Source organism: Paenarthrobacter sp. NPDC090517 (assembly GCF_044769165.1).
Lineage (GTDB): Bacteria > Actinomycetota > Actinomycetes > Actinomycetales > Micrococcaceae > Arthrobacter.
This window is the reverse complement of sequence record NZ_JBIVXN010000001.1, coordinates 115,034-172,704: the sequence shown is the minus strand read 5'-3', so window position 1 is coordinate 172,704 and position 57,671 is coordinate 115,034. Positions and strand designations below refer to the sequence as shown.

Here is a 57,671-nt window from a genome sequence, read left to right as displayed (position 1 = left end):
GGACATTCCGATGCTTCCCCGGGCCGGGGACGCGTTAAGGGGCGTATCAGTTGTGCTCACGGCGGCAGTCACTCTGTTCTATGCTCTGGGGTTCTCGCAGCGGCTGCCGTCCCTCAAACCGGGCGCATGAACCGCTGCTGGCCTCCAAATATCATACCGTGGCGGAAAGAGGCCCGATGTCCGCAAAATACGCCAATGTTTCCGAATCTTCACTCTTCCGCCGGGCCATCGTGATTCATATAAGGGAAATTCTGTCCAGTTAGTGGGATTCCCTGAGTCCCATGACACGTTTAGGGCTAAGCTGTTGAGCAGATCAGCACACGTTGACGATCCGGGAAACCGTATTCTTGGATATCCGTGCGTCTGGATGAGAGATCAACGTTTCAATGGTGAACGGCTGGTAGACACATTGCAGCGGGCGCCATCCTGTGCTTCCTGCGTGCCGTGTCCTTACGCCTGCCGTCAGCACAGAGAGGGGCTCGGTTTTCGTGCCACATTTGGAAGAGCAAGAACTGTCATGGACCGATCTGGACAAGAAGGCTGTTGACACCGTTCGCGTGTTGGCCGCTGACGCCGTGGAGAAGGTCGGCAATGGCCACCCTGGTACGGCGATGAGCTTGGCTCCGGCAGCGTACCTGCTGTTCCAGAAGCTGATGCGTCATGACCCGAAGAACCCGGACTGGATCGGTCGTGACCGCTTTGTCCTGTCCCCCGGTCACACATCGCTGACCCTTTACATCCAGTTGTTCCTCTCCGGTTATGGCCTGGAACTGAAGGACCTTGAGGCGCTGCGTACCTGGGGTTCACTGACCCCGGGTCACCCGGAGTACAAGCACACCGCCGGTGTGGAAATCACCACCGGCCCGCTGGGCCAGGGCTTGGCCTCGGCTGTCGGTTTCGCATACTCGCAGCGTCGCCAGCGTGGGTTGTTCGACGCCGACGCTCCCGCCGGTGAGTCGCCGTTCGACCACACCATCTGGGTTATCGCCTCCGACGGCGACCTCCAGGAAGGTGTCACCTCTGAGGCTTCCTCGCTCGCGGGCCACCAGGAACTGGGTAACCTCGTGGTGATCTACGACGAGAATCACATCTCCATCGAAGACGACACTGACATCGCTTTCACCGAGGACGTCCTCAAGCGCTACGAAGCCTACGGCTGGCACACCCAGCGTGTTGACTGGACCAAGACCGGCGATTACGTCGAAGACGTTCAGGAACTCTACTCGGCGCTGCTCGCTGCCAAGGCTGAGACGAACAAGCCGTCCATCATTTCGCTGCGCACCATCATCGGGTACCCGGCACCGAAGAAGCAGAACACCGGCAAGATCCACGGCTCGGCCCTGGGTGCAGAGGAAGTCGCGGCACTTAAGACTGTCCTGGGTTTCGATCCCGCCAAGTCCTTCGACGTTGACGAAGAGGTTCTGGCGCACGCCCGCAAGGTCCTGGACCGCGGCGCCGACGCCCGCGCTGCCTGGCAGGAAAGTTTTGAAGCATGGCAGTCTGCCAACCCGGATGCTGCCGCGCTGCTGGAGCGCGTTGAAGCCAAAAAACTGCCGGCTGAGCTTGATGCAGCACTTCCCGTGTTCGAAGCAGGCAAGGACGTTTCCACCCGTGCGGCCTCGGGCAAGGTCCTGAACGCCATCGGACCGGTACTGCCGGAACTGTGGGGCGGTTCTGCCGACCTCGCCGAGTCCAACAACACCACCATCGAGGGCTCGCCGTCGTTCATCCCCACGTCCCGTTCCACGGATGCCTGGAAGGGCAACCCGTACGGACGCGTTCTGCACTTCGGTATCCGCGAGCACGCTGCCGCATCGATCGTGAACGGCATCTCCCTGCACGGCCGCACCCGCGCTTTCTCCGGCACGTTCCTGATCTTCAGCGACTACCAGCGCCCGGCCATCCGCCTCGGCGCGCTGATGGGTGTTCCGTCCCTGTACGTATGGACACACGACTCCATCGGCCTGGGCGAAGACGGCCCCACCCACCAGCCGGTGGAACAGCTCGCCTCCCTGCGTGCCATCCCTGGCCTGGATGTTGTCCGTCCCGGCGACGCGAACGAGGTCTCCGCGGCATGGAAGGTCATGCTGGAGAACCACGAGAACCCGGCGGGCATTGTCCTGACCCGTCAGAACATCCCCACCTACGCCCGCGGCGAAGGTGAAGCAAGCGGCGACACGTTCGGCTCCACCGCTGGTGTGGCCAAGGGCGGTTACATCCTGGCTGAGGCCTCCAAGAACGGCGAAACCGTTGACGCGCAGGTCATCCTGATCGGCACCGGCTCCGAAGTCCAGCTCGCAGTCCAGGCCCGCGAAGCCCTCCAGGCTGAAGGCATCGCAGCGCGTGTCGTGTCCATGCCGTGCGTTGAATGGTTCAACAAGCAGGACGAGGCTTACCGCGAGTCCGTACTCCCGGCCTCCGTGAAGGCCCGTGTTTCGGTTGAAGCCGGTCTCGCGCTGGGTTGGCGCGAATTCGTCGGCGACGCCGGCCGTTCCATCTCACTGGAGCACTTCGGCGCCTCGGCTGACTACAAGCGGCTCTTCAACGAATTCGGCATCACTGCCGAAGCTGTTGCCGCCGCAGCAAAAGACTCCCTCGCAGACTCCAACGCATAACAGTCTGCTTCCCTCTCACAAGGAGAAAAACACATGTCTACAACTCCCACACAGCAGCTCTCAGACGCCGGCCTCTCCATCTGGCTTGATGACCTTTCCCGCAACCGCTTGGAGACGGGCACCCTGCAGAAGCTCATCGACGAGAAGAACGTTGTTGGTGTGACCACCAACCCGTCGATCTTCCACGCCGCCATCACTGCCGGCACGGATTACGACGCCACCATCGCAGCGCAGGCCGCGGCCGGTGCCAGCGTCGAAGAAACGATCTTCGAAATCACCACCACGGACGTCGCTGACGCCTGCGATCTCTTCGCTCCCATCGCCGCCGCCACCAAGGGTGTGGATGGCCGCGTCTCCATCGAGGTTGACCCGCGCCTTGCTTGGGATACCGCAGGAACCATCGCCGAGGCCAAGCACCTCTACGCCAAGGTCAACAAGGACAACGTCCACATCAAGATCCCGGCAACGCTTGAAGGCCTCGAAGCCATCACGGCGACGCTGGCCGAGGGCATCAGCGTCAACGTGACCCTGATCTTCTCCCTGGAGCGCTACCGCGCGGTCATCAACGCTTTCCAGTCCGGCCTGGAGCAGGCCAAGGAAAACGGCCACGACCTCTCCAAGATCCACTCCGTGGCCTCGTTCTTCGTCTCCCGCGTGGACTCCGAGATCGACAAGCGCCTTGACGCCATCGGCACCGACGAAGCCAAGGCACTCAAGGGCAAAGCCGGTGTGGCGAACGCACGCCTTGCGTACCAGGTCTACGAAGAGCTCTTCTCCACCGAGCGCTGGGCAGTGCTGGCCGAGGCCGGCGCACTCCCCCAGCGTCCCCTGTGGGCCTCCACCGGCGTGAAGGACCCGGCTTACCCGGACACCCTCTACGTGACCGAACTCGTCGCAGCAGGCGTCGTCAACACCATGCCGGAAAAGACCCTCGACGCCACGTTCGACCGCGGCGTAGTCACCGGTGACACCATCACCGGCACCTACGACGAAGCGAACGAGACCCTCAACGCCCTCGAAGCCCTCGGCGTCTCCTACAACGACGTCGTCACGCTTCTCGAGACCGAAGGCCTCGAGAAGTTCGTGGGCTCCTGGAAGGAACTCCTCGCCGACGTCGAAGGCGCACTCGTCACCGCACGGAAGGCTTCCTAACCGATCATGAGCACAATCAGCTACGACGCCAGCGGTGCTGCCCAAGAGGCCATCGCCCAGCACATTGACAGCCTGGTCGAGGAAAAGATCGCAACCCGGATTTTCGCGAAGGACCACACTTTATGGGGTCCTGAAGCGGAGTCTGAGTCGGCGATTCGTCTCGGTTGGGTAGAGGCTGCCACCGTGTCCCAACCTTTGGTTGAAGGCATTCTGGAACTTCGCGATGCCCTCCGCGCCGACGGCGTCTCCCGCATTGTCCTATGTGGCATGGGTGGGTCTTCGTTGGCTCCCGAGGTCATTGCCGGCACTGCCGGCGTCGAGCTGACTGTTTTGGACAGCACTGATCCCGAACAGGTCAGTGCTGCCTTGGCGAACCGCTTGGCGGAAACAGCCATCGTCGTTTCCTCCAAGTCCGGCTCCACCGTGGAAACTGACTCCCAGCGCCGCGTGTTCGAGAAAGCGTTCACTGATGCCGGTATCGACGCCAAGAGCAGGATCATCATTGTCACGGACCCGGGTTCTCCGCTGGATAAGTCTTCCCGCGAGGCCGGCTACCGTGCAGTTTTCAACGCTGACCCCAACGTTGGCGGCCGTTTCTCGGCACTGACCGCATTTGGCCTGGTCCCGTCTGGTCTGGCCGGCGTGGACATCCAGGCATTCCTCGACGAAGCAGAAGAGGCTGCTGAGATCCTTAACGAGGACTCAACTGACAACATCGGGCTGGCGCTCGGCATCGCGCTCGGTGGTACCACCCCGCTGCGGAACAAGATCGTCATTGCCGAGGACGGTTCGGGCATCGTCGGTTTCGCCGACTGGGCCGAACAGCTCATCGCTGAATCCACGGGCAAGCTGGGCACTGGTGTCCTGCCGGTGGTAGCAGGGCCGGGTTCCCCGGAAGCTCTGAACGGCGCCGAGGACGTCCTGGTGGTTCGACTGGTGGACGCAGATGCGGACGTAGAACTTCGTGAGAACGAGGTTGCCATTGCCGGTGGACTGGCTTCGCAGATGTTTGTTTGGGAGTTCGCTACGGCCGTGGCGGGTCGCCTGCTGGGGATCAACCCGTTTGACCAGCCCGACGTCGAGGCAGCCAAGGTGGCTGCACGTGGTTTGCTGGATGCCCGCCCCGAACCCACACCGGCAGCCTTCACTGATGGCGCTGTGGAAGTACGTGGCGCCGACTGGCTCGGCTCTGCCTCCACTGTTTCCGAGGCTGTGCAGGCGCTCCTTGGCCAGCTCGGGACGGATGGTTACTTGAGTGTTCAGGCTTACCTTGACCGCATTTCCCATGCACCGCTTGAAGGCATCCGCGACGAACTCGCCGCTGTCAGCGGGCGTCCGGTGACGTTCGGTTGGGGTCCGCGGTTCCTGCACTCCACTGGCCAGTTCCACAAGGGTGGACCGGCCATCGGAGTGTTCCTGCAGGTGACTGCAGCATCCTCCACGGATCTTGAGATCCCGGAACGGCCCTTCACTTTCGGTCAGCTCATTGCTGCCCAGGCCTCGGGCGACGCCCAGGTCCTGGAAGGCCATGGCCGCCCCGTATTGCGCCTGCACCTCACTGAGCGCGCTGCCGGTGTAGCCCAACTCCAGGAAGTCGTCGCTGCATTGGCCAACCAAGCCAGCGCACTCGAAAGCTAAGGCACAGAACCAAACATGCCAGAAACTGAAAACGGCAGGAAGAACACCGGTCTCCGGAATCCTTTGCGGGATCCGCGGGATCGGCGCCTGAATCGTATTGCCGGGCCGTCGTCGTTGGTGTTCTTCGGAGTCACTGGTGATCTTGCCCGTAAGAAGCTGATGCCCGCGGTTTATGACTTGGCTAATCGGGGGTTGTTGCCGCCGAGTTTCGCGTTGGTTGGTTTTGGCCGGCGTGAGTGGGACAACGCGGATTTCGCTGCTGAGGTCAAGGAGAACGTGAAGGCCCATGCGCGGACGAAGTTCGATGAAGCGGTGTGGGAGCAGTTGGCTTCGGGGATCCGTTTTGTTCGGGGTGAGTTCGACGACGATGACGCTTTCGAGCGTTTGGGTGATGTGCTTGATGAGTTGGATGAGACCCGGGGTACCCGGGGTAATCATGGGTTCTATTTGTCGATCCCGCCCAAGGCGTTTGAGCAGGTCTGCCGGCAGTTGTCCAAGCATGGCCTGGCGCAGGCGCGGCCGGGTCAGTGGCGTCGTGTGGTGATCGAGAAGCCGTTCGGTCATGACTTGGAGTCGGCGCGGCAGTTGAACGACATTGTCGAGTCGGTGTTCCCGGCTGATGCGGTGTTCCGGATCGATCATTATTTGGGGAAGGAGACGGTGCAGAACATCCTGGCGTTGCGTTTCGCGAACCAGTTGTTCGAGCCGCTCTGGAACGCCAATTATGTGGATCATGTCCAGATCACCATGGCCGAGGACATCGGCACCGGTGGGCGTGCAGGCTATTACGACGGTGTGGGCGCGGCCCGGGATGTGATCCAGAACCATTTGCTGCAGTTGCTGGCGTTGACGGCGATGGAAGAGCCGATCTCCTTTAATGCCGATGATTTGCGGGCGGAGAAGGAAAAGGTCCTCGCCGCGGTTAAGTTGCCGGATGACCTGTCGACGCATTCGGCGCGGGGTCAGTTCACCGGTGGGTGGCAGGGCGGGGAGGAAGTCCTGGGGTATTTGGATGAGGACGGCATCCCGGCTGATTCGAAGACCGAAACGTATGCTGCGATCCGGGTGGATATCAATACCCGCCGCTGGAATGGTGTGCCGTTCTACCTGCGGGCCGGGAAGCGTCTGGGCCGGCGCGTGACGGAGATCGCGGTGGTGTTCAAGCGGGCACCGAACCTGTTGTTCCGTGACCACAACGATGATGACTTTGGTCAGAACGCGGTGGTGATCCGGGTCCAGCCCGATGAGGGCGCCACGATCCGTTTCGGGTCCAAGGTTCCGGGCACGCAGATGGAAGTCCGGGATGTGACCATGGACTTCGGCTACGGGCACTCCTTTACCGAGTCCAGTCCCGAAGCGTATGAGCGGCTGATCCTGGACGTGCTGCTGGGCGAGCCCCCTTTGTTCCCGCGGCACCAGGAAGTGGAACTGTCCTGGAAGATCCTTGACCCGTTCGAGGAATACTGGGCCGGTCTGGACGAACAACCCCAACCCTACGCACCGGGCAGTTGGGGGCCGGCCTCGGCCGATGCCCTGCTGGCCCGTGACGGACGAACCTGGAGAAGGCCATGATCGTAGATCTTCCCGATACCACTACCTCCAAGATCTCCAAGAAGATCATGTCGCTGCGCGAGCAAGGCGGCGTGATCGCGTTGGGTCGGGTGCTGACGTTGGTGGTGGTGACGAAGTCCGGGCAGGAAGAAGACGCCATCGAGGCCGCCAACGAAGCCAGCCGGGAACACCCCTGCCGGATCATCGTCCTGGCCGACGCCGGCGCGGAAGGCCCCGACCGGCTCGATGCGCAAATCCGTGTCGGCGGCGACGCCGGCGCCTCGGAAGTCATCGTCCTGCGCGGGCACGGGCACATGGCCCACGAAAGCGAATCCCTCGTCGCTGCCCTGCTGCTCCCGGACGCACCGATCGTGGCCTGGTGGCCGCACGGCGCCCCGGAAAGCGCGTGCGAGACCTCCATCGGCCGGATCGCGCACCGACGCATCACCGACTCAGCCAACGAACCGGACCCCCGCCGGGCCCTGGAGAACATCCGCGCCACCTACAAAGCCGGCGACACCGACCTCGCCTGGACCCGCCTGACCAACTGGCGCATGCAACTCGCCGCCGTCTTCGACCAAGTGGACGGGGATCCTGTCTCCGCTGTGGCGGTCGAGGGTGCCTCGGACTCGCCGAGTACGCTGCTGCTGGCTGCCTGGCTTAGCCTCGCATTGCAGGCTCCTGTCACGATCGTGGCAGATCCAGCCGGCACCGGCATCCGTCGGGTCCGCCTCACGCGTGCCAGCGGCGATGTCCAGCTATTCCGTCCGGGACTGTCCGTGGCCGAGCTGACCCAACCGGGACAGCCCGCGCAGCGTATCACCCTCCCCCGCAGAAGCCTCAAAGACTGCCTCGCAGAAGAACTCCGACGGCTCGACCCCGACGAAGTCTTCGGAGAAGTGATTACGATGGGACTTCCACTTACCAGCCAGAGGAGAGTCCAGACAAGTGCACGCTGAGCCGAGAGTAAGCATCCACCCCGACTCCAAGGTGTTGATGGCCGCCATTGCGGCCCGTCTTATCACCAAGCTTGTGGATGTCCAGGACAAGCACGGCGAGGCCACGGTGGTCCTTACCGGCGGAACCGTGGGTATTGGGACACTGAGGGCTGTGGCTGACTCTGCCGCGGCACCTGCCGTCGATTGGTCAAGGGTCAATTTCTGGTGGGGCGACGAGCGATTTGTCGCCTCCGACAGCGATGACAGGAATACCCGCCAAGCACATCAGGCATTGCTGGCTCACTTGGCAGTTGATCCGGCCCGGGTTCACGAACCCGGCTCCGCCGACCAGTACGCCACGGCGGATGAAGCAGCGGCTGCCTACGCTGAAGAGCTCAAGGCAGCTGCAGAGGCCGAGCACGCCGCGGACACATCTGACAACAGGCCTGAGAAGCCCGGCATCCTGCCGCGCTTTGACATCCTGCTCCTCGGTGTAGGACCCGACGCGCACGTAGCATCGCTCTTTCCCGAGCAGGCAGGAATTCGCGAGAAATACCGCACTGTGGTGGGCGTAGAGAACTCACCAAAGCCGCCGTCGTCGCGCATTTCATTGACGCTTCCGGCGATCAACACCGCCCAGGAGATCTGGATGGTTGTGGCCGGCGAGGACAAAGCCGGTGCCGTGGGCCTTGCCCTGGCAGGCGCCAACCCCGTTCAGGTCCCCGCAGCGGGGCCCGTGGGGCGTGCCAGGACCCTGTGGCTCATTGACGAAAATGCAGCGTCACGGGTCCCCCAGCAGTTGGTCCGGAAGGACCCCGCGGGCGCGTAGCCTATCGAGCGCTCCGGCCAGGACCACTTCGGCTTCCTGGCTGGAGCGTCTTTCTTTAACGTAATCCAGATGCGATTTGAAGATTTCGTCTTCAGGCCTGGTTGGGGTCTGCTGACTTGGATCCCGCGTAGCGAGCGAGCCACATTTGGGGCAGTCCCACGTCCTGGGAATTTGCTCGTCCGGCAGTTTAAGAAAAACGAGCGGTGTTTCATGGCCTTTGGGACACCAAAAGAGCACACGCATTCGTGGGAGTTGTTCGCCGGGGCCGTGGTCGCTTTGATGTCGTGGAGCTGAACCTTGGGCTACACCTACGCGGGTGCCCCGATAACCTGGCGTGCCATGAACCATTTTCGAACCCCTAGCGACTCGGTGGTCGGCCGTCACGGCCCTGTGGACCCTCCGGCCAACAGGGCCAGTCTAATGCGATGCATCCGACGGCGGCACTAGTGGTGGGTAAGGTGTCCAAAGAAACGCGGGTAAAGAAAAAGGGAGGCTCCGGTTAAGGAGCCTCCCTGTTTGGGAATGACTAGGAGTCGCCACCCGAGGTAAATCGCATGATCAGGCCCAAGCCGATAATCACGACCCCCCAGGTGATGCCCAGAATAATGGTGAAGCGGTTCAGGTTGCGCTCGGCTACGCCGGACGAACTCAATCCCGAGCTCATTCCGCCACCGAACATGTCGGACAAACCGCCGCCACGTCCCTTGTGCAAGAGGATGAGCAGGGTCAGCAGAAGACTGGTGATACCCAGCAGGATCTGCAGAATGACTTGAAGAACGTCCACGACGGCCTTTCGAAGAAGCGGAAAACGGGAGCCGGACTAGTCCGTGACGAGGTGGCTCTCGAACCTGACAATGTTAGCAAACTCAGCGGGGTCCAAGCTGGCGCCACCCACAAGCAATCCGTCCACGTCGCTTTCAGCCATGATGGCGGCAGCATTGTTGGCCTTGACCGATCCTCCGTAGAGAAGGCGGGTCTTCGATGCGACGGTCTCGTCGAAGAGTTCGGCTAGCTCAGCACGGATTGCTGCACACATTTCCTGTGCGTCTTCCGGGCCAGCTACTTCACCCGTGCCGATGGCCCAGACGGGCTCGTAAGCCACAACGAGTTCGCTGGCCTGCTCGGCTGTGAGTCCTTCCACACCGGCGCGCAGCTGGGACAGGGTGTGCTCCACGTGTGTGCCGGCTTGACGGACTTCGAGCCCCTCGCCGACGCACAGGACTGGCGTAACTCCGTGACGGAAGCCGGCCTTGACCTTGGCGTTCAAGACGTCGTCGGACTCGTTGTGGATGGTGCGGCGCTCACTGTGGCCCACCAGAACGTAGGCGCAGCCCAGCTTGCTGAGGAACTGGCCGGAGATGTCACCGGTGTAGGCGCCGGAGTCGAACTGGGACAGGTCCTGGCCGCCGTAAACAACTTCCAGTTCGTCACCCTGAACCAGCGTCTGGACACCGCGGAGGTCGGTGAACGGAGGAAACACTGCGACCTCGGCACGGTTGTAGTCGTGCTTGGCATCGGACAGTGTCCAGGCGAGCTTCTGCAGCAAGGTGATGCCCTGGACGTGGTCCATGTTCATCTTCCAGTTGCCGGCGATGAAGGGCTTGCGGACGAAGTTGCCGTTGGCAGAGGTAGTCACATGAACTCCAAAGAATGCGTTGAGATATTGAACGACCGGCAGGACGCGGTAACGTCCTGCCGGTCGGTTGATGTTTAGCGGTCCAGGACGCTTAGGCCTGGAAGTTCCTTGCCTTCAAGGTATTCCAGGCTGGCGCCGCCGCCGGTAGAGATGTGGCCGAACTGCGAATCCTCGAAGCCGAGGGTGCGAACCGCTGCTGCGGAGTCGCCACCGCCAACAACGGTGAACGCAACCGTATCCGTCAGGGCCTGTGCGATGGCGCGTGTGCCACTGGAGAAGGCTTCGAATTCGAAGACACCCATGGGGCCGTTCCAGAACACGGTCTTGGCCCCTTCGATCTGGGCAGCAAACGCCGAGGCCGATTCCGGACCAATGTCCAGGCCAATGCCGGAAGCACCGAAAGCGCTGTCCTCAATGGCGTCTGCCTTGACGACCTCGTGCTCAGCATCCGCAGCGAAACGGCTGGCGACCACGACGTCCGTAGGGATCACGAACGACGTTCCGGCATCGGAAGCGCGCTTGAGATAGTCCTGGACGACCGGAATCTGATCTTCCTCGAGGAGGCTGCCCGCAACCTTGTGCCCGGCTGCTGCCAAGAAGGTGAAGAGCATACCGCCGCCAACAAGGATGGTGTCAGCCTTACCAAGCAGGTTGTCAATGACCGCCAGCTTGTCCGAAACCTTGGAACCGCCGAGAACCACGACGTAGGGACGCTGGGTATCGGTGGTGAGCTTCCGAAGAACCTCTACTTCGGTGTGCACAAGATCGCCGAGGTAGGACGGCAACCGGGTGGCGACGTCAAAAACACTCGCGTGCTTGCGATGGACAGCTCCGAAAGCGTCGTCCACAAATGCCCCGTTGTTACCCGTCAGGGCAACCAGCTCGTCAGCGAAGGCGCCGCGCTCGGCGTCGTCCTTGCTGGTTTCACGCGCGTCGAAGCGAACGTTTTCCAAGATGAGAACTTCGCCATCCTGGAGCCCGGCTGCGAGATCCTTTGCGGAATCCCCCACCGTGTCGTTGGCCAACTGAACCTTGAAGTCTGCGAGCTCCGCGAGGCGGGTCGCAGCGGGCTTCAGTGAGTACTTTTCCTCCGGAGTGCCTTTAGGGCGTCCGAGGTGGGCGGTTACGAGCACACGGGCACCGGCGTCCGAGAGCTTCTTGAGGACCGGAAGGGAGGCCTTGATGCGGCCGTCGTCGGTCACTGCAGAGCCGTCGAGCGGCACATTCAGGTCACTTCTGACCAGAATGTACCGCCCGCGGACACCTTCAGCGATGAGTTCGTTGAGGGTGTGAGATGTCATGTGTCTACCCTAGCCCAGCTTGGACGCGACAAGCTCTGTGAGGTCTACGAGGCGGTTGGAGTAACCCCACTCGTTGTCATACCAGGAAACAACCTTGACCTGGTTGCCGATGACCTTGGTGAGGCCGGAATCGAAGATGGAAGACGCGGGGTCTCCGACGATGTCCGAGGACACGATGGGGGCATCAGTGTAGCTGAGGATTCCGGCGAACTGCTCGGACTCAGCGGCGGCCTTGACGGCAGCGTTGACTTCCTCAACAGTGACTTCGCGGGAAACGGTGACCGTGAGGTCGGTGGCGGAACCCGTGGGGACAGGAACGCGGATGGCGTAACCATCCAGCTTGCCCTTGAGTTCCGGCAGGACAAGGCCGATTGCCTTGGCAGCACCGGTGGAGGTGGGAACCATGTTGATGGCAGCAGCACGGGCGCGCCGAAGATCGCCGTGCGGCCCGTCCTGGAGGTTCTGGTCGGCCGTGTAGGCGTGGACTGTGGTCATCAGGCCACGCTCGATGCCGAAGGCGTCATTGACAACCTTGGCCAGCGGGCCGAGGCAGTTGGTGGTGCAGGACGCGTTGGAGATGATGTGGTGCGCCGCGGGATCGTAGAGGTCCTGGTTGACGCCCATGACGATGGTGATGTCTTCGTCGCTTGCAGGTGCCGAAATGAGGACCTTCTTGGCGCCGGCGTCGATGTGCTTCTGCGCCGCTGCTGCCTTGGTGAAGAAACCGGTGGACTCGATAACGATGTCGACGCCCAGCTCGCCCCAAGGGAGGTTTGCGGGATCACGCTCGGCCAGCACAGTGATGGACTTGCCATCGACTACCAGGTTGCCATCAACAACCTCCACGGTCTGCGTGAGGCGGCCACCGACGGAGTCGTACTTCAGGAGGTGGGCGAGGGTCTCGGGGCTGGTGAGGTCGTTGACTGCCACAATCTCAAGGTCTGCGCCCTGGGCCAGTGCTGCGCGGAAGTAGTTACGGCCGATTCGGCCGAAGCCGTTGATACCAATACGGGTGGTCACTATGTGTCAATCTCCTTGGTGCTCTTGCAAGCACGCCTAGTGAGTCGGATCAAATATTTCCAACTAACAGACCCCGCACGTCTTTGGGCAGAGGTGATTATCAGATCGGAGGGCGACCAGCCACGTTGCTGAAGGCTAACCGCCTTCCGTGATCCATCTTACGTTTAACTAAGCCTGCCCCCGCAACTGCGGAGGCAGGCTTTCCAGCATTTGGCCCGAATTCACGCCAAAAGTGACTTTTGTTACATTGGCGTGAACCGATGCTCACCAACTAAAGGACGATGAGACCCGTGGCGTTGGCGCGGGCAGCTTCGAAGCGCTTGGCGACGTCGGCCCAGTTCACGATGTTCCAGAATGCCTTGACGTAGTCAGCCTTGACATTGACGTAGTCAAGGTAGAAAGCGTGCTCCCACATGTCCAGCATCAGCAGCGGGGTGGTGCCCACTGCCACGTTGCCCTGCTGATCGTAGAGCTGCTCGATGAGCAGGTTCCCACCGATGGGCTCGTAGGCAAGGAAAGCCCAGCCGGAACCCTGGAGGCCCAAGGCAGCAGCGCTGAACTGGGCACGGAAAGCATCGAAGGAACCGAAAGCGTCGTCGATGGCTGCAGCCAGTTCGCCTTCGGGCTTGTCGCCGCCGTCCGGGGAAATGTTGTTCCAGAACACGGAGTGGTTGATGTGGCCGCCAGTGTGGAACGCGAGGTCCTTGGAGAGGCGGTTGATGTTGGCGAAATCATTCTTCTCGCGCGCTTCGGCCAGCTGGGAGAGGGCGTTGTTGGCGCCCGCAACGTATGCTGCATGGTGCTTGCTGTGGTGCAGCTCCATGATCTTTGCCGAAATGTGCGGCTCGAGTGCTGCGTAGTCGTAGCCGAGCTCGGGCAGAACGTACTCTGTCACGAAATCCTCCAATGTAATGGACTCACGTCCGGGTTGGTAACTCTCGTTATTTCATCCGGCCAGCGGACCGGCCGGAAAGCCTTGGCGAAGAAGACTGCTCTTGCCTCCACCGGGAACAACCCGCGGGGCCCTCACAGTATTTCCTCCGCACTTTGTCGATTCTAGGGGTGCGGCCTACTCGTCCATCATTTCCGGAGTCACATTTGCCTCAGTGCCCGGAATGCCCAAATCCAAGGCCCGCTTATCTGCCATGGCCAGGAGCCTGCGGATACGCCCGGCTATGGCGTCCTTGGTCATGGGCGGATCGGCAAGGCGGCCGAGCTCATCCAGGCTTGCCTGTTTGTGCGCCACCCGGAGCTCCCCCGCGTACTTGAGGTGGTCCGGAACGTCATCTCCCAGAATCTCCAATGCACGATCCACCCTGGCGCCCGCAGCTACTGCGGCTTGGGCTGAGCGGCGAAGGTTGGCATCATCGAAGTTGGCGAGCCTGTTGGCGGTGGCACGGACTTCCTTTCGCATGCGCCGTTCCTCCCAGACCATCAGGGCGTCATGGGCGCCCATACGGGTCAGGAGAGCAGCGATGGTGTCGCCGTCACGAATGACCACGCGGTCAACACCGCGAACTTCGCGCGCCTTTGCCTGGATGCCGAGGCGGCGGGCTGCGCCTACCAATGCCAACGCGGATTCGGGGCCAGGACACGTCACCTCAAGGGAGGACGACCGGCCCGGTTCAGTGAGTGAACCATGGGCCAGGAAAGCGCCCCGCCACACGGCCTCGGCATCGGCCGCCGAACCATTGACGACAGCGGAGGGAAGGCCCCGCACAGGTCGCCCACGGCCATCCAACAAGCCCGTTTGGCGGGCAAGTGCTTCTCCGTCGCGCACTACGCGCACTACGTAACGGCTCCCCCGGCGCAAACCCCCACCGGAGACGACGATAATTTCGCTCTGATGCCCGTAGACTTCCGCAATCGCTGCCCGGAGACGGCGGGCCGTGGAAGCGAGGTCAACCTCAGCTTCGATAACGATCCGCCCCGAAATTATGTGCAAGCCGCCTGCGAAACGCAGCATTGCCGAAACCTCCGCCTTGCGGACCGAAGATTTCTTGATGTCCAGCCGGGACAGTTCGTCCTTGACCGACGCAGTAAGTGCCATCGCGTGTTCCTAACTGTTCCCGAAAATATCGTGGTACGCCGCAGCCAGCAGCAGTGGATCATGGACGGGGCGGCGCCTCGACGCCCCTACTCTACCCAACACCACTTCGGCGCCGATCATCGCAGCCGCCTTCTCAAACTCCTTGAGATCCTGCACCGCGGCGGGATCCGCCAGGACGACGTCCACAGTGAACTCAGGTGCATAACGGCGCAGGACATCCAAGTGGTCCGCTGCCGTCATACCGGACGTTTCCTTGGTTTCCACATCCAGGTTCATGGTGAGGCAACGCTTGGCAGCCGTATCACCGAGAGCCCGCCGAAGCTCAGGCAACAGCAAATGCGGCAGGACCGAGGTGTACCAGGAACCAGGGCCCAGAATGACCCAATCAGCCAGCTCAATAGCAGTGAGCGCCTCAGTGCAGGCAGGGGCGGCTTCGGGCAGGAGCGTGACTTCCTCCAGTTTCCCCGCCACAGCACACTTTGCCTGCCCCCGGACCGTACGCAGTTCACGACCGCCACCCGGTAACTCCACCTGCGCCTTGCCTTCAATGGTGAGGGGGACGCTGGACATGGGCAGTACCTGTCCGCGGGCACCCAACAATGCTCCAGCCCACTTAAGCCCGGCAACGGTGTCGCCCAAGAGTTCCCACAGCGTGACGATCAGCAGGTTACCCATGGCGTGGTTGTCCAGTGAGCCCCCTTTCGCCGAACCCGCTTCGAAGCGGTGCTGCATGACGTCGCGCCAGGTCCGGCCCCAATCCGTGTCGTCGCAAAGGGCGCTCAAGGCCATCCGCAGGTCTCCGGGCGGGAGGACACCGTACTCGTCCCGGAGACGCCCGGAGCTGCCACCGTCGTCCGCCACCGTGACGATTGCTGTCAGCTCGGAGGTGAGCAAGCGTAGGGCAGACAGCGAAGCCGCCAATCCGTGACCGCCTCCCAGGGCCACCACGGAGGGGCTCTTCTTCTGTTGGCTGCCCGGAACGCCCTTGGGCGGTATGAGCGGCAGCGGGCCCGTCAGAACCCCCACTACTCGCGTCCCAGGTCGCGGTGGGTGGTGGTCACGGTGACGCGTGGGTATTGCGCCAGGCGCTTGGATAGTTCCACGCTGACTGCCACGGAACGGTGCTTGCCGCCAGTGCACCCAACCGCCAGGGTGGCATAGTGCTTGTTCTCCTGGCGGTAGCCGTCCAGGACCGGCTCCAACGCCCGAACGTAGCGGTCCACGAATTCCTGGACACCCTCCGCGCCAAGGACGTATTCGCTAACGTCTTCATCCAAGCCTGTATGGGGCCGAAGCTGGGGAACCCAGTGCGGATTGGGGATGAACCGCGCATCGGCTACGAAGTTGGCGTCCACGGGGAGCCCGTACTTGAATCCAAAACTCATAACGTTCAGGCGGAGCGTCACAGGCCCGGTATCACTGAACAGTTCCGTGATGGCAGTAGCCAAACCATGGACATTGAAGTCAGAGGTATCGAGAACTACGTCGGCGTGCTCACGAAGCTCTCGGAGGACCTCGCGCTCGATCCCGATGCCGTCGAGGATCCTTCCACCCCCCTGCAACGGATGCGGACGGCGCCCCTGCTCAAATCGGCGGACCAGGACGTCGTCGTTGGCGTCAAGGAAAAGCACCCGGAAGGTGATGCCAGTCGCGCTCAACGCTCCCAAGGCGGTTTGAATGTCGGTGAAGAGGTCCTTGCTGCGAACGTCCACCACTACGGCCAGCTTGGGAATCGACTTTGGTGCATGCGAGACGATTTCGGCCAGCGTGCCCAACATTTGCGGAGGAAGGTTGTCAACGACGTACCAGCCGTGATCCTCCAAAGCATCGGAGGCGGTGCTGCGTCCGGCACCCGACATGCCGGTTACCACCAGCAGCTCCGCCTCAGGCGGCTTGATGGGAGTCAGGCCGTCCTGCTCCTTGCCGGACTCTGCCGTAGCCTCATCCATCAGTTGTCCCCGTTTCGTCGGAAGTGGTCAATAAAACTCGTGGCAGCCGCCTTGGCCGGACAGCATGTTTGGCCGGATTCAGGCGTCCGGGAGCACGCTTGCTCCGCCAGCCAAGTTCTTACCCTAGCTAAGATTCAAGGATTTCGCCGGTGGTCATGTTCACCGCGGGTGCGGTTTCACTGTTGTCCGCATCCGAACCAAGGTGCTGGACCACCGCTGCGGCCAGCGCTGGTCCGATGCCCTTGGCTGAGGTGAGCTCCTCCACGGACGCAGCCTTGATCTTCTTAAGCGAGCCAAAGTGTGCAACCAAGGCCTTGCGTTTCGCCTCACCAAGGCCCGGGACGCCGTCCAGCACGGAAACTGTCATCGCCTTGCCGCGCTTCTGTCGGTGGAAACTGATGGCAAAGCGGTGGGCCTCGTCACGGATCCGCTGCAAAAGGTACAACCCCTGGGACGTTCGGGGGAGGATTACAGGGAAGTCGCTGTCGGGTAACCAGACTTCTTCGAGCCGTTTGGCAAGACCCACAACGTAAACGTCATCAATGCCCAACTCTGCGAGGGCACGGGCCGCCGCATTGACCTGGGGCTGACCGCCGTCCACCACCACCAGGTTGGGCGGATAGGCGAACTTGGCCTTCGGAGCGGGCAAAGAAGGGTCCGACGGCGGCACGTCAGTGCTGTTTTGGGCCCTGTTACCGTGTGCACTACTACGCGTCGGGTTGACGATTTCGCCTGAAACGATGGGGACCTGGGCGGCCTTGTCCGTGAGATAGTGCCTGAACCGACGGGTCAGGACGTCGTGCATGGCTGCCGTATCGTCCACTGCTGCCGCGCCCGTAATGGAGAATTTCCTGTAGTCGGACTTCTTGGGCAGCCCATCTTCCACCACCACCATGGAAGCCACAACGTTTGTTCCTTGGACGTGGGAAATATCGAAGCACTCGATCCGCAGCAGGGGAACCGGAATTTCCAGAGCCTCCTGCAGTTCCTGGAGGGCAAGGGACCGGACAGTAATGTCTCCTGCGCGGCGCGTCTTGTGCAGCTTCAGGGCTTGCTCGGCATTCTCGCGCACGGTGGACATCAAGGCGGCCTTGTCGCCGCGCTGAGGCACGCGGATGTCCACCCGGGCTCCGCGCAAACCCCCCAGCCATTCAGTCAGTTCAGCATGGTTGCTGGGGTTCTCCGGAACCAGGACTTCACGCGGGATTCGGCCTTGAACTTCACTGTCCTCGCCATAGACCTGCTGCAGCAAGTGTTCGATGAGTTCGGGCGTCGTAGCATCCTCCACTTTTTCTACTACCCAACCGCGCTGACCACGGACACGGCCGCCGCGAACGTGGAACACCTGCACGGAAGCTTCCAGTTCGTCCTCATGAAGAGCGAACACGTCTGCGTCGGTGTCCTCCGCGAGGACCACTGCGTTGCGTTCAAAGACTTTACGGAGGGCGATGATGTCATCCCTGAGCCCGGCCGCGCGCTCATAGTCCAATTCGGCTACAGCGGAAGACATGTCCTTCTCCAGCCGGCTGATGAAGCGCTTGGCTTCGCCGCCCATGAAGGAACAGAAGTCTTCTGCCAGGCCACGGTGTTCTTCCGGGGTGACCCGTCCGACACAGGGCGCCGAGCATTTGTCGATATATCCCAAAAGGCAGGGTCGCCCGCTTGACTCAGCCCGCTTGAAGACACCTGCGCTGCAACTCCGGACAGGGAAGACCCGCAGGAGCGTATCCATGGTTTCCCTGATGGCACCCGCTGTGTAGGGACCGAAGTACCTGGTGCCCTTCCTTCTTTCGCCACGCATGACCTGCACCCTGGGATACTTCTCCCCCATGGTGACGGCGAGGTAGGGGTAGGTCTTATCGTCCCGGAACACGACGTTGAATCGTGGCTTGAATTCCTTGATCCACGTATATTCCAGCTGCAGCGACTCCAGCTCGCTGCCTACCACGGTCCATTCAACACTGCTGGCTGCGTGCACCATTGCATGGGTCTTAGGGAGAAGCCCCGCCGGATTCGCGAAGTAGGAATTCAGCCGGGAACGGAGGTTCTTTGCCTTGCCCACATAGATGACCCGGCCATGCGGGTCACGGAAACGATAGACGCCCGGCGTGGTGGGAATTTCACCTGTTTGGGGCCGGTAACTTGCTGGATCTGCCACGTTTCCAGTCTAGTGAACCTGAACGACACTCATTGCCATGGTGGCGTGGCTACCAAAGCTTCAGTCTATCGTTTTGCTTTGGTTGTAGCTCGTGGATCGCTCCTGCCCGCTGAGCAGGGCGATGGCATCCATGATCTTGTCGGTGACTTCGCGGCGGGCCGGGAGGGAATGGTCCGGACCTGTCTTCTCGAAGTACAGGGGTTCGCCCACTTTCATAGTGAAGTGTTGCGGGCGAACAGCGTTCTTGTCCGCAGGCTGCAACTTCTCGGTGCCGATCAGTCCTACCGGAATAACGGGAGCGCCCGTGGTCAAGGCGAGCCATCCCACGCCCGTCCGTCCACGGTAGAGAATCCCGTCCCTTGACCGCGTGCCTTCCGGGTAGATGCCGATGCCTTTCCCGGCTTCAAGGATGTCCAGCAGCGTCTTGAGAGCCTGGACACTGGCCGCCTGTTCACCACGTTCCACGGGAATGGAACCTACTGCCTCGAAGAACGACTTCATCACAGCGCCCTTGACGCCTTTGGTGGTGAAATATTCCGCCTTGGCAAAAAAGGCAACAGGGCGGGGCATGAGTGCCTGAACGATCACGCTGTCCAGGAAGGAGAGATGATTGGGGGCTACGATGAATGGGCCATCTTTGGGAACGTTCTCCAGCCCAATGACCGTAGGACGGCAAGTGGAGGAAATCATGCCACGGGTTGTCCAGCGGATCGCATCAAAGACTGCCATCGTTTTGTACCTCGCTCAGGGCTGCCTCGCGGACAGCGTCAAGTTCTTCAATTTTGCTGCGCAGTTCAAGGGCCGTATTTACCACGGCGACTGCCCCGGCTTCCTCAAGTTCGCCATCCGGCGCAAATCCCCAACTGACTCCGATGCAGTCCAATCCGTTGGCCAGGGCGCCCGCGACGTCCTGATGCCTGTCCCCCACCATGACAGCTGGTTGGGAGTGAAGATCCTTCAATGCCGCGGCGACGATTTCAACCTTGCCCGATGCTGTGTTGGCCTTCAGGGATTCATCATCCGCAGCCCCTCGGATGGAGATGAAGAAGTCAGCAATTCCATGGTGTTCCAGCACGAGGCGCGCAATTGACTGCGGCTTCTGGGTGGCCACCGCGACGGGGCGGCCAGTCTCCGCGAAGAACTCGAGGAGATCGAAGATTCCCGGGTACAGCTTGCTTTGGCCAATACCGGTTTCTTTGTAGTGGCCCCGGTATCGCTCAATGGTTTCATCCACCAATTCGCTGGGGACGTTGGCCAAATGGAGGAGGGAATCACTAAGTTTGGGACCCACCATGGAATTCAACACGGCTTGTTCGGGAACAGGGAGGTCCATTTCCCGGAGGGCAGCAGAAATGCCTCCAGTGATACCGCCGGCAGGATCGACAAGGGTGCCGTCCAGATCGAATATTACGGGCACCTTTGTTTGAGTCACCGGGTTAGTTTCTCACGAGTAGCGGCATGCCTGAAACTCGCATGCCGCTACTGGAATACTTCGGAGGTCGCGAAGATATTCCTTCGAAAGCCTCCAAGGGCTCCGTGAGTTACTAACCGAGAATCTCGGCGAGGAAGGTCGCTGTGTGGCTATCCGAGGATTTTGCCACCTGCTCCGGCGTTCCCGTGGCCACGATCTTTCCGCCACCCGAACCGCCGTTCGGGCCGAGGTCCACGATCCAGTCCGCAGACTTGATCACATCCAGATTGTGCTCAATGGTGATCACGGTATTGCCTTTGTCCACCAAGCCCTGAAGAACCATGAGCAGCTTGCGGATGTCCTCAAAGTGCAGGCCGGTGGTGGGCTCATCGAGAACATAGATGCTGCGGCCGTTGGAACGCTTCTGGAGCTCGGCAGCCAGCTTCACGCGCTGGGCCTCCCCACCCGACAAAGTAGTTGCCGGCTGGCCAAGCCTGACGTAGCCCAAGCCCACGTCCACCAAGGTGTTCAAATGACGGGCGATCGGGGTGAAGGCAGCGAAGAATTCTGCACCTTCCTCGATGGGCATGTTGAGGACATCGGCAATGGTCTTGCCCTTGTAGTGAACTTCAAGGGTTTCCCGGTTGTACCTGGCGCCGTGGCACACTTCGCACGGGACGTACACGTCCGGCAGGAAGTTCATCTCGATCTTCAACGTACCGTCGCCTGAACACGCCTCGCAGCGTCCGCCCTTGACGTTGAACGAGAACCGTCCCGGCTGGTAGCCACGTACCTTGGCTTCCGTGGTCTCAGCGAAGAGTTTCCGGATGTTGTCAAAGACGCCGGTGTACGTAGCCGGGTTGGACCGGGGTGTACGGCCGATGGGGCTCTGATCGACGTGGACCACCTTGTCCAGGTGCTCCAGCCCAGCAATCGTGCGGTGCCGTCCTGCAACCTGCTTGGCGCCGTTGAGTTTGTTGGCGAGGACCTTGTACAGGATCTCGTTCACCAACGTGGATTTGCCGGAACCACTGACGCCCGTCACCGCGGTGAAAAGTCCCAAGGGGAACGTGGCGTCTACGTTGTTGAGATTGTTCTCCCTGGCGCCCACTACCTTGAGCTCACGCTTTTTGTCGTACTTTCGGCGTTTGGCGGGGATATCAATCTTGCGGCGTCCGGACAAGTAGGCGCCCGTCAGCGAGTCAGGGTTCTCCAGGAGTTCCTTGTAAGTTCCGGAGTGCACCACCTGGCCGCCGTGTTCACCGGCACCGGGTCCGATGTCAACAACCCAGTCAGCCTCATGGATAGTGTCTTCGTCATGTTCCACCACGATCAGGGTGTTACCGAGATCCCGGAGTCGGGTGAGCGTCTCGATCAATCGCCGGTTGTCGCGTTGGTGCAAGCCGATGGATGGCTCGTCCAAAACGTAGAGGACACCTACCAGGCCTGAGCCGATTTGGGTGGCCAGCCGGATGCGTTGGGCCTCACCACCGGACAAGGTACCCGAGGGTCGCTCCAGGTTGAGGTATTCCAAGCCGACGTCCAGGAGGAAGGTCAGGCGGGCCTGGATTTCCTTCAGCACCTGGTTGGCGATCTGGGCTTCCCTGTTGGTCAGGGTAAGGCTTCCCAGGAACTCGGCGCACTCACGCATTGGCAAGGCAGCGACCTCGGCGATCGACTTCCCGTTGATGAGCACGGACAGCGACGCCGGATTGAGGCGCGCACCGTTGCACTCGGGGCAGGGAATCTGCCGCATGTACTCTTCGTACCGGTCGCGTGCCCAGTCGGAATCCGTTTCCCCATGCTTGCGGTGGACGTACTGGATGGCGCCTTCAAAGCCAGTGCTGTACTTGCGCTCACGGCCAAAGCGGTTCTTGTATTGGACAACAACCTTGTGATCCTTGCCGTGAAGGACGGTATTGCGAACGTCCTTGGGAAGTTTCTCCCACGACGTCTTCATGGAGAAGCCCAGCTCGTGCGCCAAGCCCTCCAGGAGTCGGTTCCAATACTCCGTTGTGGCTGTGCCGAGGGCCCAGGGAGCAATGGCACCTTCACCCAAGGAGAGCTCCGGATTGGGAACGATGAGCTCTTCGTCCACTTCCAACCGCGTTCCGATGCCACTGCAGGCAGAGCAGGCACCGAAGGGGTTGTTGAAAGAGAATGAGCGCGGTTCGATCTCGTCAATGGCCAACGGGTGCTCGTTGGGACACGCCAGATTCTCCGAGAAGGCGCGGATACGCTCGGGATCCTCGGCATCGAGGTCCACGAACTCCACCAGCACACGGCCTTCTGCAAGGCCCAGGGCTGTCTCCACAGAATCGGTGAGCCGCTGGCTGATCTCTTCCTTGACTACCAGGCGATCCACCACAACCTCAATGGTGTGCTTGAACTGTTTGCCAAGCTTGGGAGGATCGCTCAGCTGGACCAGTTCGCCGTCCACACGGGCACGGGAATAGCCCTTTGCGGTCAGCTCCTTGAAGAGATCGACAAACTCGCCCTTGCGGCCTCGTACAACTGGGGCCAGGACCTGGAACCGTGTGCCCGGATCCAGTTCCAGGAGCTGATCCACGATCTGTTGGGGCGTCTGCCGGGCGATGGGCTCGCCACAAACAGGGCAGTGTGGCCGGCCTACGCGCGCCCACAACAAACGCATATAGTCGTAGATCTCGGTGATGGTGCCCACCGTGGAACGCGGATTCTTGCTGGTGGACTTCTGGTCGATGGATACTGCAGGAGACAAACCCTCGATGAAATCGACATCAGGCTTATCCACTTGGCCAAGGAATTGGCGCGCGTATGCCGACAATGATTCCACGTAGCGACGCTGGCCCTCTGCGAAGATCGTGTCAAAAGCCAGGGACGACTTGCCGGAACCGGAGAGTCCCGTGAACACGATCATGGCGTCACGGGGGAGATCGAGATCCACGTTTCGCAAATTGTGTTCCCGGGCACCCTTGACCACCAAACGGGAAAGATCCGGCTTGGCGGGTTTGGTATCGGGAAGGACGGAGACGCCGTTCACGGCATCCATGGCGGTATCTTCAGCTAAGGCTTTGGGCACCTACCAATGCTAATCGAAAACTTCTTCGAATTTCCATGTCGTGCCTCACATGCTACTGATCGGTATCAGTCGGCATCATAGGCAGCAGCAAGAAGCTGCACTGCCTCAGCGAATGAAGCTCCTTGGGCCTTGGCGGCGGCGGCATATTCTGCGGCAACGCCGGCTAGCGCTCCCCAACGATCATCCCGTGCGCAGACCACGGTGCCATTGCGCCCACGTGTTGCCACTACCCCGGCTGCTTCCAATTCCTTGTATGCACGGGCCACGGTGTGCGGAGCGACATCCAGGACCCCGGCCAGATTGCGAACAGGAGGAAGCTTGGCGCCAACGGCAAGGATTCCCGCATCCACCAGTTCAATGATGCGCAGTCTCAGTTGTTCAAAGAGCGCAACGGCGCTGCTGGTGTTGGGGCGCCAGCTGCCCGGAAAATCCCCGGTAGGAGTCACGAGGAACTCCGGCCGGGTACCTGCTCCACACGGGGCATTTGTTGTTCGAAGCGTCCTTGGTCCATGCCGAGAATTAGACCAGCGACGTCGGCAAGGGACAAGCCGTCACCGCGGAGGAATCTGAATGCTACGTGCGTCGAAGCGTGCTGCCGGGTCATGCGGCCTTTTGGGCTACGGCGAAAATGCGACGGAAAGGGTAGACCGTTCCGTGGATCGTCGAAGGATAGGCCTCACGCAGCAGGGCCGAGTATTCCGCTTCGAATTCAGATGCCTCCGCGGAAGACAGAGCTGCCAATATCGGACGAAGTCCAGTGCCCCGGACCCACTCCAATACCGGGTCGTCACCTTGCAGAACCTGCTGGTAGGTAGTCTCCCAAGCGTCTGCTGCACATCCGGCGTCGAGCATGATGCCCAGGTAGTCCGCAGGACTGCCTACAGCGCCATCGTGCCGAAGCACGCCGCCCAGCCTGGTGGACCACCTTTCCGATTCGGCCAGTTGCCGCATGAGGGTGTGTGACGGGGACGTGAAGTTTCCCGGTACCTGCATGGCAAACCATGCCCCCGGCTTGAGGGCACGAAGCCAACCGGCCAGCATCTCCTGATGCCCGGGAATCCATTGGAGAACGGCATTCGTGACCACGACGTCAGTATCCGCATCGGGAACCCACTGCGCGACATCCCCCAACTGGAAGGTCAGCCGGCCGGATTGTTCTTGGGGGGACTGCTTCCGGAGGGACTGCGCTTTGAGGAGCATTTCCTCCGAGGAGTCGAGACCCACAACGTGGGCCTCCGGCCAACGATCAACCAGCGTAGCGGTCAGGTTCCCGGGACCGCAGCCAAGGTCAATGACCTTCCTTGGTTCGTCAGCTCGGACCCTCGCGACGAGGTCATGGAATGGCCGGTCACGGTGGTTGCCGAATTCCACATACTTGGATGGATCCCACTTCACAAAAGCCTCCTCGCGTCTGCCATGCCTGCTGGGGCGAGCCTAAACCGTCCGGGCACTAAGCTGGAAACCAATGAAACTTCTTGAGCAGCTCCCCGGTTCCACGGCCACCGGTCCTTTGGACCCGGACGAAATCTACACCCGGTTCGTGGCGTGGACTGAGAGCCGTGGATTGCAGCTATACCCGGCGCAGGACGAAGCGATCATGGAGCTTGCCTCCGGCGCGAACGTCATCCTGGCCACGCCCACGGGGTCCGGTAAATCCCTGGTAGCAATTGCGGCGCACTTTGAGGCAATGGCACGCGGCCAGCGGAGCTATTACACAGCTCCCATCAAAGCACTGGTCTCCGAGAAGTTCTTCGCACTCTGCGAGATCTTCGGGGCCGAAAACGTTGGCATGATCACTGGTGATTCCGGCGTGAACCAGGACGCCCCCATCATCTGCTGCACAGCGGAAATCCTGGCCAACATCGCCCTCCGCGAAGGCTCTGCGGCCGAGCTTGGCTCGGTGATCATGGACGAGTTCCATTTTTACTCCGACCCTCAGCGTGGTTGGGCGTGGCAGGTACCGCTCCTGGAACTCCCCCAGGCCCAGTTCCTCCTGATGTCCGCCACTTTGGGCGACGTCTCCCGGTTCGAAGCTGGTCTGACTGAGCTGACGGGCCGGACCACTACAACTGTCAGCTCTGCGGAACGTCCCATTCCGCTGCATTACTACTACCACCTGACCCCGGTTCACGAGACGCTGGAAGAACTGCTCTCCACCAAGCAGGTTCCCGTCTACGTGGTGCATTTCAGCCAGGCGGAAGCTATCGAGCGGGCCCAAAACCTCATGAGCATCAACATGTGCAGCCGTGCTGAAAAGGACCGCATCGCAGAGTTGATTGCGGGATTCAGGTTTGCCGCCGGCTTCGGAAAAACGCTCAACAGGCTGGTCCGGCACGGCATCGGGGTACATCACGCCGGTATGCTGCCCAAGTACCGCCGCTTGGTGGAACAGCTCGCCCAAGCAGGCCTCCTCAAGGTGATCTGCGGAACCGATACTTTGGGGGTGGGCATCAACGTGCCGATCCGGACGGTGCTGTTGACGGCTCTTAGCAAGTACGACGGCGTACGCACCAGATCGCTTAACTCACGTGAGTTCCACCAGATTGCCGGCCGCGCCGGCCGCGCCGGCTATGACACCGCCGGAACCGTGGTGGTTCAGGCTCCGGACCACGTGGTGGAGAACACCAAAGCCATGGCCAAAGCCACCGCCAAGTTTGGCGATGACCAGAAGAAGCTGCGCCAAGTGGTTAAGAAAAAGCCTCCGGAAGGATTCGTTTCCTGGGGGGAGCCCACCTTCAAGCGGCTCGTGGAGTCTGTGCCCGAGCCCTTGACTTCAAGCTTCACTGTCACCCACGCGATGCTGTTGAACCTTATGGAACGGCCGGGCGATCCCTTCCAGGCAACCCGGCGCCTGCTCAGCGAGAACCATGAGAGCCGCCCGGCGCAGCTCAAGTTGATGAAGAAGGCCCTGGGAATCTACCGGGAATTGCTGGCCGCGGGTGTGGTGGAACGCATCCCGGAGGAGGAACAGGAAGCGGAGGGTCGCTCTGTACGGTTGACTGTTCACCTGCAGGCAAACTTTGCCCTTAACCAGCCCCTCTCCCCCTTCGCCCTTGCTGCGTTGGAGCTCCTTGATCCTGAGTCTCCCTCCTACGCCTTGGATGTTGTCTCCGTCATTGAGTCCACGTTGGAGAAGCCGCGCCAGATTCTCTCTGCCCAGCAGAAGAAGGCACGAGGCGAGGCTGTTGCCGCCATGAAGGCTGACGGCATTGAGTACGACCAGCGCATGGCCATGCTGGACGAAGTTACCTATCCCATGCCCTTGGCGGAGATTCTTGGCGAGGCCTTCGAGGTCTACCGGAAGGCGGCCCCCTGGGTGGGCGACTTCGAGCTCGCTCCAAAATCGATTATCCGGGACATGTATGAGCGTGCCATGAACTTTGGTGAGTTCGTGCAGTTCTATGGCCTTGCCCGATCAGAGGGCATCGTCCTGCGTTACCTGGCGGACGGCTTCCGCGCGCTCAGGCAGACGGTTCCCCAGGATTCGCTCCGCGAGGACCTTGAGGATCTCATCGCGTGGCTGGGTGAGCTGGTACGTCAAGTGGATTCCAGCCTCTTGGACGAGTGGGAAGAGCTCACGTCCGGGCTTGCCCCCACACCCCATGACGCTCCCCCGCCCCCGCCGCCGCTGCTGACCAGCAACGTCCGGGCCTTCCGGGTGATGGTTCGGAACGAGATGTTCCGCAGGGTTGAACTTTTTGCGGACGAGGACTCTGCAGCGTTGGGCGAACTCGATGCCGACGCCGGCTGGGACGCAGAGCGCTGGGAAGAGGTCCTGGACGACTACTTCGAGGAACATGATGACATTGGCACCGGTCCTGATGCGCGGGGTCCCGGGTTGCTCATCATCACCGAGGAACCAGGGACGTGGAAGGTCCGGCAGATCTTCGAGGACCCTGCGGGCAACCACGACTGGGGAATTTCGGCCGAGGTGGACCTGGCAGCATCCGATGAGACCGGAACCGCCGTGGTCCGGGTGACAGACGTCAACAGGCTCTAAGTCCACGTGCGATGAAACCCGGCGCCATTGAATCCGTCCCGGATCTGACCGCGGGCTTGCGGGAGGTGAAAGCGCTACGCGAGGAGCAGCAGGCGGCCTGCACTGGCTCACGTCGATGGTGGGGTGGCGGCCTGGACGTCGAGGGTTTGGCGCTGGGTTCGGTTCAAGCCGCCGCTACAGCGCTGAACGCACTGACTGGCCACCCAGGCAGATACTCGATTGACTCAGGGCTGACGGCAGCGTCTTTCGATTCGCTGGGGCACCTTCGCGTTGAGGGGCGGAAACCCCAAGGCTTCGCTCCCACGTCAGGATTCCGGCGCACGGCCGACGGCTGGATCCGCCTCCACGCCAACTACCCTCATCACGCAGCACGGCTGATGGAAGCGTTGTCCGCCACGGTGCCGCAGGACGTTGACCGCGCCCTGTTGTCAATGACGTCCTTGGAGGCCGAGGCCGTGATCGCGGCTTACAAGGGGGTGGCTGCCGCTGTCCGGAACCGCGAGGAATGGGTTGCCTCGCCGATGCATGGCGCGGCAATCTCCGGTCGATGGATCAGCCTCTCGCGTTCTGATATACGGTCCGTGGGTTCGGATTCCACGCCATGGATGCCGGCGGAGAACCCGTTTCGGCCGTTGGACGGGTTGAGAGTGCTCGACCTGACACGCGTCATCGCCGGCCCTACTGCCACGCGCCTGCTGGGTGCCCTGGGCGCGGACGTCCTGCGCATAGACCCGCCCGTCCTTCCGGAGCTGATCGATGCGTTTATCGACGCAGGGTTCGACAAGCGCAGCGCCGAAGCAGATTTCAGGAAGAAGGAAGACTTGGCAACTGTGCATGCTCTCGTCGCCTCAGCAGATGTGGTGGTCACCGGATACCGGGACGGGGGCTTGGACAAATTCGGATTGAGCCAGGATGCGCTGCTCGCTACCAAGCCTGGGCTGGTGGTTGTCACGCTGACCGCATGGGGCAGCAGCGGGCCGTGGAAGGGACGGCGGGGCTTTGACAGCCTCGTCCAGGCAGCCTGCGGAATCGCTGAGCGTTATGGACGGCATCACGACGACGGGTGGACACCTGGTGCGCTTCCGGTTCAGGCACTGGACCACGCCACAGGATACGGACTCGCGGCGGCAGTGCTGGCCTTGCTGGCCGAGCGACTAATGACCGGAACAGGTGGAGCGGCGAAACTCTCCCTGGCGCGGACGGCCGAGGAACTCTTCGCCCTGCCTTCCGGCAAGCAAGGCAGCCCGGTGAGCCAACTCCATGAACCGGAGTACCTTGAAGCGGACAGCCCCTACGGCGAGCTCAGGTTCGTAGGGCCGCCCCTTGTGGTAGCGGGCACACCGCTCACGTACCGGGAACCGCCCGTACGTTATGGAACGTCTTCGCTCGCCTGGCGGTAGGAGTCCGGCGAGCCCCTAGTAAGCTCGAATGCATGAGTGTAATCCGCCCCGCCACCGTTGACGACGTTCCCGCCATCCTGCGTATGATCCACGACCTCGCGATCTACGAAAAGGAACCGGACGCAGTTAAGAACACCCCGGCCATGCTCACCGAAGTACTCTTTGGCGAGAACCCGCGGGTATACGCCACCATTGCCGAAAACAGCTCCGGCACAGTTCAAGGCTTCGCGCTTTGGTTCCTGAACTACTCCACATGGGAAGGCGTCCACGGCATCTACCTTGAGGACCTCTACGTAGTGCCGGACGCCCGTGGCGAGGGCCACGGGAAGGCGCTACTGCAATATCTGGCCGCCACCGCCGTCGAACGCGGTTACGCCCGGGTGGAATGGAGCGTCCTGAACTGGAACGAACCCTCCATCAACTTCTACAAGAACCTTGGTGCTTTCCCCATGGAGGAATGGTCCACATTCAGGCTGACAGGCGACGCACTCCAGGCCTTCGGAGCCACCGTCAGTGAGGCGAAAGAGGCGCTGACCCGTGGCTGAACCGTACGTAGCCGACGTGCGGGCCGCCACCGGCAGGCACGTTATCCAAGCCCGTCACGAATTCCGTGGACTACGGACGGCGGAGCACTACTTCACTGTTCCCCTGACGCACCAGGCGGAGGTACGCGACGAGACGATCACAATCTTCGCCCGGGAATACTCCTCCACAGACCATTCGGCGGACGAGGCCGCCAAGCTGCCGTGGCTCTTGTTCCTCCAAGGAGGGCCCGGCGGCCGGGGCAATCGTGTAACCTCGCTGTCCGGCTGGATGAAAGCGGCAGCGAAGGACTTCCGCATCCTGATGCTCGATCAACGTGGCACCGGATTGTCCACCCCGATTGAGCGCCAGTCATTGGAGCTCCGGGGTGACGCCGCGGCGCAGGCAGAGTACCTGACACACTTCCGCGCCGATTCCATCGTGGCGGACGCCGAGTACATCCGGGGTGTCCTGGGCTCCGGACCGTGGTCAGTGCTGGGGCAGAGCTTCGGCGGATTCTGTGCACTGACGTACCTGTCCTTCGCGCCGGAGGGGCTGCGAGAAGTGCTCATCACGGGCGGTTTGGCACCGCTCCACGGGTCAGCGGAGCGCGTGTACCAAGCAACGTTCCGTCGGGTTGCCGCCAGGAACGCAGAGTATTTCTCGTGGTACCCGGAGGACCGGAAGAAGGTCACGCGCATTGCCCGTCACCTGGAGCAGCACCCTGAATTCCTTGCCAGTGGCGAACGGTTAACGCCGGAGCGTTTCCAAATGGTGGGCTCCTTCCTGGGCGGTAACACCCGGGTTGACGCGCTTCACTATCTTTTGGAGGACGCGTTCATCGCCACGCCCTCCGGAGAGCGGTTGTCCGAATCGTTCCTTGAACAAGTACGCGGACTGGTGAGCCGGGCAGCCAATCCCCTCTACGCCGTTCTGCACGAATCAATCTACGGCCAAGGAGAGGCCACCAACTGGGCCGCCTGGCGCGTTCTGGAGGACTACCCTGAATTCAAGCCGGAAGCTGAGGAACCTCTGCTCACTGGCGAAATGGTGTATCCGTGGTACTTCGAACAGGATCCCGCGCTGGTTCCCTTAGGCGATGTGGCTGAATTACTGGCCGCCTGGAAAGACTGGAAACCGTTGTATGACCCCACCCGGTTGGCGTCAAACACGGTCCCCGTTGCGGCCGCCGTGTACAAGGACGACATCTACGTGGATCACGATCTGTCACTTGAAACCGCGGCTGCGGTGCGCGGTCTCCAAACCTGGGTCACGTCGGACTTCCACCATGACGGCATCGGCGAAGACGGTGAGGGCATCTTTGGGAGGCTCTTCGGCATGGTGCGGGCCAACCGTTAGGTGGACGTGCCATCGGGGCGGCCGCCTGTCGAGGCGGTCGCCCTCTGCCGGTTGGCCGTGATGGCCGTCAGGGCCAGCACGCCTGCGGCGAGAAGGCTGGAAGCGATGTTGAGCCCTTGGTAGCCGATCCACGCAAGAAGCAGGCCGGAGGTTGCGCCTCCGAACGCTCCGGCGGCACCCATCAGAGTGTCGGAGACACCCTGCACCGTGACCCGTTGGTCAGGCTCGACACTCTCGGCCAACAGCGTTGATCCAGCAATTGTTGCCGCCGACCAGCCCAGGCCCAGGAGAATCAACCCCGCGGTCACCAACACAGGCTCCTGCTGGCCGAATCCAGCGATGAACACCGCCACCAGAAGAAGGCCATGGCCCATGGCAATGGTTTGAAATCGGCCGGCCTTGTCCGTTAGCCAACCCCAAAGTGGAGATAAGGCGAACATTCCGGCGATGTGGAGGGAAATCGTTAGCCCGATTACCACCAGTGCATCTGTGCTGTCGGTGGTTCCATGGTGTCCCTCATGGGATCCGCCAACGAGCTGTTGAAGATGCAGCGGGGTCATGGACATGACTGCCACCATGACGCCGTGGGCGGCTACGACGGCAGCCAGTGCCAGTATCGCCTGCGGTGATGATCGGACGGCTCGAAGGCCGGACCGGATGGTTCCCCGGACAGGCTGCGGTCCTGGCCCGCCTTCAACCTCAGCCTGACGGGCCAACCGGCGGGACAGCAGCAGAGGATCGGGCCGTAGGCCCGCAAACAGTAGAACGGCCGCCAGGAACAATCCGACGGCGGAGAACACAAAGGGGCCAGCGATCGGCGGCAGGCCAAGTGCCGCACCTACGGCGGCTCCCGGTTGAATCAGGTTGGGCCCTGCCACAGCCCCGATGGTGATGGCCCAGACAACCGTGGACAATGATCGTCCGCGGTGCTCCGGTTCCGCGAGGTCGACGGCGGCGAAACGAGCTTGCAGGTTAGCGGCTGTGCCGAGGCCGAGAAAAGCTGCACCAAGCAAAAGCAGCACGAACGACCCGCTCATGACTGCGGCGATGATGAGCAACGCACCCACCATCGCAGCTACCAGGCCGGTGACGAGGCCTACACGCCTACCGCGTAATTCAGCCAACCTTGCCAGTGGCAGGGCTGCGATTGCTGCAGCCAATGTCAGGACGGTGGTTATGGAACCAGCCCAGGCTTCGGAACCTGATAGGTCCACGGCCAGCAGGGAGCCGATGGAAAGCGTCGCCCCATTGCCAACGCCGCTGAGCAGCTGTGCGGAACTGAGCAGGAAAACACTACGGCGCTGAACCCGTTGTGGGTCCAGCGCCGTAGTTGAAGTGGTAGTCACTTCACGAGACTACAACCTTTGGAGGTCAGTTACTCGGCCTCGCTCATGCTCTTTTTGGCATCTGCCTCGAGCCGGGCATCCAGCTTGGCCTGCCGTGCTTGCGGGCTCATCAGGCTGGCTACGACAGCAACGATGATGGTACCGACGATGACCGCCAACGACACATACGTGGGGATCTCAGGAGCCCACTCGATGTGGTGTCCGCCGTTGATGAACGGAAGTTCGTTCACGTGCATGGCGTGGAGGACAAGCTTGACCCCGATGAAGGCCAGGATGACGGACAGGGCGTGCTTCAGGTACACCAGGCGTGTCATGAGTCCGCCGAGGAGGAAGTACAGCTGGCGCAAGCCCATCAAGGCGAAGATGTTGGCAGTGAAGACGATGAACGCGCTTTGGGTCAGGCCGAAGATCGCGGGGATGGAGTCCACGGCGAACAGGAGGTCCGTCAGGCCGATGGTGATGAAGACGATCAGCATGGGCGTGAAGACCTTCTTGCCGTCAACGACGGTGCGGATCTTGTTGCCGTCGAACTTTTCGGACATCGGCAGGACCTTGCGGAGGCGTGCGATGAGCGGGTTCTCGGCGCCTTCTTCTTCATCTTCGCCGGAATCCCGGGCCTGCTTCCAGGCGGTCCAGAGGAGGAATGCGCCGAAGATGTAGAAGACCCAGCTGAACTGCTCAATGACCACTGCGCCCAAGGCGATGAAGATACCGCGAAGGATGAGCGCGATGATGATGCCCACCATCAGCACTTCCTGCTGGTACTTACGAGGCACCGAGAAGCGGGCCATGATGATGATGAACACAAAGAGGTTGTCGATGCTCAGGCTGTACTCAGTGACCCAGCCTGCGACAAATTGGCCACCGTATTCGGGGCCCGCAAAGAAGAACATTGCAACTGCAAAGAGCAGGGCAAGCGCGACGTAGAAGCCGACCCACAGGCCGGCTTCCTTCATGGAAGGTTCGTGGGGACGCTTGACGACCAACAGGAGGTCGATCAGCAGGATGATTCCGAGAACGACAAAGGAGCCGATCTCAAACCAGACGGGAAGCTGCATTAAAGGTGCCTTTCGCAGGGTACGGGAAAGCGGTGTAAGTCTCTCCGGCCTGCCAGGGTGCGGTGAATGCAAATTTTGGCGGCCCGCTAGATCCGGCGAGGCATCTGTGCCTTGCGTGCTGACGGACGTAGCGCTTGGGATACTCCCCTACGTGACCTCAACCTTACCTTAGGCGTGCCCGGCGGACTGCATCTGGCGTAATTCGCGCTTCAACTCCTTGACTTCATCACGGATGCGGGCCGCGACTTCGAATTGAAGTTCAGCAGCCGCCCCGTGCATCTGTTCCGTCAATTGCTCGATGAGGCCCACGAGGTCTTCAGCGGGAGCTGCGGCAAGGCCATCCTGCCGAACCGTGGCGGCACCCTTTGCAGCCGATTTGCTGCGCTTCCCACCCTTGGCCAGTCGGTTGTTGTTGAGCAGTTCCTGGGTGTCTGCGTCTTCCTTGGCCAGCTGATCGGTGATGTCGGCAATTTTCTTGCGCAACGGTTGGGGGTCTATGCCGTGGTCCGTGTTGTATTGCACCTGGATGGCACGGCGGCGGTTGGTCTCCTCAATGGCGTGGGCCATCGAGTCGGTGATCCTGTCCGCGTACATATGTACCTGACCCGAAACGTTACGGGCGGCACGTCCGATGGTCTGGATCAGGGAGGTGGAGGAACGCAGGAAACCTTCCTTGTCGGCATCCAGAATGCTGACGAGGGAAACCTCGGGAAGGTCCAAACCTTCGCGGAGCAGGTTGATGCCCACCAGGACGTCGAAGACACCCATCCGGAGTTCGCGGAGCAGTTCCACTCGACGCAGGGTGTCGACGTCCGAGTGAAGATATTCCACCTTGACGCCGTGACCTACGAGGTAGTCCGTGAGGTCCTCTGCCATGCGTTTGGTCAACGTGGTGACCAGGACGCGTTCGTTCTTCTCGGTGCGGGTCCTGATTTCACCGAGCAGGTCATCGATCTGACCCTTGGTGGGCTTCACTACAACCTCGGGGTCGATGAGGCCGGTGGGTCGAATGATCTGCTGCACGTAGCCATCGGCTTTCCCGAGCTCGTATTTACCCGGGGTTGCGGACAAATACACGGTCTGGCCGATGCGTTCCAGGAACTCATCCCATTTCAGGGGCCGGTTGTCCATGGCCGACGGCAGGCGGAAACCGAAGTCCACGAGATTGCGCTTACGGGACATATCGCCCTCGTACATCGCACCGATCTGCGGGATGGTGACATGCGATTCGTCAACCACCAGCAGGAAGTCATCCGGGAAATAATCGATCAGGCAGTGTGGTGCCGTTCCGGGCTCGCGGCCATCGATGTGCACGGAGTAGTTCTCAATGCCGTTGCAGAACCCCATTTGCTGCATCATTTCGAGGTCGTACGTTGTGCGCATCCGGAGTCGCTGGGCTTCCACGAGCTTGTTCTGGCCTTCGAGGACCTTCAAGCGATCAGCAAGTTCGTCCTCGATCCGCTTGATCGCACGGGACATCCGCTCAGGACCCGCCACATAGTGCGAGGCCGGGAACACGTACATCTCTTCCTCGTCCCGGAGAACCTCACCGGTGAGGGGATGGAGTGTCTGGATGTTCTCGATTTCATCGCCGAAGAACTCGATCCGAATGGCGAGTTCCTCGTACATGGGGATGATCTCCACGGTGTCGCCACGGACCCGGAAGGTGCCCCGATGGAAGTCCATGTCATTGCGTGCGTACTGCATGGAGACGAACTTCCGCAGGAGATGGTCGCGGTTCATTTCTGCGCCCTTGCGGAGCGTAACCATGCCGGCGATGTACTCTTCAGGCGTACCCAGGCCGTAGATGCAGGACACAGTGGCCACCACGATGACGTCGCGACGGGTCAGCAAGGCGTTGGTGGCAGAGTGCCGAAGCCTTTCCACTTCCTCATTGATGGAGGAGTCTTTCTCAATAAAGGTGTCCGTCTGCGCTACGTATGCCTCGGGCTGGTAGTAGTCGTAGTAGGAGACGAAGTACTCAACCGCATTGTTGGGCAGCAGCTCCCGGAATTCATTGGCCAGCTGGGCGGCGAGGGTCTTGTTCTGGACCATAACCAGGGTGGGTCGCTGGACCTGTTCGATGAGCCATGCCGTGGTGGCACTCTTACCAGTACCAGTGGCACCGAGGAGGACGACGTCCTTTTCGCCGTTGTTGATTCGTTCGGTCAGTTCTGCAATGGCAGTGGGCTGATCGCCGGCGGGCTTGAACTCACTGATCACTTCGAACGGCGCGACGACACGGTTGATTTCCTGGGCAAGGCTCATAAAACCAATCTACCCCCGCCCTAGGACAGCTACTGTCCGCGTTTGCCTTCAGCTGAAGACATATACGACGGCGGCATCCAGCCTGTGCGTTCGGCCCAGGCGTTCATGAGCGGCCAAGCAACCTCGGTGAACCACGGCTCCTTTGCGTCAGCGTAGTCCCCCGTGCCGTGATCAGCCGCGTGCGCGACAGCCAGTTCCTGTTTGTGCGCCTGATACAGCGCCACGGCTGACGGTTCTGCCCGCAACCAGTCGCGGAAAAGAAGCGCATAGCGCCAACCGGGCGAGCCGGCCACGCGGACGTGCAGATTGACGGGGCGACCTGGATCTGCATTGGCATGGAATCTTTTCTGCCACTGCACAGGATCGGGATGAGAGGGCTTCGGGGTGTCCTGAATAGCCTGCGGCACAACGGGGAAACCGGCGGTGGCAAGGAGCGGCGCCATCCTGTCCGCCTGCCCTAGATCGGACACAGAGAGTTGAAGGTCGATCACGTCCTTTGCCGCCAGTCCCGGTACCGACGTGGAGCCGATATGGTCCACAGCAAGGATGTCGTGGGGAACCGCAACGCGAATGCGCTCCGCGAGCCGTTCGGCCTGGACCCTCCACTCCCCCTTCGACGCGCTCATGACAGGGCCCTCTTCATGGGAGGCCCTGTTGCCCCGGCTGAGGTTCTCCGCGAAGGGCACCAGGCGGCTCTCCCACAAAGTATCCACGGCGGCGAGGAGCTCGTGCCGGCTTCCGGAGTTGTCCAGGACAATGTCGGCAGCGGCGTTTCGTTCCGCACGCGTGGCCTGTGACGCCATTCGGGCTAATGCGTCATCCGCGGACATGCCGCGGAACTCCACCATGCGCTGAATGCGCACGTCATCGGGAGCATCCACCACCACTACCAAATGGAAGTTACTGCCCTGCCCGGTTTCGACGAGGAGCGGTATGTCCTGGACCACGATGTCACCAGGGGCTGCGCCTGACACAACCGCCGCAGCAGCCTCGCGGACCAGCGGATGGATGATGCCGTTGAGCACTCCGCGTTTGGCGGGATCGTGGAACACGATGGAGCCAAGTTTAGGCCGGTCAAGCCTGCCCTGTACGTCAAGAATCCCCTGGCCGAAGGCGTCCACGACGCGGGCCAGTCCTGGAGTTCCAGGCTCCACCACTTCCCGCGCAATGAGGTCTGCGTCCACAAGGATCGCACCCAATTCCTGCAGCCTGGATGCCACCACTGATTTCCCAGAGGCGATGCCGCCCGTCAGCCCAATCTTCAGCACCCTCCAACACTAGACTGAAGCGGTGGAAAACGAGGATGACAGCCGCGCGACAGCGTACACGACACTCGCGGTGGGTTCGGATTTCCGCCATGAACTGGAGATCCGGCGGTCCCGTTTCATTACTGTCCTTCGGCGCTCACCCGACGAGGAAACCGCCCGGTCATTGGTTAGTGATCTGCGGCGTGAATTCCACGACGCCCGTCACCATTGCTCAGCCTTCGTCATAGGTCCTGATCGGATGATTCAACGGTCAAGCGACGACGGCGAACCCTCGGGCACGGCAGGAATCCCCATGCTGGAGGCATTGATCAAACGCGAGACCGCGCCTGCGGTGTCGGACCTCAGCGACGTAAGTGCCGTCGTCGTGCGATATTTCGGTGGAATCCTCCTGGGCGCGGGCGGCCTGGTCCGTGCGTACTCCGAATCTGTGTCTGTTGCCTTGGATCTCGCTCCGTTGGTCCAGCGGCGAAGGCTACGTTTGTGCGCCATCAACGTCCCCCATGCCGAAGCCGGCCGTTTGGAGAACGATCTTCGCAACGCCGGGTACGTCATGGCGGAAACCGGATACGAACCCCGGCACACCGTACTACGAGTGGCTTTGCCGGATGATTCAGCAACCATCTCGGCGGCCCACTCACGGCTGGCTTCGCTGACAGCCGGCAACTTGGAGCTCAGGCCGCAGGGGACCGAATGGGTTGACGTCCCGGGCTAAACATGGCCTGCTTTGCGGCTTAATGCAAAAGGACCCCTGCCCGAAGGCAGGGGTCCTTTCCTGGCTATTCAGCACATCCCGTGAGGGAGGCGGAATTAGTTGCCGGTCAGCTTCTCACGCAGTGCGGCGAGTGCTTCGTCAGACGCCAGGGTGCCAGCGTTGGACTCAGCGGCAGCCGGCTCCGAGGAGTAGCTCGTGGTGCCGGAATCGCTCTCACCGGACGTTGCAGCAGCAGCGTCGTCAGCAGCGTGCTGGGCAACCTGCTTCTTGTGGGCTTCCCAGCGGGTCTGGGCGTCAGCGTACTGCTGCTCCCAAGCGGCGCGTTGGGTCTCGTAACCTTCGAGCCATTCGTTCGACTCGGGGTCGAAGCCCTCAGGGTACTTGTAGTTGCCCTCTTCGTCGTACTCAGCGGCCATGCCGTACAGAGCGGGATCGAACTCGGTGCTGTCAGCGTCAACGCCCTCGTTAGCCTGCTTGAGGGAGAGGGAGATGCGGCGACGCTCGAGGTCGATGTCGATGACCTTGACGAACAGTTCGTCGCCAACGGAGACAACCTGCTCTGCGAGCTCCACGTGGCGGACAGCCAGCTCGGAGATGTGCACGAGGCCTTCGATGCCGTCTTCGACGCGAACGAATGCACCGAACGGAACCAGCTTGGTGACCTTACCCGGAACAACCTGGCCGAGGGCGTGGGTGCGGGCGAAGGTCTGCCACGGATCTTCCTGCGTAGCCTTGAGCGACAGGGAGACACGCTCGCGGTCCAGATCCACTTCGAGGACCTCGACGGTGACTTCCTGGCCAACCTCGACAACCTCGGACGGGTGGTCGATGTGCTTCCAGGACAGCTCGGAAACGTGAACGAGGCCGTCTACGCCGCCCAGGTCCACGAATGCACCGAAGTTGACGATGGAGGAAACGACGCCCGGACGAACCTGGCCCTTTTCCAGCTTGTTGAGGAACGTGGAACGAACCTCGGACTGGGTCTGCTCGAGCCATGCACGGCGGGAAAGCACAACGTTGTTGCGGTTCTTGTCCAGCTCGATGATCTTGGCTTCGATCTGCTGACCGATGTACGGAGCGAGGTCGCGGACACGACGCATCTCCACGAGCGATGCGGGCAGGAAGCCGCGCAGGCCGATGTCCAGGATGAGGCCACCCTTGACAACCTCGATGACGGTACCGGTAACGACACCGTCTTCTTCCTTGACCTTCTCGATGTCGCCCCAGGCACGCTCGTACTGAGCACGCTTCTTGGAGAGGATCAGACGGCCTTCTTTGTCTTCCTTGGTGAGAACCAAAGCTTCGACCTGATCGCCAACGGCGACGACGTCACCGGGATCAACATCGTGCTTGATGGAAAGCTCGCGGGAAGGGATGACACCTTCGGTCTTGTAACCGATGTCGAGCAGAACTTCGTCGCGGTCGACCTTGACGACGGTACCTTCGACGAGGTCTCCGTCGTTGAAGTACTTGATGGTGGCGTCGACAGCTGCGAGGAAGTCCTCAGCGGTACCGATGTCGTTAATCGCGACTACGGGGGTACCGGGCTTCTCGGTGGAGGTGATGGTCATGTAGTAGGGGCTCCGTTGTGGATAGTTAGTCGGTCAGGCAAACCGCTGCCGCCCGGGTCCGGACGGCAGAACACGGCAAAATACCGGGTCATCCTGATTTGTGGATTAGTACAAATGGATGCATGCACGTAGTACACGCCCGTTTATTCTAGTCGCATTGGCAAAGCAGGGTCAAAAGGAGTGTCACGGCGACAGGACGTCTCCCAGGCGCGCAAACGTGACTCCGCGGTCCAGTAGCTGGGGTAACGCCCGCGCATAGCCGCTGGCAGTGCCTGCAGCAGGTCTGTTGAAATGTGAAATGACAATGTCTCCGGGCACTACCCGTCCCACTTCGGCGGCAACGGTGGCCCCCGAAAACGTTGCGCCGCCGTCGCCGTTGATCGTGAAGTTGACCGGCAGCATACCGAGCCTCCGCGTCACCTCGACCGCGACGTCGTCGTAGAATGCAGTACCCGGACGGAAAAACTGTGGGACCTTGCCACTGATCTCCTGGAGGATCGCCTGGTTACCCATGAGTTCGTCGTAAACAGCGGCAACTGTGGCGGTTCCATGGATGCCATACGCTGCCCTGCCGTTCACCGACAGCGGGAGGTGGGCGGTGCCGTGATTGGCCAGTTCGAACAGCGGGTCGAGCGCCAGTTCAGTCGAAAGCGATGGGTTGGCGTGGAGCCATCGGCTGTTGACGAACAGGGTTGCGGGGACCTTGTGCCGGCGAAGAGTGTTCAACAGTGCGTGGTCGCACCCTGTGCCCCCGGGCCCGCCGCAAGCGTCGAATGTCAACGCCACGTGATGCGACCGCGAATTGTTCACGACCCCCGTCACGTGCAGCCCCCATTCCTTGGGGTGCCTTCCAGCGAACTCCCCCACGATCTGTTGCTTGTCAGGCATCGACTCGGGTGCAACGCCCGGAGCCAGGGCGGCTGCGGCCTGCTCACTGGACTTGGCAGCTATGGAAGGTGGCGGTATGGCCGGACCCGTCGACGGGTTTCCTGGAGCGAGCGGGTTTGTGTTTGATGTGGAGGAGCGCGTCGCGCCGCCCCGGTCCGCACACGCCGTCATGGCAGCGGACGCGAGGCCCGCCATTCCAAGCAGCACTGATCGCCGGCCGGCCAATGGCCGCCGCTTGGAATCCCCCATGGATGTCCCTATCTGATGGTGACTATGTGGTTGTTTTGACCTGACTCCACCTAGAAGTGCGTCAGGCAGTGAGCGGACCGTTCTACAGCAAACAGCTGCTGGGCCAGGAAGGCAGCTCCTGCTGTTTTCTCGCTGACGCGGCCGGCAGCAGCCAATGTTACCGGCGACACGGCCCCAAGGTAGATGGATGCGAGGTCTGTAACGTCAAGGATGATGTCCGGCGCCTCGCCGGACGCTTCATTCACGACGGCGGCAGCACCGCCGTCGGACTCCAGAACCCAGGTGCCGCCCGCCAAACCCAAAGAATCCGCAACCTCCAGCACCAGCCTGCCCGCAACCGGGAAGCTGCGGGCGCGCAGCGCAGCCGGAGTATCGAGGATCCTGAGCCACAACATGTCGCGGATCTCAGAGGCCTCAACGCACCGCGGATCCTCCAAAGCCCATGCCAGGGGGTCGTCTACGGGCGCTTCTGCCCATGTGACTTCGTCAATGAGGTCGATGCTGCCCAAAAAGCGCCACAGGTCCAGGTAGGCCGCGTTGCCCGCAGCGACGAGGTCCACAATTTCCATGGTGTACGGCTTGTGGTCCCAGCCTTTGAAACGGTAGGAAACGTAACCGTCCAGTGACCCGGACAGGTCATAGTGAAGGGCGCAGCGGACAGAGGTGTCCGGCTTGCCGTCATGGCCGATGGAACCGGAAGCGAGCAGCCGGTAGTACTCCTGCCTGTCGACGGAACCCGGCGAGAGCCGCTGGACACGTTCAAAGACCTGCGGGGCTATATCCAACAACACGGCGGGATCGGCGACTTCAACGGTGCCCAGCGGCTGGCCCCTGAGGCGGTAGCGTGGGCCGGTATCAACCTTGATGCTTCGTTCAAAGGTGGCCACACCGAAACCAAAGCGGCCATAAATGGAAGCCTCGGACGCCGTGAGGGCGGCCATGGCCAGGCCGTCATCCTTGGCAGCTTCCAAGTCGGCGGTGATCATGCCGCGAAGAATCCCGTTGCGCCTATGGGTGCCTCGGACTGTCACGGCAGTGACGAGGTTGGATTCCAGCTGGCGGCCAAAACCTATATTCAGGGCCTTGCGCATAGTCGCGTACGTTGCCACCGGAACGTCGGTGCCAAGGGAATGCACCGGCACGGTGCCGTTGACATAGACGCCCGTCAGTTCGCGCTTGTCTGTTTGATAGGCCGCCAGGGTTTTGGCCAGGTATTCATCATCGCGCCGCTGCTGATGGAATCCGTGTGAGACGGCCTGGACCCAGGTGGTGCAGCGGCCATAGCCGGCGTCATCAGGATCGGCAACGGCTGGGAAACGTTGGACGGTGTACTTTCCGGACATCTTTTCATTGGGATCGGCCACGCCTTCGAGCCTAGCCAGACGCCGGAGGGCGCGCCACCATCAAGGCGGCGCGCCCTCCGGCGTTCCATGGAATCCTTGCCCGGACTAGTGTCCGGCCTCGTACCAGCTGGAACCGACGCCAATCTGGACATCCAGCGGGACGGACAAATCAGCGGCCGAACCCATCTGGTCGATGACCAACTTTTCCACGGCTTCGCGTTCTCCCGGCGCAACTTCCAGGACAAGTTCGTCGTGGACCTGCAGCAGCATGCGCGACTTGAGGCCTTGGCTGGCAAGCTCCGCGGAAACACCCAGCATGGCGCGCTTGATGAGGTCGGCCGCTGAACCCTGGATAGGCGAGTTAAGCGCGATGCGTTCGGCTGCCTCCCGCGCCTGCCTGTTTGTGCTTGTCAGGTCCGGCAGGTAGCGGCGACGCCCCTCGATCGTGGCGGTGTAACCGTCTGTCCTGGCCTGATCCACTACTCCGCGCAGGTAGTCACGAACCCCGCCGAAGCGGTCAAAGTAGTCCTTCATGAGCGTCCGTGCCTCATCCACGGAGATTTCCAACTGCTTGGACAACCCGAAAGACGTCAGGCCGTACGCAAGGCCGTAGGACATCGCCTTCACCTTGGAGCGCATGGCACTGGTTACTTCGGCCGGCGGCACGTTGAAGATCCGGGATCCGACGAAGCGGTGCAGGTCCTCGCCGTCACGGTACGCCTGGATCAGCGCTTCGTCGCCCGAAAGGTGAGCCATGATGCGCATTTCGATCTGCGAGTAGTCGGCCGACAACAGGCACTCGTAACCTTCGCTGACTACGAAGATGCCGCGGACACGGCGTCCTTCCTCGCTGCGGACCGGGATGTTCTGCAAGTTGGGGTTGTTGGAGGAAATGCGGCCCGTGGCTGCGATGTTCTGGGCGTATGTGGTGTGGATGCGTGCGTCGTCCGCCACGGACTTCTTGAGGGTCTCCACCATCTGGGCAAGCTTGGAGGACTCCCGGTGCGCCATGAGTTGAACCAGGAATTCGTGACCTGTCTTCTCCAGCAGCCCCTTCAGTGACGCAGCATCCGTGGTGTAACCGGACTTGATTTTCTTGGTTTTGGGAAGACCAAGTTCGTCGAAGAGTACCGTCTGGAGTTGCTTGGGTGAACCGAGGTTGACCTCGTGCCCAATCGCCGCAAAAGCTTGCTCCTGGGCATTCTCGATCACCTTTGTGAGGTCTGCCAGCTGCTCATCCATGCGGTCCGTGGACACAAAAATGCCGGTGAGTTCCATTTGGGCCAGCACACGCGCCACCGGGAGCTCAAGGGTGGTCAAGAGGGCATCGGCCTTGCGTTCTGCAAGCTCCTTTTCGAAGTGCTTGCTAAGGGCATGCACGACGGCGGCTTGCTGGACGAGGGCTGCTGCGGCAGCTTGATCTGTTTCACCTGAGAGGTCAAGCTCAAGCTGGCCGGACTGGGCAGCGGCCGTGGCCAGTGAGATCTTCAAGTGGACCTGGGCGAGCTCGGCGAGGTCATAGCTCCGGCGGTCCGGCTGGATCAGGTAGCCGGAGATGGAGGTGTCATCAACCACGCCTTCCAGACCAAGGCCGCGGTTGTGCAGGGCCTTGAGGGCGGACTTGAACTCATGCAGGACCTTGGCTTCCTCGGGGTCCTTGAGCCAGCGGGCCAGGACCGCCTCAGCGGCGGCATCGAGTCCTGTCAGTTCGATGTAGGCAGCTCCGTTGTTCCTGACAACTGCCAAGGCACTCGCATCGTCACCTACGCGTCCGGGCACCACCTGCACTGCCAGTGACGAACGCACGCCGGACCCCGCGGCGAAGAACGACTCCAGTTCTGCAGCCTCCGTAAGAACGGAAAACTCGGGAGCATCGATGGTGTCCGGGGCATCTCCGGCGGTGTCGTCACCATAGAGATCAAAAAGACGGGTCCGGAGCGTCCGGAACTCCAGCTCCTCGAACAATTCCTCGATGGCCTGGCGATCCGGACGGGGCTCGTGCAGATCCTCCAACGTGATGGGCAACTCGAGATCCGTCAGCAACTGGTTGAGCCTGCGGTTGCGCTTGACGTTCTCAAGGTTTTCCTTAAGGGCCCCGCCAACCTTGCCACCGATCGCATCGAGGTTTTCGAGGATGCCTTCCAGGCCCCCATAGAGGTTGATCCACTTGGCAGCCGTTTTGGGCCCGACGCCCGGAACTCCGGGAAGGTTGTCCGCGGATTCGCCCACCAGGGCGGCGAGGTCCGAGTAAAGGCTGGGTTTGACGAAGTACTTTTCTTCGATGGCCGCGGCGTCCAGCTTAGGGATATTGCTCACGCCCTGCTTGGGGTACAGCACGAAGACGTTGTCATTGATCAGCTGGAACGAGTCCCTGTCACCGGAGACAAGGAGGACCTCGAAGCCGGCCGCATCACCTTGAGCCGCCAGCGTGGCCAGGACGTCGTCGGCTTCGTATCCGGGCATGGCAATGGTCCTGATGCCCCAGGCTTCCATGACCTTGGCTATGAGGCCGATCTGGCCGGCAAACTCCGCTGGGGTGGCGTTGCGACCACCCTTGTATTCGCTGTACTCGGCCTTGCGGAACGTCGTGTCGTCAGAGACATCGAAGGCTACGGCTACGTGGGTGGGTTTCTGGTCCTTGATCAGGTTGATCAGCATGGACGTGAAGCCATGCACGGCATTGGTGTACTGCCCCCTGGCAGTGGAGAAGTTCTCAGCAGGAAGGGCATAGAAAGCCCGGAAGGCCATGGAATGGCCGTCCAGGACCAGCAACCTTGGCCGGCCTTCCCCCGTGGCGCTGGTGGATGCTGTGGCAGAGGGGGTGGGTGCTGTAGCGATGGCAGCAGCTTGGGCCGTTGGAACCTGGTCCGGTTTGGTTGTTTCACTCACAGGTGCCAGCCTAGTTGGCATGATGGACAATTTCACGCCGAACCGGTTTGTCGACGAGCTCAATGAGGCAGGTGTTCCCGAAGAGTTCCACGATTGGCTCTCAGCGCATGGCGTTGGTGCGCTGGTGGTGAAACTGGGCATTCGGTTCACGGAAATGAGCGCAGAGCGAATAGTGGCCACCATGCCGGTGGAAGGAAACACGCAGGTGGCGGGCATACTCCATGGCGGCGCGCATGTTGTCCTGGCTGAGACTTTGGGATCATTCGCCGCATCCCTCCACGCCGGTAAAGGTCGCCATGCGGTGGGCATCGAGGTGGGGGCAACCCACCACCGTTCCGTTGCCAGCGGCATGGTGACAGGCACCTGTACTGCCATTCATCTGGGTGGGACCTTGGCCACCCACGAGATCGTTATCACTGATGACAAAGGGCGCAGGCTCTCAACTGCCCGGATCACCAACATGATCCGCGACAACCGTCACTGAGCCGGGATCGTCACTGAATGAATCTGAAGCGTCACGGCAATCGGTAGTGCAGTTCGGCGGCCGCCCCACCCAGGATTTTGGACGAAACCAACTCAAGTGGCGCCGTCGGGCCGTTGAGCGGCAACAACCGCTTTCCTGCCCCCAGCACCACCGGAATGATGGTGACGATCATCTCGTGAAGCAGGCCGGCATTGGCGAATTGGGCCACGAGGTCGCCTCCGCCCACCAGCCAGACGTTCTTGTCCCGGGCGTCCTTGAGCAGGTCCGGGGCGAACTCCCGGACGTCACCCCGGACAAAGGTGATATCCGAACCGGCCGGAGCGGAGTATTCGTGGTGCGTGAACACCCAGCAGGGCGTGTCCGGATACGGCCATTTGCCGGGTTCGTGTTCCATAAGCCAGCGATACGTATCGCCTCCCATGGCGATACAGCCGACACCCGCCATGAAGGACTCGATGCTCTCGTTCACGCCATCAACCTGGTCGAACTGCAGGAGCCAGCCAAGGTCGTCGTCCGGCGAAGCGATGAAGCCGTCAATGGTTGAAGCTACGTAGTACTGGAAAATCGACATGGCCTCAGACTAAGACATGATCCCGGGCGAGTCAGTGGACAGGACTTCCCCTACCGGGCAGAGTCTTTGCCGGCTTTACAGCGGGTGCTTCATCGTCCTGCCTGGAATCCGGTGGCGTCGCAGCTTTATTCGGCGGACGTGGGGTGTTGCCGTCAACGGCGGAATCGTCATAAAAGAAGGTCACCGTTCCGGCGACATCCACCGTGTCCTTGATGGAAATCCGGATGGTGTCCCTTCCGTCGGCCGGGGGCATTCGCAGGTACAACGTTTGATAGTCCCCTCCCCCGGCCACGATGTCCGGAACTGTGGGAACACCGTCGAACAGGATCTCTCCTATCCGCACGTAATAACCGTCCAAGCGGACAATGGTGCCACCTGTCCCGGGACCTGAGGCGCGGGTCAACCCGCGGACGGGCCGCAAGTCCTGGTCAACCACGGTCAGCCCGATCAATTGCCGCGGGCACGCTTCTCCGGGTGACGGCTCCGCTTTGAAGATACCGCCGGGATTGCTGCGGTACTGCGCCACGACAGATGCGGACGTGGCAGCCACCCTGAACTCAAGGCATTGCCGTTGCGGGATCCGTGGGGTGGTGGCGACCGCGGCGGACGCCCGCTGCCAGTCCTCCTGGCTTCCGGTCTGAAGGGCGCGGCAGACGGCGGCACCTGCCAGCCAGACAGCAGCATCCGCTTCGCCTGCCACGCTTTGCGCCAAAGCCTCGCACTGGAATTGCTGGAGCAGGAGATACCGCTGGCCCGGGGCTGGATCATTTGGCCCTATGGGTCCGGTGGGCACCCAACTCACCACGATGGGATCCTGGGAAGGCACCTCGGGGCCTGGTGTCACCTGCGGTTGCGCGGTGGCGCTGGAACCGTCGGCGGGCTCGACTTCGGTGGGTTCCGGTGTCGCGGTCCTGGCATCCGCAGAGCTCGTCTGCGACGGGATGTTTTCTGCTGTGGCGTCCCCTAACGGGGTGCCCTCCGGCTGCGCCGTTTGTGTGGTGCCTGCCTGAGCCGTGCTGGTTGGCGACTGAGTGGCCGCTGTTGGTGAGGCCGATTTCGAGACAGGCGGGAGACCGTCTTGACCAGGAGGCAGGCAGGCCGAAAGTCCCAGCATCAGGACCGGAACCAGCGCCAGTCCGATGAGATGCTCCAGGGTTCGGCACGTCATCACAACCCCACATCTGCCGGATCAAAACAACGCAGCTATCTGCATAACTACACTGCCGATTATTCTCCCGAACGGACCTGACGGCTAGAAAGGCGGCTATTTTGCGAAGTAGGGCACGATCAAGTAGATACCGAACAGGACGGCCAGTGCGCAGAGACCAAAACAAACAAAGGCCAGCGAACGGACCAAAGCGGGCGATTTCTGCCTGGCGTCACCGGCGATGGCCGTGAGGCGTACGCCCAACGAATAGAGCACGACCAAAGTAACCGCGGCCACGAGGGTGACTCCGGCCACCTGCAGCAATTCCAACCATTTCATCGCTGCACATCCTCGCTGGTGGTGGTCTTTCGGGACTTCTTCTTCTTACGGAACCGCACGGCGTGGCCGGCCTCTTCAACCTCGACGGCGTTGTGGTGGCCGACGTGCGACCTACGCGATACCACGAACATGAAGAGGACAGCGGCCGTTCCCACCACTGCGGCAATGACCACGCCAACGACGCCGATGCTCACCAGGAGAGCTGTCAGCGCACCGACGATGGCCGAGGCCGGGAGGGTAAACAACCATCCCAGGGCGATCTTTCCTGCCGTGCCCCAGCGGACAGATGTGCCCTTGCGGCCGAGGCCTGAGCCGATGACCGAGCCCGAGGCAACCTGTGTAGTGGAGAGGGCAAAGCCCAAGTGGGATGAGGCCAGGATGGCAGAGGCTGTACTGGTTTCAGCGGAGAAACCCTGAGCCGGCTTTACTTCGGTGAGGCCCGAGCCCATGGTGCGGATGATGCGCCAGCCACCAGCGTACGTACCGATCGCGATGGCGAAAGCGCAGGCAGCTATGACCCAGAACTGGGGACCGCTGCCCGGTGCCTGCGTACCTCCTGCGATGAGGACCAAAGTAATGATGCCCATGGTCTTCTGGGCGTCATTGGTACCATGCGCCAAGGCCACCAGGCTTGACGTGAAAATCTGTCCAGTGCGGAAGCCGCCACGTTTCTGCGTGAGCTTGTCACCGGTTTCAGGATCATGCCGCGAAGTCAACGCATATGCGAGGCGGGTACAGATGTACGCCACGAGACCTGCGATGAGCGGCGCGAAGATAGCGGGCAGGATCACCTTCTGAAGCACGGTCTCGAAGTTGATGGAATGGAAGCCGATGCCCACAACTGCTGCGCCGATGAGGCCGCCGAACAGTGCGTGCGAGGAACTCGACGGCAGGCCCTTGAGCCAGGTAATCATGTTCCAGAGAACAGCCCCCATGAGACCGGCAAAGATGATGTCCGGGGTGATGTGGATGCCGTCCGACCCTTCCCGGATCAGTCCACCGGAAATGGTCTTGGCCACTTCCGTGGAGAGGAACGCGCCCACGAGATTGAGCACGGCGGCCAGGGCGACGGCCGTCTTGGGCTTGATCGCCCCCGTAGCGATAGGCGTAGCCATCGCATTGGCAGTGTCGTGAAACCCGTTGGTGAAGTCAAAGAAAAGGGCCAACGCTATTACCAGCGCGACCATGAAGGTGATATCCACCTGTTGCCCAATCTGCAGAGTCGTCGACGTTCAGCAGTTTCACTTCCCCATACCTGCCATCCACAGCATAGTTCAGCAATTGTTCAACTGACTCGGCTTGTGGGATTCACTCTGGCGGGCTTGAAACCTTAAGAATCCTACGTGCCATCCGGTGAGCGGACAAACGTGCGAATGCTCCGGTTCAGCCCAGGTACGCCCGTACGGCCGCGAGGTCGCCACGGGACAGGCCCTTCCGGGGATCCGGTGAGATGCAGAGCACACGATCCTGCCTGTATTCGGCCCAGGATCGGGCATCGGACTCCTGGCTGAGTTGGTCGTCCAGCCAAATGATCCGCTCGCTGCCGGCAGTGGCGAGATCCCTTTGGAGGGCCGTCAATTTCCACCATTCGGCACCTTCATCCCAGCCTTGGCTGGACAGCACTGGCCAGTCATGCCCTTTCAAGCCGATGGCAGGGCACAAAAACTCGGGGGCCAGGCGCTCCCAAGTAGTAAGCCAGACGAAACGGGCCGCGGGATGCGCCGCCAAGTCGTTGAGTTCGGCGACAGCTTCAGGCGCATAAGCGACATCGAGAATTCCTGCATCTGCAATGGTCCATTCGCCACCCCAGTCAGTGGTTCCCGTGGGGCTGAAGGGGTTCACCACGCCGTCGACATCCAGATAAACGGACACCGGCGTGCCTTCGCTGGAGTTCATGGCCAGACCCCTTCCCCAATGGTTGAACATCAGCCTACGGGACACCGGTGCGTGGAGCGCTGGAAGAGTTGGACCGCCGGAAGCAAAGCGGAAAAAATAGGAGTAAATCATTCTCTTGACGTTCGTCATGGAAGTGATAATCTCGAAGTATGGAAAAGCCCACAGTCCATTCCGCCCAAAGCGTCCGAGATATTGAGGACACTGTCCGCACGGATTTCCGGCATGCAATGTCGTACGGCGGATATCTGGACCTTGACCGCCTGCTCAGCTCCCAGCACCCCCTCAGCGAACCCGAACACCACGATGAGTTGCTGTTTATCATCCAGCACCAGACCAGCGAACTCTGGCTGAAGCTGGTCCTGCACGAACTGCTGGAAGCCCGGCGCCTCTTCGACGCCGATAACCTTGGCAAGGCCCTAAAGTGCATCGCCCGGGTAAAGGCCATCCAACGCACCATGACCGAGCAATGGTCCGTGCTTGGAACGCTCACACCCCGTGAGTACGCGCAGTTCCGCGGTTTCCTGGGCAGCTCGTCCGGCTTCCAGTCCTACCAATACCGGGGCGTTGAATTCCTGCTCGGCAACAAGAACCGTGGAATGCTGCGCGTCTTCGAAAGTGAACCCGAGGCTCATACGTTGCTCGGCAAGCTTCTTGAGGAACCCACCTTGTACGACGCCTTCCTCAGGGTCCTCGCGCGCGCCGGTTACGACATCCCGGCCGACATTCTTGACCGGGACACGAGCGAGCCGTGGACATTCCGCAAGGATCTGGTCCCTATCTTCCAGAAGATCTACGAATCGGACGATACCCCCTGGGGCCTCTACGAAGCCTGCGAGGACCTGGTGGACATTGAGGACAACTTCCAAGCTTGGCGCTTCCGCCACCTTCGGACGGTCCAACGCACCATCGGCTTCAAGGTAGGCACCGGCGGATCCTCAGGCGTGGACTTCCTTAAGCGCGCCTTGGACCTCACGTTCTTCCCCGAGCTGTACGCCGTCCGAACCGAAATCGGCAATTAGCAACGCCGCCCGGCCACTGCCGCCCAATACTTCCGCAGGAGGAACCATGACCACAGCACAGCAGACCCAAAAGCCGACGGCGGCCGAGCTGGACGCCGCTGATCCCCTCGCCGCCCAGCGTGATGCTTTTTACGCCCCGGACGCCGATCAGCTCGTCTCATATCTGGACGGCAACTCACTCGGACGTCCGCTGAAGGTCACCTCCGCGAATCTGGCTTCTTTCGTTCAGGACGCTTGGGGCAGCCGCCTCATCCGCGGGTGGGATGAGCAATGGATGGACGAGCCCACCGTAGTGGGCGACCGCATCGGCGAAGTGGCCTTGGGGGCTGCTCCGGGACAGACCACCGTGGGTGACTCCACCTCGGTGATGCTCTACAAGATGATCCGCGCTGCGGTCGACGCGCAGCCAGGCCGCGACGAAATTATCATCGATCGCGACAACTTCCCTACGGACCGGTTCATCATCGAGGGCATCGCAGAGGAGCGCGGGGCGAGCATCAAATGGATCGCCGCGAACCCTGCCAGTGGCGTGCGGGCGGAGGACCTGGACGGGCTGCTCGGCGAACGGACCGCCGTGGTTGTCCTCAGCCATGTGGCCTACCGCTCCGGATTCCTGGCAGATGCCGCAGGAATCACCGCCAAGGTGCACCAAGCCGGTGCCCTCATGCTGTGGGACCTGTGCCACTCCGTTGGCTCCGTGCCTCTGAACCTGGACGAATGGGGCGTTGACCTTGCCGTCGGATGCACCTACAAGTACCTCAATGGCGGGCCAGGTTCACCGGCCTTCGCCTACGTCAATGCGTCACAGCAGGATCGTTTGCAGCAGCCCATCTGGGGTTGGATGGGTGCGGATAACCCGTTCGGGATGACGGAGTCGTACAAGCCCGCGCAGGGCATGCGCAGGTTCATCACGGGAACGCCTCCGGTGTTGGCCATGCAGCCCCTGAAGGACATGGTGGAGTTGATCGGCACCGTGGGAATGGATGCCGTCCGTGAAAAGTCGATCAAGCTGACCGAGTATGCGATCGTGCTCTCCGAGGAACTCCTGGTGCCGCTTGGTGCGGAGATTGTGAGTCCCCGCAATCCCGCCGAACGTGGCTCGCACATAACGGTGGACCACCCGCTCTTCGCCGATGTCACCGCCAAGCTGTGGGAAAAGGGTGTCATCCCCGACTTCCGCCCTCCTCACGGCCTGCGCATTGGACTGTCACCGTTGAGCACAAGCTACGCCGAGGTTGAGCTGGGAGTCGCAGCCATCCGCGACGTCCTCTCGGAACTTCTGTGAGCCGGAAGTGAGTGCCGTCCTCGACGACATGGACTCCCGCCCCGGGAGTACAACGTCGCTTCTGCGCACCGTCATTGGCCTGTATCTGCGTGATGCCGGAGGGTGGATGTCCACCAAGGACATAGTGACCCTCATGGAGGCCCTGGGTACGTCCGGGACAGTAACCCGGACGGCTCTGGGCCGTCTCCGCAAGAAAGATGTGCTGTTGCAGGAGAACCGTGACGGTGTCCCCGGGTTCACCCTCACAGAAGGCGCTGCAACCATGTTGGCCCGTGGGGATCGCCGGATCTACAATCCGCGCAGCATGTCAACGTCGGATCCCTGGTGCCTGATCTCTTTCTCCATCCCCGAGACGGAGCGCGAGAAGCGGCATCAGTTACGGCGCAGGCTCCACTGGATCGGCTGCGGTACGGTAGCCGCCGGCTTGTGGATTTGCCCTGATTCGCTTCGGGTGGAAGTGGAAGAAATTCTTGCCGACCTCGAGCTCCGGGCCATGGCCACGATCTTCGTAACGGATACACCACTGGTGGGTGGAGGCCTTCAGGATGCTGCGGCCAAATGGTGGGACCTGGAGGCTGTCGCCGGTCTGCATAGGGACTTCATTCGTCAGCATGGCAACGGCAGCGGCAACGGCAGCGGCGCGCTTCCGCTGCATGCCGGCCAATCGTTGGAGCCCTCCCCTGAAGCTTTTGCTACTTACGTCCATTGCATCGACACGTGGCGGATCATCCCGTACCTCGACCCTGGTTTGCCTTCGGACTTCCTGCCTGCAGATTGGCCCGGGGCCGAGGGCATTGCCCTATTCAGCCGAATCGTTGCTGCCTATGCGGAACCGAGTGCCGAGTTTGTGCGCAACACATTGCAGCAAACCGTCGGGGCTAGCGTTTCCTGATGGCAGATTAGCTCCCTGACTTCACACGCGACACGAACCGGAACCTGTCGCCGCGAAATGCGCTGCGGGTCCACTCCACCGGGGCGCCACCCGCATCCCTGGCCAGGCGGTGGACCACCAGCAATGGCGCTCCCATTTCTATTCCCAGCAGCCTGACGTCCGCCGGGCCGGCAAGTGCCGTCTCGACAGTGTCCTCGACGTCGGCCACCTTCACCCCGTAGACATCTGCCAGAACGGCATAAAGCGAGCCCGCTTTAGCCAGGTTGGACTTGAATCGCGGCAGTTTCCCCGGAAGCCAGGCGATCTCATGAGCCAACGGCTCCCCCTCAATCAACCGGATCCGCTCCAGCCGGGTCACCTGGTCACCTTGGTCAAGCCCCAGGTGGGCGGCGACCTCCGCATCAGAACGGACGACGTTGAGGGCAATCACCGTGGAATCCGGCCGCAGGCCCTGAGTCCGGGCGTCATCCGAAAAGGAGGTCAGCTGCCGGACGTGCGTCACCTTAGGCGGCGCGACGAACGTGCCGTGGCCTTGGATGCGCCCCAGCTTCCCCTCCGCCACAAGCTCGCTGATGGCCTGCCGGACGGTGGTTCGGGACGTTGTGTACTTTTCGGCAAGGGCGCGCTCGGTGGGAATCAGCGTGCCCGGTTGGAGTCCGGCTATAAGCCCGAGTACCTCGGTTTTCAGGAGGTAGTATTTGGGCGTTACATGCTCGACTTCGCTGGACATATTGAACATCCTAGTTATGGACAACGCCATTGGTCTATGCCAATGTTGATCGAGTTGGTCTAAACCCACTCTGGAACCGCATCCGAAGACCGTCACTTATCCGAAAGTTCGCACCCGAAACGAAGGGACGTCAGTTGGAGGAAATACAGCAGTGGAACACCACCGAGTCGGCGGAGATCCTGTGACTCCCGCTGTTCTTGGCCTCCACATAGGCGGTTCCAAGACGCACGCTCTCAGGTCCGATACAGCACACGGCGACGCTGACTCCCGGGGTGGCTCCGGCGTCGAAATCACCGAAGCCAGCGCCAACCTGTCCTCCGTTGGGCACCAAGGCGCCGATGCGGTGCTGCGCCGGATCGCCGCGAGCGTGGGCGGCGGAATCCAAGCCGTATGTGCCGGAGCAGCCGGAGCAGACACCCCGGCAAGCCGTGCAGTCCTCTCCGCCTTACTCACGGAGCATTTCCCCGGCGCCAAAATCGACGTGGTGCATGACACCCGAATTGTCTTGGCGGCAGCAGGCCTGGACGCCGGTGCCGTGGTGGTTGCGGGAACCGGGTCTGTGGCGTGGGGCCGGAACCGGGACGGACGGGAAGCCCGTAGCGGAGGTTATGGGTACCTGCTGGGAGATGAAGGCGGTGGCTACTCGGTGGTGCGCGACGCCGTCCGGGAGGCGCTCCGCGAGTACTACGCGGGGCTGGAGCCCGGCACCCTGGTCAGAGCACTCATGGCGGCTACGGCCAGCGTGGATGCCTTGCAACTCATGGACTCCTTCTACGCCAAGCCCGAACCTGACCACTGGGCCGGCTTGGCCCCGCTTGTCCTGGACCTGGCAGTCGAGGGCGATCCCGCTGCGTTGCGCATCCAGGCAGAGGCCGCGCACTCGCTGGCTACGCTTGCCCGACAAGTCATGGGCGAGCTCGGATTGGACCTTCCGCTGGTCATGGCCGGCGCCCTGTTAGTGAATCAGAGCCAGCTCGCCGCGGCCGTGACACGAAAGATGTCCTTGGAAGATCCGTCCTTAATCCGCATCCTTGCCCAGCCCCCGGTCCACGGCGCAGTGGAATTGGCCCGGCAGCTGGTTGAAGCCTGAGTCAGCTGTTCCGGGAGTAATCGGGCAGGTGATCGGCGCAGCCAACCGGAGTAGTCTGGATTCATGCCTCTCACGATCGGTGGTTGGTAGCATTGGCGCGGACCAGGCAGCGGTGGCTGCCGGCTCTGTTGATTCCTCTTGCCTTGGCGATTGCAGTCCTGTTTGGCTCGGTCCAAGCCGGCGCCTCCGTTTCCCTGCCGCCGAAGACCGCTGAAGAAATCCTGGCTATGATTGCGCGCACCGAGGTGCGGGCGTTGTCCGGCACTGTGCAGCAAACAGCCGAGCTGGGGTTGCCGGAAGTTCCCACGCCAGGTCCGGGCATCGCCCCGGGCGCCGTCTCTGCCCTGGAGTTCCTGACTGGCTCCCACACGGCCCGGGTCTATGTGGATGGACCTTTGAGGACGCGGTTGCAGGTTCTGGACCAGATGGCCGAACGTGACGTGGTCATCAATGGCAGAGATGCCTGGTTCTACAATTCGAGGGACAACAGCGCTACGCATCTGACCGTACCTGCCAAACCGACCGCTACGGAGAAATCTGAGCCGCACATGCTCCCGCCGGATATGACTGCGCCGGATATGACTGCGCGGGACATGCCAACGCCGGAGGCCATGGCCAGCCGTTTCCTTGCGGCCGTGGATGCCAGCACAGAGGTGTCAGCTGCTGATTCTTCAATAGTGGCGGGCCGCAGCGCTTACTCATTGGTCCTTAATCCACGCAGCACCGAAACCCTGGTTGATTCGGTGACCATCAACGTCGACTCCGAAACCGGACTGCCTTTGGGTGTCGAGGTGAGGGCCAGCGGACAGGCCGAACCAGCGTATTCGCTCGCATACACCCGGTTGGACCTTTCCACGCCGGACGCGGAGTTGTTCAATTTCACCCCGCCGCCGGGGGCCACCGTCACTGAGAAAGTACTGCCTGTGAAGCCGGTGCCTTCCATGGCGGTGCCATCTGTGCCGGTACCCGATCAGGCCCGCCCGGTACCTGACATGCGCGGTCCCGGAGCATCCGTCACTGGCAAGGGTTGGGATTCCGTGATCTCCTTGCCCGCCGGTTCCGCTCCGGCGGAGCTCACGTCCGATCCCCAGCTATCCCAAGCCTTGCAGCCTGTTCCCGGCGGCCGGGCCTTGACCACCTCGCTGCTGAGCGTGTTGATTCTCGACGACGGTCGCGTCTTTGCGGGCACGGTGCCTCTGGAACGGCTTCAGTCAGCCGCTGCCGCCCAGTGAACGAAACCCGGACCGCCGCGTCGATTGGTGCAACTGAGCGTACGACATCCGTCCCCTCGCATGATCTCGCCATAGAAACGCATGGACTCGTAAAGCGGTTCGGTCACCGGTCAGCGGTGGACGGCATTGACCTTGAAGTACCCCGCGGCTCGGTGTTCGGCTTCCTGGGACCGAATGGATCTGGGAAAACCACCACCATCCGGGTGCTGCTGGGCCTGGCTTCGGCAAGCAGCGGTGACATCCGCGTCCTTGGCAGGGAGATGCCTCAGGCATCGGCTTCGGTGCTCCCCGACGTCGGCGCTTTGGTGGAAGGTCCGGGCTTCTACCCGTTCCTCTCCGGGACGGGAAACTTGATGCGCTTGGATGCGGCCGACCGTCATGGGGCGTCGTCAAGCAGGCGGCAACGTGTCCGCGACGCCCTTGAACGGGTGGGACTGGGGCACGCCGCCGGGAAGAAGGTCCGCGCCTACTCCTTGGGCATGAAGCAACGCCTCGGTTTGGCGAACGCAATGCTCAGGCCCCGGGAGCTCCTGGTTCTGGACGAACCAACCAATGGCTTGGACCCCCAGGGCACCCGTGAAGTCCGCAACCTGGTTCGCTCCCTCGCCGCGGGCGGGACCACAGTGTTCGTCTCCAGCCATTTGCTTGCCGAGGTGGAACAGATGTGTACCCACGTGGGCGTCATGAGCGCCGGCCGCCTTGTGGCACAGGGCCCCTTGGAGGAGCTGGGAGCTGCTGGTCAGGCACACGTTGTAGTGCAAACGCCCGACGTCGAACTGGCGTCCCAAGTGTTGAGGCGCCTTGGCCTGGTTCCCGGCGAAGCACCGGGAACCGGCAGTCCGTGGGGCACCACTGCAGTGTTAGGCACCGGGATTAATGGACGCGAACCGGAGTCGATCGTGGCTGCTTTGGTTGCTGACGGTGTCCGGGTCCGCGGCTTCACAGTGCAGAACGCGAGCCTGGAAGAACGTTTCGTGTCCCTGACCGGGGAGGGATTCGACGTTGTCGGCTGAAACTGCTGGCCCTTCCCACGAAAGTGGCCCTTCCCACGAGACTGGTCCGCCCCAAGAGACTGCAATGCGTCCTGGCATCGGATTGGCACTCCTGGGCTCAGAAATGTCAGTGCTGTTCCGGCGGCTTCGGACGTGGGCCATGCTGATCGCCCTCGCCGCCGTACCTGTTTTGATCGCAGTTGCCGTCAAGTTGTCGTCCCGTCCCACCGCTCCCGGTCGCGGTCCACTGTTCCTGGACCGCATCACCCAGAACGGGCTGTTCGTCGCGGTTACTGCCTTGGTGGTCTGTGTTCCTTTGTTCCTGCCACTTACTGTCGGCGTGGTGGCCGGGGATACCATCGCCGGGGAAGCCAACCTGGGAACCTTGCGGTACTTGCTCCTCGCTCCGGCCGGGCGGATACGCCTGCTGCTGGTGAAGTATGCAGGGGCCGTCGCTTTCTGTTTCGCCGCTACCGCCACCGTGGCAGCTTCCGGAGCCTTGGCCGGCGTCGTACTTTTCCCTGTGGGTCCGGTGACTTTGCTGTCAGGGGACACCATCAGTGTGGGCGAGTCGGCGTTGAGATCATTGCTGATCGCTGCGTACATCACGGTATCCCTGCTGGGACTCTCCGCAATCGGGCTCCTGATCTCCACCTTCACGGACGTGCCGGTGGGCGCCATGGCTGCCACCATAGTGCTCTCTGTTGTCTCGCAGGTGCTCGACAACCTGCCCCAGCTTGAATGGATGCATCCCTGGCTGTTCAGCCACCACTGGCTCGGCTTCGCGGACCTGCTGCGGCAGCCGATCTCGTGGACATCGTTCGGGGATAACGCACTCCTCCAAGCAGGTTACATCGCGGTTTGCGGCGCGCTGGCCTACGCAAAATTCTCCAACAAGGACGTCCTGTCATAGCTTTGTCGTAGGCTCTTTCCATGGCCAGATTCTTTGACGTGCACCCGGAAGATCCCCAACCACGCGCCATCGGCCAGGTGGTGAACATGCTCCAAGGCGGCGGCTTGATCGCCTACCCTACTGACTCCTGCTACGCGCTCGGCGCACAGATAGGCAACAGGGAAGCTTTGGACCGCATCAGGACCATCAGGCAACTCGACGACAAACACCATTTCACCCTGGTCTGCAAGGACTTCGCCCAGATGGGGCAGTTCGTCATGCTGGACAATGACATTTTCAGGAGCATCAAGGCTGTCACCCCTGGCAGCTACACGTTCATCCTCCCGGCCACACGTGAAGTTCCCAAACGGCTTCTGCATCCCAAGAAGAAAACCGTGGGCGTGCGCATCCCGGATCACCGCGTGGTTCAGGCGCTCTTGGCCGAGCTGGGCGAGCCCTTGCTCTCCAGCACGCTCCTGCTGCCGGATGAAGAAGAACCGCTGACCCAGGGGTGGGAAATCAAGGAGCGCCTCGACAACCAAGTGGACGGCGTTATCGATGCCGGCGACACCGGCTCGGAGCCCACCACCGTGATTGACTTTTCCAGCGGCGTGGCCGAAGTTGTGCGTTATGGAACGGGTGATCCCTCCCGCTTCGAATAAACCGCCGGAGTGTTGCTGGCCGCTACCGGAATTGGAAACGGCACCCCGAGTTCAGGGCGACTTGTGCAACGCCTGTCATCTCCAGTGCCAGCGCTGACGGCTGGGAGGAGAATGGCTGCGGCGGATAGGCCATGAAAATGGACAGTTGACGGTTGCCATCGGCGCTGCTGATGGCAATACTTCCGTACCCGGGGATGTCCCCGGCGTGGCCGTAGTAGAAGCCGTTGGTGCAGCGGTCATCCCAGTGGTCCAGGCCGA

52 protein-coding genes (2 of these 52 running past the window's edge) are annotated in these 57,671 nt (G+C 61.5%); 20 read left to right on the top strand and 32 right to left on the bottom strand.

The window, feature by feature from the left end:
• Positions 1-72, bottom strand: partial view of a heme o synthase gene (locus tag ACIQTW_RS00760; protein WP_091470646.1) — the 5' end (the start) only. Its footprint begins 891 nt before the window's first position; the window shows 72 of its 963 coding nt (coding positions 1-72); its start codon is at positions 70-72; the stop codon falls past the left edge of the window.
• A 416-nt stretch (positions 73-488) separates the two neighbouring features.
• Between ACIQTW_RS00760 and tkt the strand changes: the two genes are divergently transcribed.
• The 6 genes from tkt to pgl are packed head-to-tail and all read left to right on the top strand — an operon-like array spanning position 489 to position 8,723.
• A complete protein-coding gene (gene tkt, locus ACIQTW_RS00755) occupies positions 489-2,615 on the top strand; it encodes a transketolase (protein WP_402932649.1) in 2,127 nt (708 codons plus the stop codon).
• A 33-nt stretch (positions 2,616-2,648) separates the two neighbouring features.
• A complete protein-coding gene (gene tal, locus ACIQTW_RS00750; protein ID WP_402932646.1) occupies positions 2,649-3,767 on the top strand; it encodes a transaldolase in 1,119 nt (372 codons plus the stop codon).
• 6 nt (positions 3,768-3,773) lie between these two features.
• Positions 3,774-5,405 carry a glucose-6-phosphate isomerase gene (locus tag ACIQTW_RS00745; protein WP_402932643.1) on the top strand — a complete coding sequence of 544 codons (1,632 nt, stop codon included), beginning with the start codon at positions 3,774-3,776 and terminating at the stop codon, positions 5,403-5,405.
• 15 nt (positions 5,406-5,420) lie between these two features.
• Entirely contained in the window at positions 5,421-6,977 is a 1,557-nt protein-coding gene (zwf, locus tag ACIQTW_RS00740) for a glucose-6-phosphate dehydrogenase (RefSeq protein ID WP_402932640.1), read from the top strand.
• Entirely contained in the window at positions 6,974-7,915 is a 942-nt protein-coding gene (locus ACIQTW_RS00735; protein ID WP_402932637.1) for a glucose-6-phosphate dehydrogenase assembly protein OpcA, read from the top strand. Before zwf ends, ACIQTW_RS00735 begins: the two co-directional genes overlap by 4 nt.
• On the top strand, positions 7,905-8,723 hold the full coding sequence (gene pgl / locus ACIQTW_RS00730; protein WP_402932634.1) for a 6-phosphogluconolactonase: 819 nt from the start codon (positions 7,905-7,907) through the stop codon (positions 8,721-8,723). The genes ACIQTW_RS00735 and pgl overlap by 11 nt, the downstream gene beginning before the upstream one ends.
• Here the strand turns inward: pgl and ACIQTW_RS00725 are convergent.
• From ACIQTW_RS00725 to ACIQTW_RS00650, 16 genes are all read right to left on the bottom strand, one after another.
• Positions 8,676-9,071, bottom strand: coding sequence for an RNA polymerase-binding protein RbpA (locus ACIQTW_RS00725; RefSeq protein ID WP_402932631.1), 396 nt, complete (start codon positions 9,069-9,071; stop codon positions 8,676-8,678). The two genes, pgl and ACIQTW_RS00725, sit on opposite strands and share 48 nt — an antisense overlap.
• A gap of 178 nt (positions 9,072-9,249) precedes the next feature.
• Positions 9,250-9,507, bottom strand: coding sequence for a preprotein translocase subunit SecG (secG, locus tag ACIQTW_RS00720; protein WP_017198454.1), 258 nt, complete (start codon positions 9,505-9,507; stop codon positions 9,250-9,252).
• Positions 9,508-9,543: 36 nt separating this feature from the next.
• A complete protein-coding gene (gene tpiA / locus ACIQTW_RS00715; protein ID WP_402932628.1) occupies positions 9,544-10,359 on the bottom strand; it encodes a triose-phosphate isomerase in 816 nt (271 codons plus the stop codon).
• A gap of 74 nt (positions 10,360-10,433) precedes the next feature.
• Positions 10,434-11,660, bottom strand: coding sequence for a phosphoglycerate kinase (locus ACIQTW_RS00710; protein WP_402932625.1), 1,227 nt, complete (start codon positions 11,658-11,660; stop codon positions 10,434-10,436).
• Positions 11,661-11,669: 9 nt separating this feature from the next.
• Positions 11,670-12,680, bottom strand: a complete 1,011-nt coding sequence (gap, locus tag ACIQTW_RS00705; RefSeq protein WP_017198457.1) for a type I glyceraldehyde-3-phosphate dehydrogenase — start codon at positions 12,678-12,680, stop codon at positions 11,670-11,672.
• A 271-nt stretch (positions 12,681-12,951) separates the two neighbouring features.
• Positions 12,952-13,575: a superoxide dismutase gene (locus ACIQTW_RS00700; protein ID WP_309074437.1), complete on the bottom strand. Its 624-nt coding sequence runs from the start codon at positions 13,573-13,575 to the stop codon at positions 12,952-12,954.
• Between the two features lie 174 nt (positions 13,576-13,749).
• Positions 13,750-14,730 (bottom strand): DNA-binding protein WhiA, encoded by a 981-nt coding sequence (gene whiA / locus ACIQTW_RS00695; RefSeq protein ID WP_017198459.1) that lies wholly within the window; start codon positions 14,728-14,730, stop codon positions 13,750-13,752.
• A 9-nt stretch (positions 14,731-14,739) separates the two neighbouring features.
• Entirely contained in the window at positions 14,740-15,756 is a 1,017-nt protein-coding gene (yvcK, locus tag ACIQTW_RS00690; RefSeq protein ID WP_402932619.1) for a uridine diphosphate-N-acetylglucosamine-binding protein YvcK, read from the bottom strand.
• Positions 15,756-16,679 carry an RNase adapter RapZ gene (gene rapZ / locus ACIQTW_RS00685; RefSeq protein WP_402932616.1) on the bottom strand — a complete coding sequence of 308 codons (924 nt, stop codon included), beginning with the start codon at positions 16,677-16,679 and terminating at the stop codon, positions 15,756-15,758. The genes yvcK and rapZ overlap by 1 nt, the downstream gene beginning before the upstream one ends.
• Positions 16,680-16,806: 127 nt before the next feature.
• A complete protein-coding gene (gene uvrC, locus ACIQTW_RS00680; RefSeq protein WP_402932613.1) occupies positions 16,807-18,837 on the bottom strand; it encodes an excinuclease ABC subunit UvrC in 2,031 nt (676 codons plus the stop codon).
• Between the two features lie 60 nt (positions 18,838-18,897).
• Positions 18,898-19,566 carry a lysophospholipid acyltransferase family protein gene (locus tag ACIQTW_RS00675; protein WP_402932610.1) on the bottom strand — a complete coding sequence of 223 codons (669 nt, stop codon included), beginning with the start codon at positions 19,564-19,566 and terminating at the stop codon, positions 18,898-18,900.
• Entirely contained in the window at positions 19,553-20,269 is a 717-nt protein-coding gene (locus ACIQTW_RS00670; protein WP_402932607.1) for an HAD hydrolase-like protein, read from the bottom strand. The genes ACIQTW_RS00675 and ACIQTW_RS00670 overlap by 14 nt, the downstream gene beginning before the upstream one ends.
• A gap of 112 nt (positions 20,270-20,381) precedes the next feature.
• Positions 20,382-23,309: an excinuclease ABC subunit UvrA gene (gene uvrA, locus ACIQTW_RS00665; protein ID WP_402932604.1), complete on the bottom strand. Its 2,928-nt coding sequence runs from the start codon at positions 23,307-23,309 to the stop codon at positions 20,382-20,384.
• Positions 23,310-23,374: 65 nt separating this feature from the next.
• Entirely contained in the window at positions 23,375-23,755 is a 381-nt protein-coding gene (locus ACIQTW_RS00660) for a GntR family transcriptional regulator (RefSeq protein WP_402932601.1), read from the bottom strand.
• Positions 23,752-23,913, bottom strand: a complete 162-nt coding sequence (locus ACIQTW_RS00655) for a hypothetical protein (protein WP_402932598.1) — start codon at positions 23,911-23,913, stop codon at positions 23,752-23,754. Before ACIQTW_RS00655 ends, ACIQTW_RS00660 begins: the two co-directional genes overlap by 4 nt.
• The gene (locus tag ACIQTW_RS00650; RefSeq protein WP_402932595.1) at positions 23,910-24,704 is read right to left on the bottom strand and encodes a trans-aconitate 2-methyltransferase; all 795 of its coding nucleotides are present in this window, start codon (positions 24,702-24,704) and stop codon (positions 23,910-23,912) included. The genes ACIQTW_RS00655 and ACIQTW_RS00650 overlap by 4 nt, the downstream gene beginning before the upstream one ends.
• Before the next feature lie 70 nt (positions 24,705-24,774).
• Here ACIQTW_RS00650 and ACIQTW_RS00645 point away from each other — a divergent pair, with 70 nt between their 5' ends.
• From ACIQTW_RS00645 to ACIQTW_RS00630, 4 genes are read left to right on the top strand one after another with little or no spacing between them, the layout of a single operon-like run.
• Positions 24,775-27,309: a DEAD/DEAH box helicase gene (locus tag ACIQTW_RS00645; protein WP_402932592.1), complete on the top strand. Its 2,535-nt coding sequence runs from the start codon at positions 24,775-24,777 to the stop codon at positions 27,307-27,309.
• 11 nt (positions 27,310-27,320) lie between these two features.
• Positions 27,321-28,709, top strand: a complete 1,389-nt coding sequence (locus ACIQTW_RS00640) for a CoA transferase (protein WP_402932589.1) — start codon at positions 27,321-27,323, stop codon at positions 28,707-28,709.
• A 32-nt stretch (positions 28,710-28,741) separates the two neighbouring features.
• Positions 28,742-29,254, top strand: coding sequence for a GNAT family N-acetyltransferase (locus ACIQTW_RS00635; protein WP_402932586.1), 513 nt, complete (start codon positions 28,742-28,744; stop codon positions 29,252-29,254).
• Positions 29,247-30,590, top strand: a complete 1,344-nt coding sequence (locus tag ACIQTW_RS00630; RefSeq protein ID WP_402932583.1) for an alpha/beta fold hydrolase — start codon at positions 29,247-29,249, stop codon at positions 30,588-30,590. Before ACIQTW_RS00635 ends, ACIQTW_RS00630 begins: the two co-directional genes overlap by 8 nt.
• On the opposite strand, the gene ACIQTW_RS00625 is transcribed toward ACIQTW_RS00630, so the two are convergent.
• The 4 genes from ACIQTW_RS00625 to coaE form a co-directional block, all read right to left on the bottom strand.
• Positions 30,587-31,936, bottom strand: a complete 1,350-nt coding sequence (locus ACIQTW_RS00625; RefSeq protein ID WP_402932580.1) for an MFS transporter — start codon at positions 31,934-31,936, stop codon at positions 30,587-30,589. The two genes, ACIQTW_RS00630 and ACIQTW_RS00625, sit on opposite strands and share 4 nt — an antisense overlap.
• A 29-nt stretch (positions 31,937-31,965) precedes the next feature.
• On the bottom strand, positions 31,966-32,994 hold the full coding sequence (locus tag ACIQTW_RS00620) for a TerC family protein (RefSeq protein WP_402932577.1): 1,029 nt from the start codon (positions 32,992-32,994) through the stop codon (positions 31,966-31,968).
• Between the two features lie 168 nt (positions 32,995-33,162).
• Positions 33,163-35,262 carry an excinuclease ABC subunit UvrB gene (gene uvrB, locus ACIQTW_RS00615; RefSeq protein ID WP_402932574.1) on the bottom strand — a complete coding sequence of 700 codons (2,100 nt, stop codon included), beginning with the start codon at positions 35,260-35,262 and terminating at the stop codon, positions 33,163-33,165.
• Between the two features lie 29 nt (positions 35,263-35,291).
• Positions 35,292-36,530, bottom strand: a complete 1,239-nt coding sequence (coaE, locus tag ACIQTW_RS00610; protein ID WP_402932571.1) for a dephospho-CoA kinase — start codon at positions 36,528-36,530, stop codon at positions 35,292-35,294.
• A gap of 22 nt (positions 36,531-36,552) precedes the next feature.
• On the opposite strand from coaE, the gene ACIQTW_RS00605 reads away from it, so the two are divergent.
• A complete protein-coding gene (locus ACIQTW_RS00605) occupies positions 36,553-37,242 on the top strand; it encodes an IMPACT family protein (protein WP_402932568.1) in 690 nt (229 codons plus the stop codon).
• 95 nt (positions 37,243-37,337) lie between these two features.
• On the opposite strand, the gene rpsA is transcribed toward ACIQTW_RS00605, so the two are convergent.
• The 4 genes from rpsA to polA all read right to left on the bottom strand — a co-directional run bounded on the left by rpsA (position 37,338) and on the right by polA (position 44,041).
• The gene (gene rpsA / locus ACIQTW_RS00600; protein WP_011774756.1) at positions 37,338-38,813 is read right to left on the bottom strand and encodes a 30S ribosomal protein S1; all 1,476 of its coding nucleotides are present in this window, start codon (positions 38,811-38,813) and stop codon (positions 37,338-37,340) included.
• Positions 38,814-38,996: 183 nt separating this feature from the next.
• The gene (locus ACIQTW_RS00595; protein WP_402932565.1) at positions 38,997-39,950 is read right to left on the bottom strand and encodes a polysaccharide deacetylase family protein; all 954 of its coding nucleotides are present in this window, start codon (positions 39,948-39,950) and stop codon (positions 38,997-38,999) included.
• Between the two features lie 50 nt (positions 39,951-40,000).
• The gene (locus ACIQTW_RS00590; protein WP_402932562.1) at positions 40,001-41,314 is read right to left on the bottom strand and encodes a GNAT family N-acetyltransferase; all 1,314 of its coding nucleotides are present in this window, start codon (positions 41,312-41,314) and stop codon (positions 40,001-40,003) included.
• 84 nt (positions 41,315-41,398) lie between these two features.
• A complete protein-coding gene (polA, locus tag ACIQTW_RS00585; RefSeq protein WP_402936153.1) occupies positions 41,399-44,041 on the bottom strand; it encodes a DNA polymerase I in 2,643 nt (880 codons plus the stop codon).
• A 160-nt stretch (positions 44,042-44,201) separates the two neighbouring features.
• On the opposite strand from polA, the gene ACIQTW_RS00580 reads away from it, so the two are divergent.
• The gene (locus ACIQTW_RS00580) at positions 44,202-44,666 is read left to right on the top strand and encodes a hotdog fold thioesterase (protein WP_402932559.1); all 465 of its coding nucleotides are present in this window, start codon (positions 44,202-44,204) and stop codon (positions 44,664-44,666) included.
• Between the two features lie 31 nt (positions 44,667-44,697).
• On the opposite strand, the gene ACIQTW_RS00575 is transcribed toward ACIQTW_RS00580, so the two are convergent.
• From ACIQTW_RS00575 to ACIQTW_RS00555, 5 genes are all read right to left on the bottom strand, one after another.
• Entirely contained in the window at positions 44,698-45,237 is a 540-nt protein-coding gene (locus ACIQTW_RS00575) for a dihydrofolate reductase family protein (protein WP_402932556.1), read from the bottom strand.
• A gap of 31 nt (positions 45,238-45,268) precedes the next feature.
• Positions 45,269-46,405, bottom strand: coding sequence for a hypothetical protein (locus ACIQTW_RS00570; RefSeq protein ID WP_402932553.1), 1,137 nt, complete (start codon positions 46,403-46,405; stop codon positions 45,269-45,271).
• Between the two features lie 96 nt (positions 46,406-46,501).
• Complete coding sequence (locus ACIQTW_RS00565) at positions 46,502-46,723, bottom strand: hypothetical protein (protein WP_402932550.1); 222 nt, start codon at positions 46,721-46,723, stop codon at positions 46,502-46,504.
• Entirely contained in the window at positions 46,720-47,925 is a 1,206-nt protein-coding gene (locus tag ACIQTW_RS00560) for an anion permease (RefSeq protein ID WP_402932547.1), read from the bottom strand. The genes ACIQTW_RS00565 and ACIQTW_RS00560 overlap by 4 nt, the downstream gene beginning before the upstream one ends.
• Positions 47,926-48,106: 181 nt before the next feature.
• Positions 48,107-48,619 carry an HAD domain-containing protein gene (locus tag ACIQTW_RS00555; protein WP_402932544.1) on the bottom strand — a complete coding sequence of 171 codons (513 nt, stop codon included), beginning with the start codon at positions 48,617-48,619 and terminating at the stop codon, positions 48,107-48,109.
• 149 nt (positions 48,620-48,768) lie between these two features.
• Here ACIQTW_RS00555 and kynA point away from each other — a divergent pair, with 149 nt between their 5' ends.
• Genes kynA through ACIQTW_RS00540 form a run of 3 tightly spaced genes read left to right on the top strand, consistent with a single transcriptional unit; the run spans position 48,769 to position 51,815 of the window.
• Positions 48,769-49,638, top strand: a complete 870-nt coding sequence (gene kynA, locus ACIQTW_RS00550) for a tryptophan 2,3-dioxygenase (RefSeq protein WP_402932541.1) — start codon at positions 48,769-48,771, stop codon at positions 49,636-49,638.
• 46 nt (positions 49,639-49,684) lie between these two features.
• Positions 49,685-50,923, top strand: a complete 1,239-nt coding sequence (locus ACIQTW_RS00545) for a kynureninase (protein ID WP_402932539.1) — start codon at positions 49,685-49,687, stop codon at positions 50,921-50,923.
• Between the two features lie 7 nt (positions 50,924-50,930).
• A complete protein-coding gene (locus ACIQTW_RS00540; protein WP_402932536.1) occupies positions 50,931-51,815 on the top strand; it encodes a PaaX family transcriptional regulator C-terminal domain-containing protein in 885 nt (294 codons plus the stop codon).
• Between the two features lie 7 nt (positions 51,816-51,822).
• Here the strand turns inward: ACIQTW_RS00540 and ACIQTW_RS00535 are convergent, their stop codons facing one another.
• Positions 51,823-52,554, bottom strand: coding sequence for a GntR family transcriptional regulator (locus tag ACIQTW_RS00535; protein WP_402932533.1), 732 nt, complete (start codon positions 52,552-52,554; stop codon positions 51,823-51,825).
• A gap of 142 nt (positions 52,555-52,696) precedes the next feature.
• On the opposite strand from ACIQTW_RS00535, the gene ACIQTW_RS00530 reads away from it, so the two are divergent.
• From ACIQTW_RS00530 to ACIQTW_RS00510, 5 genes are all read left to right on the top strand, one after another.
• Complete coding sequence (locus tag ACIQTW_RS00530; RefSeq protein ID WP_402932530.1) at positions 52,697-53,635, top strand: N-acetylglucosamine kinase; 939 nt, start codon at positions 52,697-52,699, stop codon at positions 53,633-53,635.
• A gap of 92 nt (positions 53,636-53,727) precedes the next feature.
• Entirely contained in the window at positions 53,728-54,867 is a 1,140-nt protein-coding gene (locus ACIQTW_RS00525) for an outer membrane lipoprotein carrier protein LolA (protein ID WP_402936151.1), read from the top strand.
• Positions 54,864-55,880, top strand: coding sequence for an ABC transporter ATP-binding protein (locus ACIQTW_RS00520; protein WP_402932527.1), 1,017 nt, complete (start codon positions 54,864-54,866; stop codon positions 55,878-55,880). Before ACIQTW_RS00525 ends, ACIQTW_RS00520 begins: the two co-directional genes overlap by 4 nt.
• A gap of 64 nt (positions 55,881-55,944) precedes the next feature.
• Positions 55,945-56,772 carry an ABC transporter permease gene (locus tag ACIQTW_RS00515; protein ID WP_402932524.1) on the top strand — a complete coding sequence of 276 codons (828 nt, stop codon included), beginning with the start codon at positions 55,945-55,947 and terminating at the stop codon, positions 56,770-56,772.
• Between the two features lie 20 nt (positions 56,773-56,792).
• A complete protein-coding gene (locus ACIQTW_RS00510; protein WP_091467290.1) occupies positions 56,793-57,413 on the top strand; it encodes an L-threonylcarbamoyladenylate synthase in 621 nt (206 codons plus the stop codon).
• Positions 57,414-57,435: 22 nt separating this feature from the next.
• Here the strand turns inward: ACIQTW_RS00510 and ACIQTW_RS00505 are convergent, their stop codons facing one another.
• Positions 57,436-57,671: the 3' portion of a serine hydrolase domain-containing protein gene (locus tag ACIQTW_RS00505; protein ID WP_402932521.1), read on the bottom strand. It continues 721 nt past the right edge of the window; only the last 236 of its 957 coding nucleotides appear in the window; its start codon lies beyond the right edge, outside the window; its stop codon occupies positions 57,436-57,438.

Coding starts and splice junctions, on each gene's coding strand:
- tal (WP_402932646.1), top strand. CDS start 2,649: ATGTCTACAACTCCCACACAGCAGCTCTCAGACGCCGGCCTCTCCATC.
- ACIQTW_RS00745 (WP_402932643.1), top strand. CDS start 3,774: ATGAGCACAATCAGCTACGACGCCAGCGGTGCTGCCCAAGAGGCCATC.
- zwf (WP_402932640.1), top strand. CDS start 5,421: ATGCCAGAAACTGAAAACGGCAGGAAGAACACCGGTCTCCGGAATCCT.
- ACIQTW_RS00735 (WP_402932637.1), top strand. CDS start 6,974: ATGATCGTAGATCTTCCCGATACCACTACCTCCAAGATCTCCAAGAAG.
- ACIQTW_RS00725 (WP_402932631.1), bottom strand. CDS start 9,071: ATGGTTCATGGCACGCCAGGTTATCGGGGCACCCGCGTAGGTGTAGCC.
- ACIQTW_RS00710 (WP_402932625.1), bottom strand. CDS start 11,660: ATGACATCTCACACCCTCAACGAACTCATCGCTGAAGGTGTCCGCGGG.
- whiA (WP_017198459.1), bottom strand. CDS start 14,730: ATGGCACTTACTGCGTCGGTCAAGGACGAACTGTCCCGGCTGGACATC.
- rapZ (WP_402932616.1), bottom strand. CDS start 16,679: ATGGATGAGGCTACGGCAGAGTCCGGCAAGGAGCAGGACGGCCTGACT.
- ACIQTW_RS00675 (WP_402932610.1), bottom strand. CDS start 19,566: ATGGCAGTCTTTGATGCGATCCGCTGGACAACCCGTGGCATGATTTCC.
- ACIQTW_RS00655 (WP_402932598.1), bottom strand. CDS start 23,913: ATGACCCGGCAGCACGCTTCGACGCACGTAGCATTCAGATTCCTCCGC.
- ACIQTW_RS00645 (WP_402932592.1), top strand. CDS start 24,775: ATGAAACTTCTTGAGCAGCTCCCCGGTTCCACGGCCACCGGTCCTTTG.
- ACIQTW_RS00640 (WP_402932589.1), top strand. CDS start 27,321: ATGAAACCCGGCGCCATTGAATCCGTCCCGGATCTGACCGCGGGCTTG.
- ACIQTW_RS00635 (WP_402932586.1), top strand. CDS start 28,742: ATGAGTGTAATCCGCCCCGCCACCGTTGACGACGTTCCCGCCATCCTG.
- ACIQTW_RS00620 (WP_402932577.1), bottom strand. CDS start 32,994: ATGCAGCTTCCCGTCTGGTTTGAGATCGGCTCCTTTGTCGTTCTCGGA.
- uvrB (WP_402932574.1), bottom strand. CDS start 35,262: ATGAGCCTTGCCCAGGAAATCAACCGTGTCGTCGCGCCGTTCGAAGTG.
- rpsA (WP_011774756.1), bottom strand. CDS start 38,813: ATGACCATCACCTCCACCGAGAAGCCCGGTACCCCCGTAGTCGCGATT.
- ACIQTW_RS00595 (WP_402932565.1), bottom strand. CDS start 39,950: ATGGGGGATTCCAAGCGGCGGCCATTGGCCGGCCGGCGATCAGTGCTG.
- polA (WP_402936153.1), bottom strand. CDS start 44,041: ATGGCCTTCCGGGCTTTCTATGCCCTTCCTGCTGAGAACTTCTCCACT.
- ACIQTW_RS00580 (WP_402932559.1), top strand. CDS start 44,202: ATGATGGACAATTTCACGCCGAACCGGTTTGTCGACGAGCTCAATGAG.
- ACIQTW_RS00575 (WP_402932556.1), bottom strand. CDS start 45,237: ATGTCGATTTTCCAGTACTACGTAGCTTCAACCATTGACGGCTTCATC.
- ACIQTW_RS00570 (WP_402932553.1), bottom strand. CDS start 46,405: ATGACGTGCCGAACCCTGGAGCATCTCATCGGACTGGCGCTGGTTCCG.
- ACIQTW_RS00565 (WP_402932550.1), bottom strand. CDS start 46,723: ATGAAATGGTTGGAATTGCTGCAGGTGGCCGGAGTCACCCTCGTGGCC.
- ACIQTW_RS00555 (WP_402932544.1), bottom strand. CDS start 48,619: ATGAACTCCAGCGAAGGCACGCCGGTGTCCGTTTATCTGGATGTCGAC.
- kynA (WP_402932541.1), top strand. CDS start 48,769: ATGGAAAAGCCCACAGTCCATTCCGCCCAAAGCGTCCGAGATATTGAG.
- ACIQTW_RS00545 (WP_402932539.1), top strand. CDS start 49,685: ATGACCACAGCACAGCAGACCCAAAAGCCGACGGCGGCCGAGCTGGAC.
- ACIQTW_RS00535 (WP_402932533.1), bottom strand. CDS start 52,554: ATGTTCAATATGTCCAGCGAAGTCGAGCATGTAACGCCCAAATACTAC.
- ACIQTW_RS00515 (WP_402932524.1), top strand. CDS start 55,945: ATGCGTCCTGGCATCGGATTGGCACTCCTGGGCTCAGAAATGTCAGTG.
- ACIQTW_RS00510 (WP_091467290.1), top strand. CDS start 56,793: ATGGCCAGATTCTTTGACGTGCACCCGGAAGATCCCCAACCACGCGCC.